50 protein-coding genes and 2 tRNA genes (2 of these 52 running past the window's edge) are annotated in these 57,000 nt (G+C 73.5%); 16 read left to right on the top strand and 36 right to left on the bottom strand.

Annotation, left to right across the window (positions count from 1 at the left end; translation table 11 throughout):
• Together ACZDYF_RS16690 and ACZDYF_RS16685 are read right to left on the bottom strand one after the other, a co-directional pair.
• On the bottom strand, window positions 1-1,132 hold the 5' portion of the coding sequence (locus ACZDYF_RS16690; protein WP_475059862.1) for an RtcB family protein. Its footprint begins 68 nt before the window's first position; 1,132 of the gene's 1,200 nt are visible here — the first part of the coding sequence; it begins with the start codon at window positions 1,130-1,132; its stop codon lies beyond the left edge, outside the window.
• Window positions 1,133-1,269: 137 nt separating this feature from the next.
• Window positions 1,270-2,493 carry an AI-2E family transporter gene (locus ACZDYF_RS16685; RefSeq protein WP_475060020.1) on the bottom strand — a complete coding sequence of 408 codons (1,224 nt, stop codon included), beginning with the start codon at window positions 2,491-2,493 and terminating at the stop codon, window positions 1,270-1,272.
• A gap of 277 nt (window positions 2,494-2,770) precedes the next feature.
• On the opposite strand from ACZDYF_RS16685, the gene ACZDYF_RS16680 reads away from it, so the two are divergent.
• The 4 genes from ACZDYF_RS16680 to ACZDYF_RS16665 all read left to right on the top strand — a co-directional run bounded on the left by ACZDYF_RS16680 (window position 2,771) and on the right by ACZDYF_RS16665 (window position 4,117).
• Window positions 2,771-2,855, top strand: a tRNA-Leu gene (locus ACZDYF_RS16680).
• Window positions 2,856-2,947: 92 nt separating this feature from the next.
• Window positions 2,948-3,032: transfer RNA gene (locus ACZDYF_RS16675), tRNA-Leu, on the top strand.
• A gap of 165 nt (window positions 3,033-3,197) precedes the next feature.
• Window positions 3,198-3,959: a class E sortase gene (locus ACZDYF_RS16670; protein ID WP_204808750.1), complete on the top strand. Its 762-nt coding sequence runs from the start codon at window positions 3,198-3,200 to the stop codon at window positions 3,957-3,959.
• Entirely contained in the window at window positions 3,959-4,117 is a 159-nt protein-coding gene (locus tag ACZDYF_RS16665) for a hypothetical protein (protein ID WP_475059857.1), read from the top strand. Before ACZDYF_RS16670 ends, ACZDYF_RS16665 begins: the two co-directional genes overlap by 1 nt.
• Here the strand turns inward: ACZDYF_RS16665 and ACZDYF_RS16660 are convergent.
• The 6 genes from ACZDYF_RS16660 to ACZDYF_RS16635 are packed head-to-tail and all read right to left on the bottom strand — an operon-like array spanning window position 4,114 to window position 8,728.
• On the bottom strand, window positions 4,114-5,586 hold the full coding sequence (locus tag ACZDYF_RS16660; RefSeq protein WP_475059855.1) for an LssY C-terminal domain-containing protein: 1,473 nt from the start codon (window positions 5,584-5,586) through the stop codon (window positions 4,114-4,116). The genes ACZDYF_RS16665 and ACZDYF_RS16660 overlap by 4 nt on opposite strands.
• A 49-nt stretch (window positions 5,587-5,635) precedes the next feature.
• Window positions 5,636-5,884 (bottom strand): hypothetical protein, encoded by a 249-nt coding sequence (locus ACZDYF_RS16655; protein ID WP_400274997.1) that lies wholly within the window; start codon window positions 5,882-5,884, stop codon window positions 5,636-5,638.
• Window positions 5,885-5,942: 58 nt separating this feature from the next.
• The gene (locus tag ACZDYF_RS16650; protein WP_475059852.1) at window positions 5,943-6,881 is read right to left on the bottom strand and encodes a DNA-3-methyladenine glycosylase family protein; all 939 of its coding nucleotides are present in this window, start codon (window positions 6,879-6,881) and stop codon (window positions 5,943-5,945) included.
• Window positions 6,878-7,504, bottom strand: a complete 627-nt coding sequence (locus ACZDYF_RS16645; RefSeq protein ID WP_475059847.1) for a methylated-DNA--[protein]-cysteine S-methyltransferase — start codon at window positions 7,502-7,504, stop codon at window positions 6,878-6,880. Before ACZDYF_RS16645 ends, ACZDYF_RS16650 begins: the two co-directional genes overlap by 4 nt.
• A complete protein-coding gene (locus ACZDYF_RS16640; RefSeq protein WP_475059844.1) occupies window positions 7,501-8,043 on the bottom strand; it encodes an RNA polymerase sigma factor in 543 nt (180 codons plus the stop codon). The genes ACZDYF_RS16645 and ACZDYF_RS16640 overlap by 4 nt, the downstream gene beginning before the upstream one ends.
• A 58-nt stretch (window positions 8,044-8,101) precedes the next feature.
• Entirely contained in the window at window positions 8,102-8,728 is a 627-nt protein-coding gene (locus tag ACZDYF_RS16635) for a methylated-DNA--[protein]-cysteine S-methyltransferase (protein ID WP_475059838.1), read from the bottom strand.
• Between the two features lie 133 nt (window positions 8,729-8,861).
• Between ACZDYF_RS16635 and ACZDYF_RS16630 the strand changes: the two genes are divergently transcribed.
• The 7 genes from ACZDYF_RS16630 (at window position 8,862) to ACZDYF_RS16600 (ending at window position 16,007) form a co-directional block, all read left to right on the top strand.
• On the top strand, window positions 8,862-9,671 hold the full coding sequence (locus ACZDYF_RS16630) for a metal-dependent hydrolase (RefSeq protein ID WP_475059835.1): 810 nt from the start codon (window positions 8,862-8,864) through the stop codon (window positions 9,669-9,671).
• A 247-nt stretch (window positions 9,672-9,918) separates the two neighbouring features.
• The gene (locus ACZDYF_RS16625) at window positions 9,919-10,833 is read left to right on the top strand and encodes a serine protein kinase RIO (protein ID WP_475059832.1); all 915 of its coding nucleotides are present in this window, start codon (window positions 9,919-9,921) and stop codon (window positions 10,831-10,833) included.
• 27 nt (window positions 10,834-10,860) lie between these two features.
• Complete coding sequence (locus tag ACZDYF_RS16620; protein WP_475059825.1) at window positions 10,861-11,775, top strand: Gfo/Idh/MocA family oxidoreductase; 915 nt, start codon at window positions 10,861-10,863, stop codon at window positions 11,773-11,775.
• 9 nt (window positions 11,776-11,784) lie between these two features.
• Window positions 11,785-12,201, top strand: a complete 417-nt coding sequence (locus tag ACZDYF_RS16615) for a DUF6841 family protein (protein WP_475059817.1) — start codon at window positions 11,785-11,787, stop codon at window positions 12,199-12,201.
• Window positions 12,202-12,351: 150 nt separating this feature from the next.
• Window positions 12,352-14,916, top strand: coding sequence for a leucine--tRNA ligase (gene leuS, locus ACZDYF_RS16610; protein ID WP_475059811.1), 2,565 nt, complete (start codon window positions 12,352-12,354; stop codon window positions 14,914-14,916).
• Between the two features lie 67 nt (window positions 14,917-14,983).
• Entirely contained in the window at window positions 14,984-15,448 is a 465-nt protein-coding gene (locus ACZDYF_RS16605; protein WP_475059806.1) for a GNAT family N-acetyltransferase, read from the top strand.
• A gap of 88 nt (window positions 15,449-15,536) precedes the next feature.
• Entirely contained in the window at window positions 15,537-16,007 is a 471-nt protein-coding gene (locus ACZDYF_RS16600) for a hypothetical protein (RefSeq protein WP_475059801.1), read from the top strand.
• A 150-nt stretch (window positions 16,008-16,157) separates the two neighbouring features.
• On the opposite strand, the gene ACZDYF_RS16595 is transcribed toward ACZDYF_RS16600, so the two are convergent.
• Genes ACZDYF_RS16595 through ACZDYF_RS16580 form a run of 4 tightly spaced genes read right to left on the bottom strand, consistent with a single transcriptional unit; the run spans window position 16,158 to window position 22,859 of the window.
• Window positions 16,158-16,625, bottom strand: coding sequence for a hypothetical protein (locus tag ACZDYF_RS16595; RefSeq protein WP_475059794.1), 468 nt, complete (start codon window positions 16,623-16,625; stop codon window positions 16,158-16,160).
• Between the two features lie 24 nt (window positions 16,626-16,649).
• Window positions 16,650-20,390, bottom strand: coding sequence for an error-prone DNA polymerase (locus ACZDYF_RS16590; RefSeq protein ID WP_475059788.1), 3,741 nt, complete (start codon window positions 20,388-20,390; stop codon window positions 16,650-16,652).
• The gene (locus ACZDYF_RS16585; RefSeq protein ID WP_475059781.1) at window positions 20,383-22,065 is read right to left on the bottom strand and encodes a DNA polymerase Y family protein; all 1,683 of its coding nucleotides are present in this window, start codon (window positions 22,063-22,065) and stop codon (window positions 20,383-20,385) included. Before ACZDYF_RS16585 ends, ACZDYF_RS16590 begins: the two co-directional genes overlap by 8 nt.
• Window positions 22,062-22,859, bottom strand: a complete 798-nt coding sequence (locus ACZDYF_RS16580) for a hypothetical protein (protein ID WP_475059777.1) — start codon at window positions 22,857-22,859, stop codon at window positions 22,062-22,064. The genes ACZDYF_RS16585 and ACZDYF_RS16580 overlap by 4 nt, the downstream gene beginning before the upstream one ends.
• 418 nt (window positions 22,860-23,277) lie before the next feature.
• Between ACZDYF_RS16580 and ACZDYF_RS16575 the strand changes: the two genes are divergently transcribed.
• Window positions 23,278-23,823, top strand: a complete 546-nt coding sequence (locus ACZDYF_RS16575; RefSeq protein WP_475059772.1) for a YbhB/YbcL family Raf kinase inhibitor-like protein — start codon at window positions 23,278-23,280, stop codon at window positions 23,821-23,823.
• Complete coding sequence (locus tag ACZDYF_RS16570) at window positions 23,820-24,413, top strand: YbaK/EbsC family protein (protein ID WP_475059768.1); 594 nt, start codon at window positions 23,820-23,822, stop codon at window positions 24,411-24,413. The genes ACZDYF_RS16575 and ACZDYF_RS16570 overlap by 4 nt, the downstream gene beginning before the upstream one ends.
• A 42-nt stretch (window positions 24,414-24,455) precedes the next feature.
• Here the strand turns inward: ACZDYF_RS16570 and ACZDYF_RS16565 are convergent, their stop codons facing one another.
• The 14 genes from ACZDYF_RS16565 to ACZDYF_RS16500 all read right to left on the bottom strand — a co-directional run bounded on the left by ACZDYF_RS16565 (window position 24,456) and on the right by ACZDYF_RS16500 (window position 42,395).
• On the bottom strand, window positions 24,456-25,406 hold the full coding sequence (locus tag ACZDYF_RS16565; RefSeq protein WP_475060014.1) for a siderophore-interacting protein: 951 nt from the start codon (window positions 25,404-25,406) through the stop codon (window positions 24,456-24,458).
• A 117-nt stretch (window positions 25,407-25,523) separates the two neighbouring features.
• Window positions 25,524-27,686 carry an iron ABC transporter permease gene (locus ACZDYF_RS16560; RefSeq protein ID WP_475059764.1) on the bottom strand — a complete coding sequence of 721 codons (2,163 nt, stop codon included), beginning with the start codon at window positions 27,684-27,686 and terminating at the stop codon, window positions 25,524-25,526.
• Window positions 27,683-28,672 (bottom strand): ABC transporter substrate-binding protein, encoded by a 990-nt coding sequence (locus tag ACZDYF_RS16555; RefSeq protein WP_475059756.1) that lies wholly within the window; start codon window positions 28,670-28,672, stop codon window positions 27,683-27,685. Before ACZDYF_RS16555 ends, ACZDYF_RS16560 begins: the two co-directional genes overlap by 4 nt.
• Before the next feature lie 101 nt (window positions 28,673-28,773).
• Window positions 28,774-29,640 carry an ABC transporter ATP-binding protein gene (locus ACZDYF_RS16550; RefSeq protein ID WP_475059749.1) on the bottom strand — a complete coding sequence of 289 codons (867 nt, stop codon included), beginning with the start codon at window positions 29,638-29,640 and terminating at the stop codon, window positions 28,774-28,776.
• Window positions 29,641-29,740: 100 nt separating this feature from the next.
• Window positions 29,741-30,610 (bottom strand): universal stress protein, encoded by an 870-nt coding sequence (locus tag ACZDYF_RS16545; RefSeq protein ID WP_475059743.1) that lies wholly within the window; start codon window positions 30,608-30,610, stop codon window positions 29,741-29,743.
• 108 nt (window positions 30,611-30,718) lie between these two features.
• The gene (locus ACZDYF_RS16540; protein WP_475059737.1) at window positions 30,719-33,325 is read right to left on the bottom strand and encodes an ABC transporter permease; all 2,607 of its coding nucleotides are present in this window, start codon (window positions 33,323-33,325) and stop codon (window positions 30,719-30,721) included.
• The gene (locus ACZDYF_RS16535; protein ID WP_475059730.1) at window positions 33,322-34,110 is read right to left on the bottom strand and encodes an ABC transporter ATP-binding protein; all 789 of its coding nucleotides are present in this window, start codon (window positions 34,108-34,110) and stop codon (window positions 33,322-33,324) included. The genes ACZDYF_RS16540 and ACZDYF_RS16535 overlap by 4 nt, the downstream gene beginning before the upstream one ends.
• 121 nt (window positions 34,111-34,231) lie before the next feature.
• Window positions 34,232-35,569, bottom strand: coding sequence for an aspartate--tRNA(Asn) ligase (gene aspS / locus ACZDYF_RS16530; protein ID WP_475059723.1), 1,338 nt, complete (start codon window positions 35,567-35,569; stop codon window positions 34,232-34,234).
• A gap of 277 nt (window positions 35,570-35,846) precedes the next feature.
• Window positions 35,847-37,316 (bottom strand): sodium/solute symporter, encoded by a 1,470-nt coding sequence (locus tag ACZDYF_RS16525; RefSeq protein WP_475059716.1) that lies wholly within the window; start codon window positions 37,314-37,316, stop codon window positions 35,847-35,849.
• Window positions 37,313-37,750: a heavy metal transporter gene (locus ACZDYF_RS16520; RefSeq protein WP_204808721.1), complete on the bottom strand. Its 438-nt coding sequence runs from the start codon at window positions 37,748-37,750 to the stop codon at window positions 37,313-37,315. The genes ACZDYF_RS16525 and ACZDYF_RS16520 overlap by 4 nt, the downstream gene beginning before the upstream one ends.
• Window positions 37,747-38,523: a LytR/AlgR family response regulator transcription factor gene (locus ACZDYF_RS16515; RefSeq protein WP_307824292.1), complete on the bottom strand. Its 777-nt coding sequence runs from the start codon at window positions 38,521-38,523 to the stop codon at window positions 37,747-37,749. The genes ACZDYF_RS16520 and ACZDYF_RS16515 overlap by 4 nt, the downstream gene beginning before the upstream one ends.
• 98 nt (window positions 38,524-38,621) lie before the next feature.
• Window positions 38,622-39,812 carry a sensor histidine kinase gene (locus tag ACZDYF_RS16510; RefSeq protein ID WP_475059710.1) on the bottom strand — a complete coding sequence of 397 codons (1,191 nt, stop codon included), beginning with the start codon at window positions 39,810-39,812 and terminating at the stop codon, window positions 38,622-38,624.
• An 89-nt stretch (window positions 39,813-39,901) separates the two neighbouring features.
• Window positions 39,902-40,099, bottom strand: a complete 198-nt coding sequence (locus tag ACZDYF_RS16505) for a YbdD/YjiX family protein (RefSeq protein WP_475059707.1) — start codon at window positions 40,097-40,099, stop codon at window positions 39,902-39,904.
• Between the two features lie 10 nt (window positions 40,100-40,109).
• Window positions 40,110-42,395: a carbon starvation CstA family protein gene (locus ACZDYF_RS16500; protein ID WP_475059702.1), complete on the bottom strand. Its 2,286-nt coding sequence runs from the start codon at window positions 42,393-42,395 to the stop codon at window positions 40,110-40,112.
• A 226-nt stretch (window positions 42,396-42,621) separates the two neighbouring features.
• On the opposite strand from ACZDYF_RS16500, the gene ACZDYF_RS16495 reads away from it, so the two are divergent.
• Window positions 42,622-44,226 carry an ABC-F family ATP-binding cassette domain-containing protein gene (locus ACZDYF_RS16495; protein WP_475059695.1) on the top strand — a complete coding sequence of 535 codons (1,605 nt, stop codon included), beginning with the start codon at window positions 42,622-42,624 and terminating at the stop codon, window positions 44,224-44,226.
• 203 nt (window positions 44,227-44,429) lie between these two features.
• On the opposite strand, the gene ACZDYF_RS16490 is transcribed toward ACZDYF_RS16495, so the two are convergent.
• Window positions 44,430-44,981, bottom strand: a complete 552-nt coding sequence (locus ACZDYF_RS16490) for a hypothetical protein (RefSeq protein ID WP_475059690.1) — start codon at window positions 44,979-44,981, stop codon at window positions 44,430-44,432.
• Window positions 44,982-45,243: 262 nt separating this feature from the next.
• Between ACZDYF_RS16490 and ACZDYF_RS16485 the strand changes: the two genes are divergently transcribed.
• Window positions 45,244-46,167 carry a ketopantoate reductase family protein gene (locus tag ACZDYF_RS16485; RefSeq protein ID WP_475059682.1) on the top strand — a complete coding sequence of 308 codons (924 nt, stop codon included), beginning with the start codon at window positions 45,244-45,246 and terminating at the stop codon, window positions 46,165-46,167.
• Window positions 46,168-46,204: 37 nt separating this feature from the next.
• Here ACZDYF_RS16485 and ACZDYF_RS16480 read toward each other — a convergent pair whose 3' ends face one another.
• From ACZDYF_RS16480 to ACZDYF_RS16445, 8 genes are read right to left on the bottom strand one after another with little or no spacing between them, the layout of a single operon-like run.
• On the bottom strand, window positions 46,205-46,615 hold the full coding sequence (locus ACZDYF_RS16480) for a hypothetical protein (RefSeq protein ID WP_475059674.1): 411 nt from the start codon (window positions 46,613-46,615) through the stop codon (window positions 46,205-46,207).
• Between the two features lie 20 nt (window positions 46,616-46,635).
• Window positions 46,636-46,890, bottom strand: a complete 255-nt coding sequence (locus ACZDYF_RS16475) for a MoaD/ThiS family protein (RefSeq protein ID WP_191791346.1) — start codon at window positions 46,888-46,890, stop codon at window positions 46,636-46,638.
• A 46-nt stretch (window positions 46,891-46,936) separates the two neighbouring features.
• Window positions 46,937-47,944: a GTP 3',8-cyclase MoaA gene (gene moaA / locus ACZDYF_RS16470; protein ID WP_400275018.1), complete on the bottom strand. Its 1,008-nt coding sequence runs from the start codon at window positions 47,942-47,944 to the stop codon at window positions 46,937-46,939.
• On the bottom strand, window positions 47,941-48,393 hold the full coding sequence (locus tag ACZDYF_RS16465) for a molybdenum cofactor biosynthesis protein MoaE (RefSeq protein ID WP_475059656.1): 453 nt from the start codon (window positions 48,391-48,393) through the stop codon (window positions 47,941-47,943). The genes moaA and ACZDYF_RS16465 overlap by 4 nt, the downstream gene beginning before the upstream one ends.
• On the bottom strand, window positions 48,390-49,097 hold the full coding sequence (narI, locus tag ACZDYF_RS16460; protein ID WP_475059649.1) for a respiratory nitrate reductase subunit gamma: 708 nt from the start codon (window positions 49,095-49,097) through the stop codon (window positions 48,390-48,392). Before narI ends, ACZDYF_RS16465 begins: the two co-directional genes overlap by 4 nt.
• Window positions 49,098-49,100: 3 nt before the next feature.
• Window positions 49,101-49,859, bottom strand: a complete 759-nt coding sequence (gene narJ, locus ACZDYF_RS16455; protein ID WP_364075195.1) for a nitrate reductase molybdenum cofactor assembly chaperone — start codon at window positions 49,857-49,859, stop codon at window positions 49,101-49,103.
• Window positions 49,856-51,382 (bottom strand): nitrate reductase subunit beta, encoded by a 1,527-nt coding sequence (gene narH / locus ACZDYF_RS16450; RefSeq protein WP_475059638.1) that lies wholly within the window; start codon window positions 51,380-51,382, stop codon window positions 49,856-49,858. Before narH ends, narJ begins: the two co-directional genes overlap by 4 nt.
• Window position 51,383: 1 nt before the next feature.
• Window positions 51,384-55,151: a nitrate reductase subunit alpha gene (locus tag ACZDYF_RS16445; protein ID WP_475059633.1), complete on the bottom strand. Its 3,768-nt coding sequence runs from the start codon at window positions 55,149-55,151 to the stop codon at window positions 51,384-51,386.
• Between the two features lie 128 nt (window positions 55,152-55,279).
• Here ACZDYF_RS16445 and ACZDYF_RS16440 point away from each other — a divergent pair, with 128 nt between their 5' ends.
• Window positions 55,280-56,110, top strand: coding sequence for a helix-turn-helix transcriptional regulator (locus ACZDYF_RS16440; protein WP_475059629.1), 831 nt, complete (start codon window positions 55,280-55,282; stop codon window positions 56,108-56,110).
• Window positions 56,111-56,157: 47 nt separating this feature from the next.
• On the opposite strand, the gene ACZDYF_RS16435 is transcribed toward ACZDYF_RS16440, so the two are convergent.
• Window positions 56,158-57,000 carry the 3' portion of an MFS transporter gene (locus ACZDYF_RS16435; RefSeq protein ID WP_475059626.1) on the bottom strand. It continues 462 nt past the right edge of the window, so 843 of the gene's 1,305 nt are visible here — the last part of the coding sequence; the start codon falls outside the window, past its right edge; it ends in the stop codon at window positions 56,158-56,160.

The raw sequence follows: 57,000 nt of genomic DNA, 5'->3' as shown, positions 1-57,000 counted from the left end.
GCATGACCCGGTCGATCGACTTGTAGGCGGCCGGGATCTCGTCGATGAACGCGTCGGTGTCGCGGTACTCGATCCCGGCCATGGCCTCGCGGAGCTGGTCGTGCGTGAACGTCTTGCGCGCCTTGCTCCGCGAGTACTCGCGCCCCGCCCCGTGCGGCGCGGAGTCGAGCGCGAGCGGGTGCCCCTTGCCCACGACGACGTACGACGCGGTGCCCATGGACCCCGGGATGAGCCCCGGGTCACCCTCGCGGGCACGGATCGCGCCCTTGCGCGAGACCCACACGTCCTTCGAGAAGTGGTGCTCGCGCTCGGTGAAGTTGTGGTGGCAGTTGATGCGCTCGGCCTCGGTGACCGGGGCGAGCCCCGACCAGGCGTCGAACGCGGCCACGACGCGGTCCATCATCTCCTCGCGGTTGAGCAGCGCGAAGTGCTGGGCCCACCGCAGCTCGCGGATGTACGCCCAGAACTCGTCGGTGCCCTCGACGAGGTATGCGAGGTCCTTGTCCGGCAGGTCGATCCAGTACCGGGTCATGAGCTCGCGCGCGACCGCGATGTGGTGCTGCGCGATCTTGTTGCCCACGCCGCGCGACCCCGAGTGCAGGAAGAACCAGACCCGGTCCTCCTCGTCGAGGCTGACCTCGATGAAGTGGTTCCCGGACCCCAGCGAACCGAGCTGCAGGCGCCAGTTCCCGGCGTACCGCGCGGGGTCGAACCCGGCCGTGTCCGCGAGCGCCTCGAGCTCGGCGACGCGAGCCGTCGCCGTGTCGGTCAGGCGCTGGTTGTAGGAGCCAGCGCTCGTCGGCACGGCCTTCTCGATCGCGAGCCGCAGGTCGCGCAGCGCGGGCCCCGCGACGTCGGCGGCCGTGTACTGGGTCCGGACGGCGACCATGCCGCAACCGATGTCGACGCCGACAGCGGCGGGGATGATCGAGCGCAGCGTGGGGATCACGGAGCCGACGGTCGCGCCGAGGCCCAGGTGGGCGTCCGGCATGAGGGCGAGGTGCGGGTGGACGAAGGGCATGGTCGACGTGCGCTCGGCCTGCTCGCGGGCGCCGTCGTCGAGGATCGAGGCCCAGCTCCACAGGGTCGGGGTCAGGCGGGTCGCCGCGTTCTTCGTGGTGTTCGTGCTCACGGCGAGAACTGTGGCAGGCCGCCGGCCGGAGCGGCGAGCGATTTGCGCCGCTCGTCCTGGTGCTGTCGCGCGGGCGCCGGCCACGGGAGGCGAGCGGCGTCGTCGGGCCGTCCTCCTGCCCGACGACGACGCCCGCCTCAGGCGTCGGCCGTCGCCTCCTTGTCGCTCCCCTTGCCGTTCGAGCCGTTCGAGCCGTTCGAGGAGCGTTCCTTGCCGGAGAGCGCGATCTCCTTGGCCGTGGGGATCTCCTTCTCCATGGGCGGGTCCTTGCGGCGCAGCCTGCTGAACACGGCCCACGCGACCGCGACGAGCGGCACGGACACCACGGCCCCGAGGATGCCCGCGATGAACGTCCCGGACGTGACCGCGAGCGCGACCACCACGGGGTGCAGCGAGACCTGCTTGCCCATCACCAGGGGCTGCAGGATGTGTCCCTCGAACTGGCCGATGAGGGCGATGAAGATGCCGACCAGCGCCGCGTTGACGATGCCGTTCGCCGCCAGCGCGACGACCATCGCGATGACCATCGCGGCGGGGGCGCCGATGAGCGGGATGAACGCACCGATGAACACCAGGACCGCGAGCGGCGCCGCGAGCGGCACCCCGAGGACGACCAGGACGATCGCCGCGAGGATCCCGTCGGCGAGGGCGATGATGACGGTGCCGCGGGCGTACCCGGAGAACGTGTACCAGCCCGCTCCCCCGGCGAACGTCCAGGTCTCCCGGGACCGGGCCGGGAGCTGGTTGAGGAACCAGGTCCACATGTCCTTGCCGCGGGCCAGGAAGAAGACCGTGCAGAAGATCGCGAGGGCGAGGACCGCGAACGCCTCGAAGACCGAGCCCGCGCTCGCCGCGGCCTGGCTCGCGATGTCGCCGCCGTGCTCGGTGATCCACGTGCGGGCGTTCTCGATCCAGGTCTCGATGTCCTGCGGGGTGATCGTCACGGGCAGCGGCCCGTTCTCCAGGAAGTCGAAGATCTTCTCGATGCCGGTGTTGAACTGCCCCGCGAGGCTCTCCCACTGGCCCGCGACCGACGTGACGACGTACGTCAGCAGCCCGCCGAGCACCAGGAAGGCCGACAGGAGCGCGAGGCCCGTCGCGAGCCCCCGAGGCATGATCTTGGCGTACCAGTCGGTCACGGGATTGAGGACCGAGGTGATGACGAGGGCCAGGAAGACCGCGATGAAGACGATCTGCACCTGGGACGTCGCGAAGAAGACCAGGCCGACCGCCGCCACCAGCAGCAGGATCCGCCACGACCAGCCCGCGCTCGTCCGCAACCAGGCCGGCACCGAGTCGTCGACGCCCACGACCGACGGGTTGCGGCGCGCGCCCGCGACCTTCTTGGCCGCAGGGCTCAGCCCGGCCAGGTGCTTGACGGACGCCGCCGGGCGGTCGGCCCCGCTCCCTGAGCTCGGCGCCGCGGCGCCGTCCGGTCCTGCGTCCTTGTCCTCAGCCACGAGCACCCCATCCGCTGTCGGTCCGACGGTGAAACCGCCCCTGACCTGCACCGACCGGTGCGACGGGTCCAGGGACGCTCCCCAGTCTGCCCCACGGGCCGGATGCACGCTCGGTGCCTGAAACGTGTTATGTTTTTCCCCGCAAGGCCCCCGGCGGGAACGCCGGGACATGACACCTGTCCGGGTGGCGGAATGGCAGACGCGCTAGCTTGAGGTGCTAGTGCCCTTTATCGGGCGTGGGGGTTCAAGTCCCCCTCCGGACACTCGTTGAGACAGCGAACCGCGAAGCGGACCAGGGAAACCAGGTCCGCTTCGTTGTGCGAGACCCGGTGGCGACACCGGCAGCAGGACACCCGTCCGGGTGGCGGAATGGCAGACGCGCTAGCTTGAGGTGCTAGTGCCCTTTATCGGGCGTGGGGGTTCAAGTCCCCCTCCGGACACTCGTTGAGACAGCGAACCGCGAAGCGGACCAGGGAGACCTGGTCCGCTTCGTTGTTGCTGCCCCGACTCCCCCTCCCGCGCGCGCCTCCGGGAGCGGCCCGACCGACTAGGCTGTGGAGTCGATCCGACAGGGTCGCCGTGGCTCGATCGGGAGAAGAGGGTTCGTGAGGCACACCAGCCATCGCACGCGCGGCCGCTCGGGTGGTGGCGCCGTCTCCACGACGTTCGGCGTGCTGGGCGAGCTGCTGATCACGCTCGGCATCGTCGTCGGCCTGTTCGTGGTGTGGCAGCTGTGGTGGACCACGGTCCAGTCGAGCCAGGCGGCGTCGACCATCATGACTGAGTTCCAGGAGACGCTTCCGCCGGCTCCGGAGGTCGCCGCCGAGCTGCGCACCGACGCCCCGCCGGTCCCCGAGGCGGTCGCCGAGGGCGAGACGATCGGCGCGCTCATCGTCCCCACCTGGTACGGCAAGACCGACAACACCATGCCGATCGTCCAGGGCACCACGACCGCGCTGCTGAACAAGGCCGTCGCGGGGCACTACGTGCAGACCCAGCAGGTCGGTGAGGTCGGCAACTTCGCGCTCGCCGGGCACCGACGCACGTACGGCAACTCGTTCCGGTTCGTCAACGAGCTCGTCGAGGGTGACCAGGTCATCGTCGAGACCGCGACGACCTGGTACGTGTACGAGGTCACGAGCCACGAGATCGTCCTGCCGAGCCAGGTCGAGGTCCTCGCCCCCGTGCCCAACCAGCCGGGCGTCGAGCCGACCGAGCGGATCCTGACCCTCACGACGTGCCACTCCCCCACGCTCGGGGAGTTCGGCAACTCCCACCGGTGGATCACCTACGCGACGTTCGTCGGCTGGATGGACCGCGCCGACGGTATGCCCGAGCAAGTCCTCAACGACCCGGGGGTGCAGTGATGTACGGGTGGATCTTCCGGCACCTGCCGGGCAACCGCTTCTGGCAGGTGCTGCAGTCGCTCGTCCTGGTGGCGGCGGTCGTGGCCGTCCTGTTCACCTGGGTCTTCCCGTGGGTCGCCGACACGTTCAACATCAACGGCGACCCGAACTTCGGCTAGCCGCGCCCTCCGGCACGGCGCCGCTCACGCCGGAGCCGGCGCTCGGCACGTGCGTCCCGCGCGTACGCCGCGGCGTCCCGGCTCGAGAGCGTGAGCAGCATCAGGATGTCGAGCGCCACGGTGAGCAGCGTGGTGCTCAGCGTGATCTGGTTCCCGGACACGGCCCACCCCACGAACGACGACGTCGTGCTGATCGCGGCGAGCACCATGACGAGGTCCCGCGCCCAGTTGCGGCCGCTGAAGACGCGCCAGGCCAGGAAGAGCTGGAACAGCGCGACGAGCGAGAGCAGCACCACCACCAGGACCAGCAGCGGGCCGGACGCCTCGTCGATGTCGGCCTGGGTCACGCTGCCGCCCAGGAAGAGCGAGCGCAGCGTCTGGTCCCAGTGCAGCGCGAGGTTCGCGAGCCAGACCAGGTCGGCCACGACCCCCAGCACGACGAGCAGCGCACCGACCGTGGTGGCCGCGGGTCGGCGCGCCGGGCGCTCGGTGGGGGCGTTCGCACCGTCGGGTCCCGCTGCGGACGTCGCCGGGACCGCGACGCCCCGGACGTCCGCGACGGGGAGGTCGCCGTCGGTGCGGATCGCGTCGCCGCCGCCGTTGCGTGCGTGGTACCCGGTCGAGAAGTCCTCGATGACCTCGACCTCGACGCCGACGTCGGCCCCGAGCAGCGTCGCCACGACGTGGTCGCGCTCCTCGTCGGTGTCGGCCTCGATCTTGTGCGTCACCTGGAGCGTGAACAGGGAGAAGCCCACCGACCGGTCGTACGTCCCGGCCGCGAGCCAGTCGACGCGACGTCCGCCCGGGAGCGGCCAGCCCGGCGGGCAGCGCCAGAACCTGATGTGGTGGCGGCGCGACGGGTTCCCCTCGACCTCCTGCTGGAACGCGAAGTCCTGCTGGCGCCCGAACAGGAACAGGGGACTCACGGGCGCCTGGTCGTAACTGCGCCGGCCGAGCGTGGCCGCGACGATGCGTCCGCCCGAGGCGAGCGTGACGTCGTCGGCGAGCGTCCACCCTGCGGCCTCCATCGCGGCCCGGACCTGCGCCTCCTCCCCCAGCAGCGCGAGGTTGACCGGGTCGCCCAGCAACCCGTTGGCGGTGCGGGTGCGGCCGATGAAGTACTCGGGCACGTAGAGCGTCGTGAGGATCCGGTGCAGCCGCGGCAGGGCGAGGTAGGCGATGACGAGCCACACGGCGACGACGTAGAGGATCGCGAACCAGCCGAGGTGGATCGACTCGCTCAGCACGAGCCACGCGAGCCACACGGAGGCGAGGCCCGCGAAGACGAAGAAGAACCCGTCGCCCAGCTCGACGAGCCGGTGCCGCAGGCCGCGAGGGCCAGGCGGACCGGTCCGACCGAGGGCTACGTCGGCGGGCTCGACAGCGACGGCCTCGGCGGGAGGGCTCGCGGGCGCGCGGGCGCGCGCAGCGGCGCTGCGGGCGGCGTCGGGCGCGCTCTCGCGGGTCACGCTCCCACCCTAGGTCGCCCGGCGGATTCGGGCCGGGCGGAGCGAGGCGTCAGACCGAGCAGTCGCACACCGGGTTGAACTCGACGACCTGGTCGCCGAGCTCGGGGTGCGCCCAAGCCTGGGCCTCGGCGAGCGAGGCGAAGCGACGCCCCGCGAGGCGACCGTTGGCGAACAGGACGCCGGCCTCGATCTGGTCGCGCACGTCGTCGGGGTCCGTGCCCGAGGCGCCCGAGGCACCCGAGGTGCTCGTCACGCTCGTGGTGCCCGTGCCGTTCGTCCCTGCCGTCACCGTGCTCATGGGGCTTCCCTTCCGGTCGGTGGTCCTTCGTCCAGTATCGCGCCGTCCGCACGGGACGTCAGTAGGCCGTGTGCGTCCAGAGGTGGAACAGCGCGTACGCCCGCACGGGGGACCACGCCTGCGCCGCCGCGGCCGCGGCGCGCGCGTCGATCCCACCCAGGGCCTTGCGCAGCACGAGGTCCCCGGGCACGAACCCGTCGCGGTCCCCCAGCACCTTGACCGACAGGTAGTCGACGGTCCAGGGCCCGATCCCCGGCAGGGCCAGCAGCCGGGCGCGCGTGTCCGCGAGCGCCGCCGGGTCGCCTGCCGTGCCCGGCCCGAGCGTCAGCCCGTCCGCGCAGGCCGTGGCGAGCGCGAGCAGCGTGCGGGTCCGGGCGCCCGTGATCCCGACGGCGGACTGCAGGTCGGCCGCCTGCGCGCCCGCGAGCGTCCCCGGGTCGGGGAAGAGCCGCAGGCCCTCCTCATCGGCACGAGCTGCCGGGCGTCCGTACGCGGCCGCGAGCCGCCCCGCGAAGGTCCGGCACGCGGCGAGCGAGACCTGTTGTCCCAGGACCGTCGTGACCGCGGCCTCGAACCCGGACGGGTGCCCGACGACCCGCAGGCCGGGGCGGGCGGCGAGCAGCGGGGCCAGCACGGGGTCGGTCCCGAGCACGGCGTGCACGGTCGCGAGGTCGGCGTCGGTGTCGAACCACCGGGCGACCAGGGCGCAGGTCTCGTCCGCGTCCGGGCCGCTCCCTCGCACCTCGACCTCCTCGGGCGCCAGCCGCACCGTCACGGCCGCCGCGCCCGAGGCCGTCTCGACGAGGCGGGTCACCTCCCCCCGTCCGACGCCGGAGCGGTCGACCCGGTCGACGCCCGGCACGGCGTGCGCGACGAGCGTGGCGAGGGCCGAGGCCGTGTCGAAGGGCAGCACCACGGGCACGTGCCGCGACCAGGCGCCCGCCTCGGGCGCGGCGGCCTCCGGGGCGGTCGCGACGCCGTCGGGCAGGGTGGTCATGCGGCTCGCTCCAGGGCGAGCAGCAGGCGCTTGGCCTCGGCGCCGCCCGCGTAGCTGCCGCTCGTGCCGTCCGAGCGCACGACCCGGTGGCACGGCACCACGAGCGGCAGCGGGTTCTTGGCGCACGCGGTGCCCACGGCCCGCACGGCCCGCGGGCTGCCCGCGGCGGCCGCGACCTGGGCGTAGGACGCGGTGCGGCCGTAGCCGATGTCCCGCAGGTGGGTCAGGACCTCGCGCCGGAAGGGCCCCGAGGCCATGGTCAGGTCGAGCGGCAGGTCGAACGCGCGGCGCTCGCCCGCGAAGTACTCGTCGATCTCGGTCGCGAGCCGGTCGAGGCGCCCGGGGGCGCGCAGGACGCGCGGGCTCACGGTGCGGGCGATGCGGTCGAGGACGGCGTCGTGCCCCTCGACGTCGAACGCGATACGCACGACGCCCGCGTCGGTCGCGGCGAGCAGCAGCGTCCCCACGGGGGTGTCGAGCGTGCGGTAGGCGACGTCCAGCAGGCCCGACGACGCTGCGTCCGTCGAGAGACGGTCGTGCAGCCGCGAGAGCGTGGCCTGGGAGTCGAGAGCGGTACCGAGGGTCGCGAGGAAGGCGACGTCGTCGAACGAGGTGTCGCTCATGAGGCACTTCCTTTCGAGGCGCGAACAGAGGGAGCGCGCGCGGCCGAGGGGCCGGCGGGCGGGTAGGTGCGCCGCAGCGTCGCCATGCCGTCCGAGGCGGCGCGGCGCGCGGCCTCGGCGCTGCCGCCGAGGATCGCGGCGACCTCCTGGTAGGGCAGCCCCGCGACGTGGTGGTAGGCCACGGCCTGGCGCTGCTTGGGCGGCAGGGCCGCGAGCGCCCGCCACAGGTCGTCGTCGCGCTGCTCGACGCCCCGTTCGGGGAGGCCGTCGCGGCTGGGCTCGTGGGTGAGCCCGGCGACGTCGGGCACCGCGATCGGGGCCCGGGCACGGACGCGGGTGACGTCGATCGCCTTGCGGTGCGCGATCGTCACGAGCCAGGCCTCGACGTTGGCCCCCTCGTCGAGGCGCGGGTACGCCTGGAGGGCCGACAGGAAGGTCTCGGACCACGCGTCCTCGGCGTCCACGGGGCCGAGGACCGCGCGGCACACCCGCAGGACCGTGGCGCCGTGCTCGGCGACGACGCGTTCGAAGGGCTTCACGTCGGGTAGACGGCCCGGACGTGCGGAACGTGAGGTCCCCGCCGCACGACGGCGACCATCAGAAGAGCCTGCTCGCGCGCGTCTCGTCGGACTCCTCGAGGGCCAGGAGGAACCGCTTGCGCTCGAGCCCGCCCGCGTACCCCGTCAGGGAGCCGTCGGCCCCGACGACGCGGTGGCAGGGCACGACGATGCTCAGCGGGTTCTGGCCGTTGGCCGCGCCGACCGCGCGGGCCAGGTTCCGGTCGCCGAGCGCGACCGCGAGGTCGCCATAGGTCCGCGTCTCGCCGTACGGGATCTGGGCGAGCAACGCCCAGACCTTCTTCTGGAAGCCGTCCCCGACCGGGGCCAGGTCCAGGTCGAAGTCGCGCCGCGTCCCCGCGAAGTACTCGCCGACCTGGACGCGGACCTCCTCGAACGCGTCGTCGTCGCGCTCGCCGAAGGTCTCGCCCGTGGGGCGGCGCTTGTGGGCGTCGAAGTACAGCGCGCGCAGCCCGTCGGCCGTGCCGACCGCGGTGAGCTCGCCCACGGGCGAGTCGAAGACCGCGTGATGCACCGTCCGGCCGGCCTGGGTCGTGGGGGTACCTGGCTCGGACGCGGGGCTCCCGGGCTCCTCGGGCCGGTCCAGCAGATCCGACACGGCGCTGCCTCCCGTCCTGGTCGTCGCCTGCTCGTCGTGGTGTCTCATGCACTGTAGACGCCAGGGTCCGACAAGACGTGAGGTCGGGTGTCGGTCCCTGACGGGTAGGGTGTGCTGTCGCGCGGACAGACCGCGCGAACCACACTTGCTGGACGAACACGACCGACGGGACGAACGCATCATGATGGGTGGCCACCACGCCGCCTGCGGCGCGGCCGCATGGGTGGCGGTCACCTCGACCGCCCCGTACACGCTCGGTATCTACCCCGTCTCGGACGTGGGCGTGATCACGGGTGCGATCGTGTGCGCCGGCGCGGCCCTGCTGCCCGACGCCGACCACCACTCGGGCACCATCGCGCACTCGCTGCCGCCCGTCTCCGAGGGGGTCGCCAACCTGGTCGAGACCATCTCCGGCGGGCACCGCCGCGGGACGCACTCGATCCTCGGGATCGCGGTCTTCACCGCGCTCGCGTGGCTCGCGGGTCTCGTGACGTACGAGTCGGACACGTTCGGGACCGTCGCCGTCGGGGCGGGCGTCGTCGCGATCCTGCTCGTCGCGTTCGCGCTCAAGGCCCTCAAGCTCACGCGCGGCGGCAAGCTCGGACCGTGGATCGGGTCGATCACGATCGCGCTCCTCGTCGCGCTCCTGGCCCCCGAGGAGTGGAACTGGCTCCCCGTCGCGGTCGGGCTCGGCGTCACGGTCCACATCGTCGGCGACGTCATGACCACCGGCGGGTGCCCGCTGCTGTGGCCGATCACGTTCAAGGCGCCGCGCTGGGTGCGCAGGACCAACGTGCTCAACGACATCTGGCGCCCGGGCGGCAACTTCGCGCTGCCCGTCCTGGGCAACGCCGGGTCCGTGCGCGAGTGGCTCTTCCTGATCCCGGTCACCGCGTACGCCGTCGCGGGCGTCGTGTGGTCGCTGCTGACCCAGATGGGCCTCGACACGAGCGGCACGTACACGCTGCTCGTGTCCTCGTTCGGAGGCTGACGCCCACACTCCGGCCGGCTCCCGGGGAGCGCTGCCGGGGAGCGTCGTTTATTCCGTTGCCCACCCCCGCCGCCGGGTGCGAGGGTGGGCACGTCCGCCGGAGAAGGTCCGGCGCGAGCGCGCAGCCTGGGGCTGCGAGAAGGAGAGGTGTCGTGATGACCGTCGTCGTCGTTCCCCACGCCTCCACCTTCCCGAGGAGCCCCGGCCGCTGACGCCGGCTCCTCACCTCACCCGAGGAGCCCCACCCGTGCACGAGCACATCGACCTTCCCGCACTCCCCCGCCACACCGGCGTCCCCGACGACGCGTTCGACGCTTCCGGCATCGACGCGTACGACCTCGACGCGGCCCTCGACCCGGACCAGCGCTGGTCCACGTGGTCCAGCGTCGAGAAGGGCATGCGCGGCCCCGAGCCCCGTCCCGGCTGGGTCGTGACGGCCGACGCCGCGATCGACACCGACCTCGGCGTCCTCAAGACGGGCAAGGAGGCCGACGTCTTCCTGCTCGAGCGCGCCGTGCCCGACGACCCCGACCAGTTCTCGCTGCTCGCCGCCAAGCGCTACCGCAGCTCCGAGCACCGCGCCTTCCACCGCGACTCCGCGTACGTCGAGGGCCGCCAGGTCCGGCGCTCGCGCGACCGGCGCGCGATCGAGCGCAAGTCCTCCTACGGGCGCGAGGCCGCGGCCGCGCAGTGGGCCAACGCCGAGTTCGCGGCGCTGACCCTGCTGTGGTCCGCCGGGGCCCCCGTCCCGTACCCGGTCCAGATCGACGGGACCGAGATCCTCATGGAGTTCGTCGGGGAGCACGCGAGCACGGGCGAGGCCGACGGGTCGCCCGCGAGCCGGGTCGCCGCGCCACGCCTGGCCCGCGTGCGACCGGACGTCGGCACGGTCGAGGCGTACTGGGACCAGCTCCGGCACGCCATGGGCCTCCTCGCCGCGCACGGGTACGCGCACGGCGACCTGTCGCCCTACAACGTGCTGGCCCAGGGCGAGCGCATCGTGATCATCGACCTGCCGCAGGTCCTCGACCTCGTCGCGAACCCCCACGGCACCGACCTCCTGATGCGCGACTGCCGGACCATGTGCGCGTGGTTCCGCTCCCGGGGGCTCGACGTCGACGAGGGCGAGCTGTTCGCCGAGCTCATCGCGCAGGCGTGGTGAGCTGGTCCGGTCAGGAAGAATGACCGGATGACCCAGACCCTCCGCCTCGCGCTCTTCGGGCTCGACTCCTCGCACGCCGACCAGCACGTGCGCCTGCTGAACGTCGAGCAGCGCTTCCCGGGCGCGCGGGTCACGGTCCTCGCGGACGGCGACCCGGGGCGCGTCGCGGAGCTCGCCGGCCGGAGCGAGGCGGCGGGCGTCCCGGTCCGGGCGGGCGGGCCCGACGACGTCGCGTCGGTCGACGCGGTCGTCGTCGCCCACCGCGCGGGCCGGCTCCACCACGCGGCAGCCCTGCCCTTCGTGCGTGCCGGGCTGCCGGTGCTGGTCGACAAGCCGTTCACCGCGGCGGTCGCCGACGCCGAGGACCTCGTGACCGCGGCCCGCGCGAGCGGGTCCGTGCTGTCCTCGTGCTCGGCGCTGCGCTTCGTGCCCGACGTCGCACGGCTGCGGGCTGCCGCCCTCGCGCACGGCAGGATCACGACGCTGACCGTGTCCGGTCCCGCCGACCCGGGCTCGCCCCACGACGGCCTGCACTTCCTCGGCATCCACCTGGTCGAGGCCGCCCGCTCGCTCCTCGGAGGCGACGCCGACCTCACGTGGGGGGACCCCGCCGTCGGGCACGAGGACGACGCCGTGACCGCGACCGTGACCGCGACGACCGGCGGGCGCGACGTCGTCGTGCGCCTGCGGTTCGTGGACCCCCACCTGCACCCCACCCAGCCGTTCCACGCGGCCGTGACCACCACGGGCGGGACCGTCGCGGGCGACCTGGACGTCGGGCAGGACTACCTCGAACCCGTGCTCGCGCACTTCCTCGCCCAGGTCGCCGGGACGACCGCACCCGACACGCGCACCCGGCTCGTGGGCCCGGTCGCGCTCCTGGCCACGGTCCAGGCAGCGGTCGAGGCAGCATCTCGTGCGGGCTCGGCGCGACCGGCCTAGCGTGAACGGATGACGACCCCCACGCCCGACGCGACCGCCTACGACCACGACGACGTCCAGAGGTTCCTCAACTCCTACGGCGTGGCGCTCGCGGCCGGCGACCTCGACACGATCGCCGAGACGTACGCGTTCCCCGCGCTCGTCGTGACCGACGAGGCCTCGGTGCTCGTCAGCGAGCCCGACACCGTGCGCGAGTCCTTCCGGGGCGCTGCCGAGAGCTACCGCGAGCGGGGGCTCGTCGGGGCCGTCGCGCAGATCCGTTCGCTCGGGACCACGAGCGCGGGCCTCGTGTGGGCCGACGTGCGCTGGAGCTACCGCGACGAGTACGCGGCCGAGGCCGACACCGAGAGCTTCCGCTACCTGCTGCGGCGCGGGCGCGACACGTTCCAGATCTGCGTCGTCGTGCCCGTCGACCCGTTGGCGTGAGACGGGCCGGCTGCTAGGCTCCCCGCCATGCGTTCCTCGCTCCTCCTTACACCGCCGCGCTGACACGGCACGACCAGCGCGGCATCCCCTCGTACCCCGAGGGGCATTTTTGTGCCCACGCACAGGACGGAGCACCGCTGAGGAGACGCCATGACGCAGGACCAGGACACCACCGGGACGACAGCGCCCACCCCGCCGACCACCACGGGCCGGGCCCGGCACGCCGAGGTCGAGGAGCACTGGCAGGAGGTCTGGGAGACGCTCGGGGTGTTCCGCGCCCGCGACGACGGGGCCCGCGAGCGCCGCTACCTGCTGACGATGTTCCCGTACCCCTCGGGTGACCTGCACATGGGTCACGCCGAGGTGTTCGCGCTCGAGGACGTCGTCGCGCGCTACTGGCGCCAGCTGGGGCACGACGTGCTGAACCCCATCGGGTGGGACTCGTTCGGGCTGCCCGCCGAGAACGCCGCGATCCGCCGGGACGAGCACCCCGAGGTCTTCACCGAGACCAACATCGCGACCCAGGCCCGCTCGATCCGGCGCTACGGGGTGTCGTTCGACTGGTCACGCCGCCTGCAGACCTCCGACCCCGCGTTCATGCGGTGGACGCAGTGGCTGTTCGTGCGCATGGTCGAGCGTGGGCTGGCGTACCGCGCCACGGCCCCCGTCAGCTGGTGCCCGCAGGACGGGACCGTGCTCGCGCACGAGCAGGTCGTGGACGGAGCCTGCGAACGGTGCGGCACACCGGTCGTCCGGCGCGACCTGACCCAGTGGTTCCTGCGCATCACCGACTACGCCGACCGGCTCGTCGACGACATGGACGCGCTCGTCGGGCGCTGGCCCGAGAAGGTCCTGGCCATGCAACGCCACTGGATCGGGCGCAGCGCGGGGGCGCGGGTCGACTTCGCGGTCGTCGACGGGGCCGACGCACGCGGTGCCCGGACGCCGCACGCGGGCCCGCGCACCGTGTCGGCGTTCACCACCCGGCCCGAGACCCTGTTCGGCGTGACGTTCCTGGCCGTGGCCCCCGACGCCGACGTCGCCCGCGAGCTCTGCGCACCCGAGCACGCCGAGGCGCTCGAGGCGTACCGCGCCGCGAGCCTGGCCCTGAGCGACATCGACCGCCAGGGCACCTCGCGCGAGAGGACCGGTCTCTTCCTGGGGGCCTGGGTGGAGCACCCGGCGACGGGCGAACGACTGCCCGTGTGGGCCGCCGACCACGTGCTGCCCGGGTACGCGTCGGGGATCGTCATGGGAGTCCCCGCGCACGACGAGCGCGACCGGGCCTTCGCCGCACGCCACGGGCTGGCCGTGCGCCCGGTCCTGACCACCACGCCGGGCGACGAGACCTCGCCGGCGCGCGACGTCGTCGTGCACTCGGACGGAGGGGGGCTGACGCTCGACGGCCTGTCGCCCGCCGAGGCCGCCGCGCGCGCCACGACGTGGCTGTCGGCCCAGGGGCGCGGCGGGCCGCAGGTCGTGCACCGCCTGCGCGACTGGCTGGTCTCCCGCCAGCGCTTCTGGGGAGCCCCCGTCCCGATCGTGCACTGCGCCGCGTGCGGGGAGGTCCCCGTGCCCGACGACGAGCTGCCCGTCCGCCTGCCCGACCTGAGGGGCGAGGCCCTCGCCCCCCGCGGGGTCTCGCCCCTGGCCGGTGCCGAGGACTGGGTACGCACCACCTGCCCGCGCTGCAGGCGCGAGGCCCGACGGGACACCGACACGCTCGACACCTTCGTCGACTCGTCCTGGTACTTCCTGCGCTACTGCTCCCCGGGACACACCGACGGGCCGTTCGACCCCGAGGCCGTGCGCCGCTGGATGCCCGTGGCGCAGTACGTCGGGGGCGTCGAGCACGCCGTCCTGCACCTGCTCTACAGCCGCTTCGTGACCAAGGTGCTGCACGACATGGGCCTGGTCGACGTCGTCGAACCGTTCGCCACCCTGCTCAACCAGGGGCAGGTGATCAACCGGGGCCGGGCCATGAGCAAGTCGCTCGGCAACGGCGTGGACCTCGGGGCCCAGCTCGATGCGTACGGGGTCGACGCGGTGCGGCTCACGATGGTCTTCGCCGGGCCGCCCGAGGACGACGTCGACTGGGCGGACCTGTCCCCCGGGAGCATGCAGCGGTTCCTGGGCCGGGTGCTGCGCGTGGCCCAGGACGTGACGAGCCCGGCCGTCGCCCACGCATGGTCGACGGCCAGCCCCGCGGCGACGGGCGGTGACGCCGCGCTGCGCCGGGTGACGCACCGGACGGTCCACGACGTCACCGGGTTGCTCGACACGTCCCGGTTCAACGTGGCCGTGGCGCGCCTCATGGAGCTCACGAACGCGGCACGGCGGGCGATCGACGCCGGAGCGGGGCCTGCCGACCCCGCCGTGCGGGAGGCAGCCGAGTCTCTCGCGATCCTGCTGAGCCTGTTCGCCCCGTACACGGGAGAGGAGATGTGGGCCGCGCTCGGGCACGACCCCTCGGTCGCGGTGGCCGGATGGCCGCAGGTCGACCCCGCCCTGCTGGCCGAGTCGACGGTCGAGGCCGTGGTGCAGGTCGACGGCCGCGTGCGGGACCGGGTCACGGTGGACGCGTCGGTCGGCGAGGACGAGCTCCGGGAGACCGCGCTGGGGCGCGAGGCGGTCCGGCGCGCCGTGGCCGGACGCCCTGTGGTCCGCGTGGTCGTGCGGGCACCGCGAGTGGTCAACGTCGTCACCCGGGCGTGAGACGGTCGGGGGTACGGTCAGGGGCGGACCGTGAGCCCCGCATCCGTCCCGGACTAGGCTCGACGCCATGATCCTGCGTGCCTACGACGAGTCCGACGCGGAAGCGACGCTCCGCGTGTTCCTGCGAGCCGTGCGGGTCACGGCGAGCAAGGACTACTCACCCGAGCAGATCGCGGCCTGGGGGTCGGACGACATCCCGCTCGACGTCTGGGCGGTCAAGCGCCTGCAGACCGACACGGTCGTCGCGGTCGAGGGCGACGAGGTCCTCGGGTTCAGCGACGTCGACTCGCGCGGGTACATCGACATGATGTTCGTCGACCCCGCGGTGACCCGACGCGGCGTCGCCTCGGCGCTGCTCGACCACGTGACACGCGCCGCCCGCGGCCGTGGCGCCGTCGAGCTCACCACGTACGCGAGCCTCACGGCCCGCCCCTTCTTCGAGAAGCACGGGTTCGTCGTGGTCGAGGAACGCCAGCCCGTGCTCCGGGGCGTGTCGCTGACCAACTTCAGCATGCGCAAGCCGCTCGTCTGACCGCCTCGCGGTGCATCACCGTCGGTCCCGGCGGTCTCCTTCCAGGTAGCGGGTGCATCCGCGCCCGCCCACCGAAGGAGGGGGCACCATGGCACTCACGACCAGCGCGCTGACACTCATCGGCCGACGGCACCCAGCGATCTTCGACCTGCTGGGCAACCCGTACGGCCCCTTCACCGGCTCCCGAGGGGCCGAGGTCTTCCTCAACCCGCAGCCGCTGCCCCCCGGGCCGCCGGACGGGATGCGCACCGGGTTCCACGCGGGCGCCGCGCTCGTCCAGCTCGCGTTCACGGCGCACCACCTGCACGTCGGGTTCGACATCGACGTCGACGACTGGTGCCCCACTCCCCCGCGCCGCCCCAAGCTTCCGCCGTGGCCGGGGCCTCGTCCGCGCCCGTGGCGCTTCGAGGTGGTCGACGAGAGCTGGGGCGTGGACTACGTGCTCGGCCTCGCGGTCTCGCTCGAGGTGTCGACCTCCGTCTGGGAGGGGTTCGCCGGGGCAGACGTCCTGGGCTCGGTCCACGGCAGGGCGCTGGAGATCGGCGCCAAGCAGGGATAGGCGGGCACACGGCCAGCGCGAGATGCGGCTATCTGGGGCTCCTCGGGCAGAACGCCCCCAGTTGGCCGCACCTCGACGGGCCGCACCCGCACAGCACCGTGAGCCTGCCCGTCGTACGCGGGCGCGTTGCACGGCGAAGGGAGATCCGGGTCAGCCCGCCTGCGCGACCAGCACCGACATCGCGACGGCCGCCCCGGTCTCCGCCTCGACGGTGACGACGTGGCGGAGGCTCAGGTCCATCTCGTCCGTGGTCGTCAACGCGACGTACCCGGTGGCGCCCGGGCGGAACCCGCACGAGACCGTCCCGAGGGCGGTGCCGTCGATCGCCACGTGCGCGTCGTCGCCGCCCTCGCACGTGACTGCGACGGTGAGCGGCGCGGCGTTCGGCACGTCCGCCCCGTCCGCGAGCGCACCGGGTTCGACCGTCAGGTCGAACCCGGTGCGCCCGCTCGAGGACGCGAACGCGACACCCGACGTCAGCTCGCTCTGCGCCTCCAGGAGATCGTCCGGTGTGACGGGGTTCGCCCCGCAGCCGGTCAGCAGGACGACGACCGCGGCGACGCCACCGGTCAGGAGCGCGGGCTTCGATCGACGGCGGGCACGTGCGGGTCCGGTCATGGGCCCGAGTATGCCAGCGGAGCCCTACTGGAAGTCCCGCGAGCGCGACGCGACCTGCAACGACAGCGGCGCGAGGTGCTCCGCGAGGAGGTTCGTGGCGCCGTCGGCCCGTTCGAGGCGGCCCCGCACCACGAGCGCGGGCGACGACCGCGCGACCCGCCGGAACCGTTGCCACAGGCCGGGCGTGCAGATGACGTTCAGCAGCCCCGTCTCGTCCTCGATCGACAGGAACGTCACACCTCCGGCGGTCCCGGGGCGCTGGCGGTGGGTCACGACTCCCCCGACCGCGACCCGCCGGCCGGCCTCGTGCACGACCGCCTCGGCGACCGTGATGACCCCTGCCCGGCGCAGCCCGGGGCGCACGTACTGGGTCGGGTAGGAGTCGGTCGAGACGCCCGTGGCCCACACGTCCGCGACCGCGGTCTCGACCTCGCTCATGCCCGGCAGCATCGGCGCCTCGACCCCCACCGAGACGCCGGGCAGCGTGTCCGGCCCCTCCTGGGCGAGCGCCCCCGCAGCCCACAGCGCCTCACGCCGTGCCACGCCCAAGGACTCGAGCGCGCCGCCCGTCGCGAGGGCCTCGAGCTGGGCCGTGGTCAGGTCGACGCGTCGTACCAGGTCACGCAGGTCGGTGAACGGACCGGCGGCGCGCGCCGCGACGACCGCCTCCGCGACCGGGTCCCCCACCCCGCGCACGCTGCCCAGCCCCATGCGCACCGCGAGGGACAGGTCGGGGTGCGCGGCGCCGTCGGGCGGGGCGGGAGAGGGCGAGGCGGCGGGACCGCGGTGGGGCGCGGCGAGGCCCGGCCGCACGTCCCTGCCCGACGGCGCCCCCGCCCCCCGGCTCGCCGAGGCGGGCAGCCGCTCGACCCCCGCCTTGACGCCCGACGCGTTGACGTCCGGGCGCAACGCCGTGACCCCGTGCCGGCGCGCGTCCGCGACGAGCGACTGCGGCGAGTAGAACCCCATGGGCTGCGCCGCGAGCAGCCCTGCGTAGAAAGCGGCCGGGTGGTGCACCTTGAGCCATCCGCTCGCGTACACGAGGTACGCGAACGAGTAGGCGTGCGACTCGGGGAACCCGAAGTCCGCGAACGCCTTGAGCTTGTCGAAGATCTGCTCGGCGACGTCGGGCGCGACCCCGTTCCTCGCCATGCCGTCCAGGAGCCGCCCGTGCAGCGCCTCCATGCGCTCGACCGACCGCTTGGACCCCATCGCGCGGCGCAGCTGGTCCGCCTCGGCCGCGCTGAAGCCCGCGACGTCGATCGCCATCTGCATGAGCTGCTCCTGGAACAGCGGCACGCCCAGCGTCTTGGCGAGCGACTTCTCGAGCAACGGGTGCAGGAACGTGACCTCCTCCCGGCCCCGGGCCCGGTTGATGTACGGGTGCACCGAGCCGCCCTGGATGGGGCCGGGGCGGATGAGCGCGACCTCGATCACGATGTCGTAGAACGTGCGAGGCTGCAGGCGCGGCAGCGTCGCCATCTGGGCGCGCGACTCGACCTGGAACACCCCGACCGTGTCCGCCGCGCACAGCAGGTCGTACACCGCGGGGTCGTCGTCGGGCAGCGAGTGCAGCTCGAGGCCCAGGCCCTCGTGCTCGGCGATCAGCTCGAAAGCGACCCGGATCGCCGTGAGCATCCCCAGGCCCAGCAGGTCGAACTTCACGAGCCCCGCGTCCGCGCAGTCCTCCTTGTCCCACTGCAGGACCGTGCGCCCCTCCATGCGCGCCCACTCGACCGGGCACACCTCGATCACGGGGCGGTCGCACATGACCATGCCGCCCGAGTGGATGCCGAGGTGCCTCGGGAGTCTCAGGAGGCGCTCGGCCAGCTCGAGCACCGGGCCCGGGATCTCGCCCTCCTCGGCGGCCGACGGCGGGCGGCGCGCGGGCACGACGTCGTGCGGGTCGTCGGAGCGCAGCGTGGGGCCAGCGCCCTGGTCCCTGCCGCGCCTGTCGCGCCTGTCGCCCTGGTCCTCGGCCAGCGGGTCGACGACGCGACCCGACAGGTCCGGGGTCCAGTCGGCGTGACCCGTGTGCGGGCGGTCGGGGCGGCGCCGCTGCTCGCGCTGCCGCGGTGCACCGGTCCCCCAGACCTCGGCCGCGCGGGCGTCTTTGGCCGCGGTGCGGGTCACGACGGCGGGCGGCGCGTCGGCGCGCGCCGCACCCCCTGCCGCAGACGCCCCTGCCGCCGCGGGCCCGACAGCCCCAGGGACCGACGCGTGCGCCCCGCGCGCGGCGATCGCCCGTTCTCGGGCCGCCCGGTCCGCCGCGGGGCTCGACGGGTCCGGCCCGCGCAGCGACCCCCAGCGCTCGATCGACTTGCTCCACGCGTCCTGCTGCCCGACGTCGTGCCCCAGGGCCCGTGCGGCGTCGCGCACCGCGGACTTCGGCCGGTAGGAGATGACGTTGGCGACCTGCGCCGCGTGCGTGCGCCCGAACCGTTCGTACACGTACTGGATGACCTCCTCACGACGCACCGACTCGATGTCGACGTCGATGTCCGGGGGGCCGTCGCGCTCGGGCGCGAGGAAGCGCTCGAACAGCAGACCGTGCTTGACGGCGTCCACGGCCGTGATGCCGAGCGCGTAGCAGACGGCCGAGTTCGCGGCCGAGCCGCGCCCCTGCGCGAGGATGCCGCGGGCGCGGCAGAACTCGACGAGGTCGTACACGATGAGGAAGTACCCCGGGAAGCCGAGCTGCTCGATGATCGCGAGCTCGTGGTCGATCTGCCGCCACGCCCCGGGCTCGCGCTCGGCCTCGCGAGGGCCGTAGCGGTCGGTGCCGCCGCGCTCCACGAGCACGCGCAGCCACGACCTCTCGTCGTGACCGGCGGGGACCGGGTACGGCGGTAGCTCGGGAGCCACGAGGCGCAGGTCGAACTGGCACTCGGCACCCAGCTCGGCCGCGGTCGCCACGGCCTGCGGGTGGCGGCGGTGCCGGTCCGCCATCTCGGCCGCCGAGCGCAGGTGCGCGGTGGGGGCACCGGGCAGCCAGCCGTCCATGTCGTCGAGCGACGAGCGCGCACGGACGGCCGCGAGCGCCCCCGCGAGGGCGGCGTCGCGGGGGCGCGCGTAGTGCACGTTGCCGGTCGCGACGAGCGGCAGGTGCGCGTCGGCGGCGAGCCCGGCGAGCGCGTCGCACAGGTCGCTGTCGCGGGGGTCGCCCGCGTCGGTGATCTCCACGGCCACGTTGTCGGCGCCGAAGACCTGCACGAGCCGGTCGAGCTCGCGCCGGGCGGCCCGCGGCCCCTCGGTGAGCAGCGCGGAGCGCACGGCCCCCTTGCGACAGCCCGTGAGGACGAGCCACTGGCCACCCGACTGCTCACCGAGCCGTTCGAGCCGGTAGTCGGCCGCGCCCTTGGTGCCCGTCGCGAGGTGCGCGGTCGCGATCGCGCTCGACAGGTTGCGGTACCCGTCCGGGCCGCGGGCCAGGACGAGCAGGTGGGACGCGCGCGGGTCGGGCACGCCCGTGGGCGCGTCCAGGACGGGGGCCGCGCCGGGGGCGGGCGCGACGGGCAGGTGCAGCTCGGCGCCGAACACGGTCGGCAGGGACACCGCGCGCGCCGCGGTCGCGAAGCGCACGACCCCGTACAGGCCGTCGTGGTCCGTCACGGCGAGCGCGGACAGGCCCAGGTGCGCGGCCTCGGCCGCGAGCTCCTCGGGGTGGCTCGCGCCGTCGAGGAAGCTGAACGCGGAGTGCGCGTGCAGCTCGGCGTAGCGGGGCGGTCTGCGCGCCCCGGCGCCCGGCGGGGCTGCCCTAGTCATAGACGGCCTCCACGGTCCAACGCCCCTGGGCGCTCGCGAGCAGCACGCCGCGTCCGTCGTCGAGCAGGACCTGGAGGTATGCCCGACGGCGCGGCGTCTCGCTCCACCAGCGTTCGGCGAGCGGCCACGGCCCGGCCCAGCCGAGCACACGCCGGCTCGCCCCGGCTCGTGGCGCGAGCCACCGCACGGTCGCGGGCGGTGCGCTCATCGCGAGGCGCACGTCGACGCGGACGGGGGCTCCGGCGTCGTCCAGGACGGCGACGTCCTCCGGGACGTCCAGGACGAGGGCGGGCGCGGGCTCGGGCAGGCGCCCCGGCCACGGCAGGTCCGCGCGCCGCGGCGCGGGGGCCGCGTCCCCCCACGGGGCGAGGTGCACCTGGTCGTGGACGTCGCGCCCGCCCTGCGTGACGACGCTCAGCACGCCGTCCCCGCCCAGGAGGCCCTGGACACGGCCCAGGGCGCGCTGGGCGCGGGCGTCCTCGCCGCTCGACGCGCCCCACAGCCGCGGCTGCTCGGCGCCCGCGGCCACGACCTCCTCCGCGGTGATCGCGAGCCGCACGAGCGGCGAGGGCCGGTCCTCGGCGAGGTCCGGCAGGTCGTCGTGGCTGGTCTGTGCGTGCTCGTCCCGGCGCACCCCCCGACCCTGCCGCTGCCGCTGCCCCAGCGCGACGCGCGACGCCGTGAGCCACCCCTCGAGCTGCCAGCGCACGCGGTCGGTGATGCGGGCCGCGGTGAGCCCGCCCATGGCGCCGTCGTCGCAGCGCCAGGTCCGTTCGAGCTCGCGCCCGTCCTCGGTGCGGGCCGTGATGCGCAGCCGCCCGCACGACGACGAGCGCTCGACGAGCTGGGCGTGCAGGTCCTCGGCGAGGCGGCGGGCCGCGAAGGTCGCGACGTCGACGCGCTCGGCGGGCGGGTCGAGCTCGCACTCGACGGCCACGTCCGCCTCGATGCGGCGCCGCGCGGGCGGGCGCAGGTCCTCGCCCTGCGCGAGGCGCTGCGCCCAGGCTCCCAGGTCGCCGAAGCGCGACAGGACGCTCGCGGCGGGCAGCGCGGCGAGGTCCGCGAAGGTCCGCACGCCGAGGCGGCCCAGGAGGTCGACGAGCTGCGCGACGGGCTGGGCGTCGCCCACGACGACGTGCGCGAGCTCGCCCAGCGGGCGCGGGGCCAGGTAGGCCCGGGAGGTCCCTGCGGGCACGACGAGCGAGGACCGCGCGCCCAGCACCGCGGCCAGGATCCCGTCGGCGACGCCGACCTGGCTCTCGTGGCCCGTGTCCGCCGCGACCCGTTCGACGAGCACCTGCGCGAGGCGCTCCTCGGTGCCGTGGTAGCGCGCGGGGCCGCCCGAGGGCAGGAGCAGCAGGCCCGGGCGCGCGACCTCGATGCCCGCGACCACGGTCTCGGCGGCGAGCGCGACCGGCTCGAACTCGCGTGCGTCGCGCGCGTCGTCGGCGTCGAGCAGCGCGAGTTCGGGGCAGCACTCCTGCGCCCGACGGCGTCGCATCCCCCGGCGCACGCCCTGCGCCCGCGCGGTGGCCGAGACCGCGAGGACGCGGCGCCCGTCGTGCGTGGCCGCGGGCACGTGCGCGGGGACCTGGGCCGCGCCCATCGCGGCGACGACGGGCCAGTCCGGCACCCACAGGACCGCGGTGCGGGTGGCCGTGCTCCCGGCGCTCATCCGACGAGCCGGAGGCCGGGCGGGGTCTTCTCGACCTGCCGCGGGTTCTTCACGACGCCTCCGCGCAGCGGCAGCTCGACCTGGCGCTCGACGCCGCGCGAGGCGCCGGCCCGCCCGCTGCGCCGGACCGTGAGCCGGCGCCTGCGCAGGTACCCGGCGCCGTGGTCCGTGCCCGACCAGGTGCCCTCGCGGACCGTGAGGACCACGTGCGCCCCGGCCCAGGGCTGCGCCGCGACGAGGAGGTTCCCGCGCTCGCGGGCCCGGGAGGTCAGGCGACGGCGGTCGGCGTCGGTCAGCGCGGCCTGCGGCCCGACCACGACGACGTCGATCCCGTCGAGCAGGGCGGCGACCGCTGCCGCGGCGTCCGGCCCGGGGGACGGGACCAGGGCGACGCGACCCAGGTCGATCCCGGCCTCGGCGGCCGCGAGGACCCCGAGGCGCGGGAAGCCGACCATCGCGGTCCAGGCCCCCGTGCGCGAGGCCTCGGACAGCAGCGCGAGCAGGAGCGAGGTCGAGCCGTCGACCACCACGGCGGTGCCGCGCTGGAGACCGCCGAACGGGAGCAGGTCGGCCAGCTCGTCGGGGACCGGGAGGAGCTTCTCCTCCCCCGTGCTCCCCGGTGCGCGACGGGCCGAGAGCTCCGCGCGGCGCAGCACCGACCGGGCCAGGAGCGCCCGCTGGGCGTGCGTGGACCCGGCAGGCTGCACGAGGCCGGCGGCCTCTGCCGAGGCGGTGACCGTCGCGGCGCCGACGTCGCTCAGGACCTCCCGGAGGGTGTCGTCGACCAGGGTCATGACACCTCCTGCACGCTCGAAAGACATTCGAACAGGTGTTCGAACACTTCCAGTACACGCGCTCCGCGAGGGGGTGTCAACTCGTCCCACCCGGTCGACAGCAGGGGTCGATCCGTGGTTGAGAGTTTCATCATCGCGCAACAATCAACCCCGCATACAGGCATTCCGGAAGCCTCCGGCGACACCTCATGGTTGGGTCAGGAAGGGCGAGATATCAACGATCTCCTGCTTCGAAGCCGCTGCGAGAGGCGGTTGCAGACCTTCGACCCGGCCAGGAGGTCCCCGGCGAACCGGCGAGGCTGCCGCTCGTCGACCGCTCACCAGCAGAGCGGACCACCTTGCCGCATCTCACCCGTGCCGACGCCCCCACCCTCGTCACACCTGGCCTCCACCCCACGTCACCGGGCACGATGGACCGATGAACCTCGCCGACCGTCCGATCGCCCCCGACCCCTACTCGCTGCTGCCGCGGGTGCCGCTCTTCACGGTGACGAGCGACGACGTCGTGCAGGGTGAGCCCATGGCCCGCACCCACGCGGCCGAGGGCGACAACCGCTCGCCCGAGCTCGCGTGGAACCACTTCCCCGCAGCCACGCGCTCGTTCCTGGTCAACTGCTTCGACCCCGACGCGCCGACCCCGGCGGGGTACTGGCACTGGACCGTCGTCAACCTGCCCGTCTCCACCGTGACCCTCGCGCAGGGCGCAGGCTCCCCCGGTGGCGGCTACCTCCCGCAGGGCGCGTTCCAGACCCGGCACGACGGCGGAGGCCCCGGGTACCTGGGCGCCGCACCGCCGCCCGGGGACCGCCCGCACCGATACGTCTTCGCGGTGCACGCGCTCGACGTCGAGCGGCTCGACGTGACCCCCGCTACGCCCCCGACGGCCGTCGCGATCGCCGCGCTGTTCCACACGATCGCGCGCGCGACCATCACGCCGACCTACCAGATCCTGGTCACCGCATGAGTCACGGCACGAGCGGACCCGCGACGTTCCCGACCCTGGGCGACCTCGCCTGGGTCCCGGCCACGGACAGGCTCGACCTGCTCGCACCGCCCGTCGCGCAGGCCCTCGCCCGCTGGGCCGCGCTGGACCCGGGCGTCGCGCAGCAGGTCGCGGTCGTGGAGATCGACCCCGACCTCGCGGACACCGCGACGCTCAACGCGGCGCACGACCTGCCCCCGGAAGCCTCGGCGAACTGCGTCCTCGTCGCCGGACGACGCGGGGGCGACGAACGCCTCGCGGCAGCGGTCGTGCGCGCCACGACCCGCGCCGACGTGAACTCGCGCGTGCGGTCGCTGCTCGACGTGCGCAAGGCGTCGTTCCTGCCCACGGACCGGGCCGTCGCCGAGTCCGGCATGGAGTACGGCGGGATCACCCCGATCGGGCTCCCGGACGGCTGGCGCGTCCTGCTCGACGCGCGCGTCGCGACCGACGGCGAGCCCGCGCTCGTCGGGAGCGGGCTGCGCCGGTCCAAGCTGCTGCTGCCGGGCGCGCTGCTCGCACGGCTGCCCGGGATCGAGCTGGTCGACGGGCTGGGCGTGCCGGTGGGGTGAGCGCGACGGGTCGTCGACCCTCCCGGCGCGGTCTCGCGGCCGTCAGCCCTCGGCGCGGCCCTCACGCCAGTAGCCCATGAAAGCGACCGAGCGGCGGTCGACGCCGCGCTCCGACACGAGGTAGCGGCGCAGGGTCTTGATGACCGACGCCTCCCCCGCGAGCCAGGCGTAGAGCTCGGCGCACGCGACGAGCGGCGTGCCGTCCTCGTCCACAGGGACCTCCCAGAGGATGTCCGTGTCGATGTCGACGTCCTCGAGCTCGGCCGCCCCGGCGAGCCCGCCCTGGCGCTGGACGAGCCCGCGGGCCGCGCACGTGAGCGAGTGCGTCGCGCCGCAGACGTTGCGCTCGAGCAGGCGGTCGGCGGCCTCGCGGACCGCGGGGACCAGCAGGTCCCCGTGGGCGCGCCCCTCACGGGCGAGCCACGTGACGTCGACGCCCGCCGGAGCCGTCACGGGCAGGACGTCGCCCTCGTACGGGACCTCGAGGAAGACCTCGCCGACCTCGTCGGCGGGCAGGGAGCCCAGGATCGAGGCGATCGCGGGGACGGCGGTCTCGTCGCCTGCGAGGAGCAGCGCGTGGCTGCGGACGGGACGGGAGAACTCGACGCCGCCGTGCGCGCCCGTCCACAGGCCGTTGGGGCCGAGCAGCACGATCTCGCTGCCGGGGCGCGCGGCGAGCGCCCACCGGGACGCGGGCCCCGCGTCGCCGTGCAGGACGAGGTCGATGTCGACCTCGGAGGCCTCGGGGCGCACGGCCCGCACGGTGTAGGTGCGCAGCGGGTTGCGGCGCTCCTCGGGCTGCGCGCGCCACGCCGCGTACCACTCGCCCGTGCGGACGAGGTGCTCGTAGCCGCCGTCGGGCGCGGGGAAGACGAGCTTGATGCGCTGGTCGAGGCCGTTGTCGGCAAACTCGTGGAGGTCGTGGCCCGTGAAGGTCACGCGCAGGAAGCTCGGCGAGAGCTGCTCGACCCGTCGCACCTGCACGTCGAACATGCGGAACGGGGAGATCTCCTGCGCGGTCACGACACTGGTCTGAGTCACGTAGGCGAGCCTAACCAAACATCGGGGCCGGGTGAACCCCTGAAGCCGAACGTGTGGTCGGGATCACTCTCACGCCTCGCGGCCGCGGCTGCGCCACAGGAGCCACACGAAGTAGGGCGCGCCGATGAGCGCGGTCGTCAGGCCCGCGGGGATCTGGGCCGGCGCGATGACCGTCCGCCCCACGGTGTCGGCGAGGCTCACCAGGACGGCCCCGAGCAGCATCGCGACCGGGATCACCCGGCCGTTGCGCGAACCGACGAGGGCACGCGCGGCGTGCGGGGCGACGAGCCCCACGAAGCCCACGACCCCGACCGCGCACACCGCGGCGGCCGTCAGGACCGCACTAGCCCCCAGGAGCAGCAGGCGCGTGCGGTCCAGGCGCAGGCCCAGGACGCGCGGGGTGTCCTCGTCGAGAGCCAGGACGTCCATCTCGCGCCGGTGGAGCACCGCGACGGGCACGACCACGAGCAGCGCCAGGACGACGGGGACCAGGTGGTCGAAGGTCCGTCCGTACGTGGACCCCGACAACCAGGTGAGCGCGACGTTGAGGTTCCAGGGCGCGACGACCACGATCACGAGCGTCGTCAGAGCCGTGGCGCCCGTGTTCATGCCGATGCCGATGAGCACGAGCCGGTCCGAGCTCAGCCCGCCCCGGTACGCGAGGCGATAGACGATCGCGAACGTGCCCAGCGCGCCGACGACGGCGGCGAGGGACATGCCCATGATGCCGACGCCAGGAACCAGCAGCACGACCCCGACGGCGCCCAGCCCCGCGCCCGCCGTCACGCCGAGCAGGCCGGGCTCGGCCAGCGGATTGCGGCACACGGCCTGCACGACCGTCCCGGCCAGGCCCAGCGCAGCACCCGCGAGGATCGCGGCGAGCACGCGCGGGACGCGCTGGTCGAGCACGAAGCTCACCTGCTTGCCCGCCCGGTCGGCGGCCCAGTTGAGGACGTCGCCCGTGAGCAGCAGCCTGTCGCCCAGCAGGAGGGCGGCGACCGTGGCCGCGACCAGGAGCGCGCCGAGGACGGTCACCACGACCAGGGCACGGCGGGCGCCGCGCGGCCGGACGTGCGCGGCGCGGGTCCCGGCGGCGGGACCGGAGTCCTTGAGCCGGCGCGCGAGCCACACGAGCACCACGGCACCGAACACGGTCGTGATGACGCCCGTCGGGACGGCCACGCCGTAGGTGCCGGGCAGGACGAGGCGCAGCAGGACGTCGGCGCCGAGGACCACGATCATGCCCGCGATCCCCGCCAGCGGGATGAGCACGCGGTGCCGGTTGAGCCCGGGGACCTTGCGGGCCACGAGGCGCACGACCACGGGGGCGCACAGGCCGACGAAGCCGACCGGGCCCGCGACCGTGACGGCCGTGGCGGAGAGCAGCACCGCGAGCAGGATGGTCACGACGCGCGTCGCGCGCACGTCGATCCCGAGGACCGTCGCGGTGTCGTCGCCGAGCGCCAGCAGGTCCAGGCGGTGGGCCACGAGGAGCAGCCCGCCGAGGCCGACGACCACGAGCGGGGCCGCGAGCACGACCTGCGACGTGCCGGACTGGACGATCGAGCCGCTCCCCCACGCGAACAGCCCCATGGTCTCCTGCTGGAACAGCACGAGCAGCACGGTCGTCAGGGAGTGCAGCGCGAGCGTGATGGCCGAGCCCGCGAGGATGAGCCGGGTCGGCCCGGCGGCACCGCCGCGGGCCAGGACGAGCACGAGGCCCGAGGCCGCGAGCCCGCCGACGAGCGCGAGCGTCCCCGAGAGGTAGAACGGCAGGGTCACGCCGATCACGGCCGCCCCCACGACCGCGACGTACGCGCCCGCGTTGACCGCGAGCGTGTCGGGCGAGGCGAGCGGGTTGCGCGCCACGGACTGCAGCGCGGCGCCCGCCGCGCCCAGCGAGACGCCCACGAGGAGGCCCGCGAGCAGGCGCGGAAGGCGCGAGGCGAGCAGCACGGCCGCGGCGGTCCGGTCGGCGTCGGCGTCGCCGCCGGTCACGAGGCGCAGCAGGTCGCCGAGCCCGACGTCGGCCGTCCCCTGCGTGAGGTGGACCGCGGCCAGCACCAGGACTGCGAGGATCCCGACGACGAACGCCGAGGCGACCGTCAGACGGAACCGGAGGCGCGAGCGCCCCGGGGGGACGGCCGGGACCGGCGGGGCGAGGAGACCGGTGGTGTCGTCCGGGACCTCGTGCCGGGCCGTCGAGAGTCCCCCCGGGGCGCTCGTGCTCACTGGGTCAGAGCCGCGACGAGCGCGTCGACGTAGGCGTTCGCGGACGCGGGCCCGCCGAACATCCAGATGCCGTCGGGGATGCGGTGCACGTCACCGGCCACGACGAACGGGAGCTGCTCCCAGATCGCGTTGCCCGCCAGGCCCTCGGCGAACGGGTCGGCCTCGGAGTCGCTCGCGGCGTAGACGAACTGGACGTCGCTCAGCGCCGTCAGGCCCTCGACGTCGGTCTGTGCGAGCCCGTAGTCGGGGTCGCCCTCGCCGGTCCACGCGTTCGCCAGGCCGAGCTCGGCGCCGACCGCGCCGAGGAACGAGCCGGGCGTGTACATGCGCACCGAGACGGTGCCGTTGTTGACCCAGCCGTCGGCCATGACGTACGAGGCGCCCGCGACGCCGGCCTCCTCGAGGGCCTTCTTGCCCTCGGCGACCTTCGCGTCGAACCCTTCGAGCAGCTCGATGCCCTTGTCCTCGGTGCCCGTGGCGGTCGCGAGGGTCTCGACCGTCTGGCGCATGTACCCGATCGGGTCGGTGCCGTCGGAGCCGCGCAGCGTCACGACGGGCGCGATGTCCGCGAGCTGGTCGATCACGTTGTCGGGGGTGTCCGTGGTGACGGCGATGAGCTCGGGCTCGAGAGCGGAGATGGCGTCGAGGCTGGGCTCGCCACGCATCCCGACGTCGGGCGTCGACGCGTCGAGCGCGACCGAGGTGTCCCACGTGTTGTAGCCCTCGACGTCGGCCTGGCCCACGACGTCCACGCCGAGCGCCAGCAGGTTCTCGGTCAGGCCCCACTCGAGCGAGACGACCTCGGTCGCGGGGGCGTCGAGCGTCTGCTCACCGCGCTCGTCGGTGAAGGTGACGGGGCCCGCGTCGGCGGCGGGGGCCTTGGACGCGCCGCCGGCGTCCGCCTCCTCCGTGGTGCCGCACGCGGTGAGGGAGAGCGCTGTCACGAGCAGGACGGCGGGCAGGCCGGTCCGGAGGGTCTTTCGCATGGGGGTCCTGTGTCCTTGAGGGTGCTGCCCGCGCCGGGAGGCGGGGCTCGGTGGGCTGCCGCGCCGGGGTGCGCGGCAGCACGGAGGGCAGGCTCGGCGCGTCAGGGGACGGCGACGAGCCTGCGGGTCGTGTGCCGCCCGACGGGCGCGGTCTGCACCGTGCCGGTCAGCGGGTCGTGCGTGACCTCGATGCGGATGCCGTAGGTCTCGCTGAGAGCGTCGGCGGTCAGGACGTCGGCGGCCTCGCCCGCGGCACGGACGACGCCGCGCTGGAGCAGGACGACGTGGTCCGCGACCGCGGCCGCCTGGTTGAGGTCGTGCAGCACGACGCCCACGGCCACGCCGTGGTCGTCCGCGAGGTCGCGCATGAGGTCGAGGATCTCGACCTGGTAGCGCAGGTCCAGGTAGGTCGTGGGCTCGTCGAGCAGCAGCACGCCCGTGTCCTGGGCCAGGCAGGTCGCGAGCCACACACGCTGGAGCTCGCCGCCCGACAGCTCGTCGACGCCGCGACCCGCCATGGCCGCCACGCCCGTGACGTCCATGGCCCACGCGATCGCGCGGGCGCCGTCGGGGTCCGTGGACCGGAAGCGCGCCCGGTGCGGGTGGCGCCCGTACCCGACGACGTCGCGCACGCTCACGCCGTTGGGCGTGGGGCGGCTCTGCGAGAGCAGGGTGACGCGGCGTGCGAAGTCCTTGGGGTGCAGCGCGAGCGCGTCGGGGACGTCGGGCAGGCTCACGGTCCCCTCGACGGGCTTGTGGAGCCGGGCGAGCGAGCGCAGGAGCGTCGACTTGCCGCTCCCGTTGGGACCGATGAGCGCGGTGACCTGTCCGGGGAGCAGGCGCAGGGAGGCGTCGTGCACGACGGCGGTCCCGTCGTACCCGAGGCTCAGCCCGGTTCCGGCGAGGGCCGGGCGGGCGGCGTCCTGGGTGGCCGTGGCGTCGTCGGCTCCCGATAAGGTGTGGCTCACAGAGGTGAGCCTAACCAAACATCCCGACCGGGTGAAAGCCCAGGACCCGCATCAGCACCGAAGATGTGGTCGGGATCACGTCTCCGACCGGGAACGAGGTTCAGCGCACGATCGTCACGGGGCAGTGCGCCTCACGCACGAGCGAGTGGCTCACCGAACCCAGGACGAGCGCCGCGAACCCGCCCCGCCCGCGCGACCCGACGACCAGGCGCTCGGCCCCCTCCGAGGCCCTGACCAGCGCGGGAGCCGGCTGCGCCTCCACGGTCGAGCCCTCGACCTCCAGGGCCGGGTAGTCCTCGTGCACCTGGGCGAGCGCGGCCGCGAGCAGTCGCTCGGCCCCGTTCTCGGCGCGCTCGCGCGGGAACTCCGCGGCCATGTAGCTCTCGAGGTGCGCCGAGGCGCGCGTCCACCACGCGACCACGACCCGCAGCGACGCACCGCGCGAGGCCGCGACCTCGGCCGCGTGGTCGAGCGCACCGGACGCGTGCGTCGAGCCGTCGACCCCCACGACCACGGGCAGGTTCACGTCCCGCAGCGCCTCGACGTCCCCGTGGACCACGACGACCGGGCAGTGCGCGTGCGCGGCGACCGCGAGCGCCACCGAGCCGCCGAGCTCGCCGCGGACCCTCCCGTGGTCCCCCGACCCGACGACCACGATCGAGGCGTCGAGCGACGTCCCGACGAGCGTCGCGGCCGGGGTCGTGTACTCCACGGTCGCCTCGACCTCGACGTCGGGCTCGACCTCGACCGCCTGGACCCGGCCCCGTTCGGCGAGCGCTCGCGCCCCGGCCTGCGCGTTCTCGCCTCCCCCCGGCAACGAGGGTTCGAGGTGGGTGTCGTGCGCGTCTCGGGCGAAGACGACCTCCAGACGGGCGCCACGCCGTCGGGCCTCGCGCGCGGCCCAGCGCACTGCGGAGGTCGCGGAGGGCGACCCGTCATAGCCGACCACGACCGGTCCGACGGTGGACATACGTCCATGGTCACCCCGTCGGCGGCCCGGCGCGAGGGCGGGGCGCCGCCCGGTGCGTGGTTCGGCTGCGACGCGCCGGGCGTGTCGCAGCCGAACCACGCACTCACGTCACTCCCGCAGCCCGATGCTCTCGACCGGTCGCGCCCGCAGCGCGGCACGGGTCGGCAGCAGCATCGAGAGGTACCCGACGGCGCCCGCGCCCGCGACCGTCGCGAGGTACGCGACCGGGGAGAGCGCTGGCACCGCCCGCTGCCCCTCGCTCAGCCCGAGGCTCACGCCGGCCAGCGGAGGCAGCAGGATCACCGTCGCGACCAGCACGGCGATGCCGACCACCACGCCCGCCTCGACCCGCATCATCCGCAGGACCTGACGGTCCCGCGTCCCGACCAGGCGCAGCAGCGCGATCTCGCGCCGCCGGTCGACGGTCGACATGACCAGGGCGTTCGCGACGTTCAGGGCGACGTACCCGAACAGCACGACGAGCAGGATCATCGAGGTCCACGTGTTGGCCTCGAGCGCCGCCTTCTCGGCGGCGACCAGCGAGGCCCGGTCGGCGAGCACGACGCCCGGGTACGGGGCGGTCGCCCGGCCGAGGTCCTCCGCGAGCGCCTCGACGTCGGTCTCCTCCTCGGCCACCACGAGCAGCGAGCCGTCCAGCCGGTCCCCCGACGCGGGCAGGACCAGGTCCCGCGGGAGCAGGGCGTCACCGAAGCCCATGCCGCGCCCGTAGATCGCGACGACGGCGGCGTCGACCCGCGTGCCGTCCGCGAGATGGAGCTCGACGGTGTCCCCGAGCCCGGCCCGTGCCTTGCTCGCTCCCGTGACGCTGAGGGCGACCGACTCGCCGTGCAGGTCGTCGGTCGAGCCCTCGCGCACGTCCAGGTCGATCGCGGCGGCCAGGTCCGCCGGGTCGACGCCCTGGACGGTCAGGGCCTCGGCCGTGAGCGTGCCGTCCGACTCGGCGAAGCGTACGAGGGCCTGGCTCCGCACGGTCGGGGTCACCGAGGCGACGCCCGCGACGCCCGCGACCTGCCCCGCGAGGTCGGGCGAGAGGCCCGTACCGCTGCTCGCGAGCACGAGGTCCGCGCGGAGCCCGTCGGCCACCTGACGCTCGGTCTCGGCCACCTGCGCGGCCCCGAGCGAGACCTGCACGACCGTCATGGTGATCGCGAGCACGAGCGGCACGACGGCCCCCGCGAGCCGTCGCGAGCTCGCTCGGGTGTTGCGGCCCGCGAGGTAGGTGCTCGCGTGCGGGCTGCGCCGCAGGAACGGCTCGACCAGCAGCACGAGGGCGTGCACGATCCGCGGCCCCAGGAGCGCGACGGCGATCACGAGCACCACGCCGGAGAGCGCGGCCCCCGCGAGCGCGTCCTCGCCCGCGACGAACGCGGGCAGCATCGACAGGAACACCCCGCCGACGACGAGGACCCCGCCGACCACCGTGCGCGTGACGCCCAGCCGCGGGGTCTGCACCGCGGCCTCGCCCAGCGCCTCGACGGGCTTCACCGTGATCGCCCGCCGGGCCGACATCCTCCCGGCGAGCCACGCGACACCCACGGTGAGCACCACGGCGACCACGACCGGCAGCGGTCCCACCGCGACCGGGTAGTCCGCCGAGACGACCCCCGCCCGGACGAACAGGCCGTGCAGCACGCCGACCGCGGCGATGCCCAGGAGAGCCCCCGGGACCGCGGCCGTCGTGGACAGCACGAGCATCTCGGCAGAGATCATCCGCCGGACCTGGCGCGGGGTCGCACCCACCGCGCGGAGCAGCGCGAGCTCGCGGCGCCGCTGCTGCACCACGAGTCCCAGGGCGCTGGCGACGACGAACACGACGACGACGAGCATGATCCCGCCGAAGCTGCCGGCGATCGCGACCAGCGTGGTCGCCGAGCCCGAGGCGTCGGCGAACTCGACCGAGCCGCGGGCGTCGCCCGTGCGCACGGTCAGCCCGGTGCGCTCGCGCACGTCCGCGGCGAGCGCCCGGACGTCCGTCCCGTCCGCGGCCAGGATCCCGACGGCGTCGATCTCCCCTCGGGTGTCTGCCGCACCGGGTCGCCCGGGCGCACCCGGGCCCCCTGCGGCGAGGTCCGCGACCTGCTCGTCGGTGAAGAACGCCACGCCCTGCCGCAGCGCACCGGTCCCCTCGGGCGGGGAGACGATCCCGGTCACCCGGTACTCCCCCGGCGTCGACCCCACGGCCAGGGTGACGTCGTCGCCCACGCCCACGGCGAGCCGCGCGGCCAGTGCGTCGTCGAGCGCGACCTGGCCCGGCGCCGTCGGGCCGTCGCCCTGCGCGAGGACGAACGGCCCGAGCGTCGCCGAGGACCACCCGTGGGCCACGGGCGGGCGCCCGTCGACGGCACCGGCCAGGTCGCCCGACGGCCCGACGGCGCCGAGGCGCACCTCGACGTCGCCCACCGCGCGCCCGACACCGGGGATCGCGGCGAGCTCGTCGACCGCCGACGCGGGCAGGCGGACGCGGCCGCCGAAGGGCTCGTCGTAGTCCACGTCGACCGCGAGCGACTGCTTCGCGGTCACGACCAGGTCGGCGCCCGCGTAGCGCTCAGGACCGATGCCCTGCCGGATGCCCGACTCCATGAGCAGCCCGCACGCCGCGACGAGCATCGCGCTCAGGAACAGCGCGACGAACGGACCGACGAAGCTCTTGCGGCGCGCGCGCAGCGTGCTCAGCGCGAGGGCCAGCACGCTCACCACTCCCCGAGGTGCGTCATGCGGTCGGCGACCTGCTCGGGGGTCGGGCGGACGAGGTCGCCCGCGACCTGCCCGTCGGCCAGGAACACGACACGGTCCGCGAACGAGGCCGCGACCGGGTCGTGCGTGACCATGAAGACGCTCTGGCCGAGCGTGTCGACCAGGAACCGCAGCAGCTCGAGCACGTGCTTGCTCGTGCGCGTGTCGAGGGCCCCGGTCGGCTCGTCCGCGACCACGACGTCGGGGCGCGTCACGAGCGCCCGCGCGATCGCCACGCGCTGCTGCTGACCGCCCGAGAGCTCGCTCGGACGGTGGTCGAGGCGGTCCTCGATCCCGACGCGGGCCGCGATCTCGCGCAACCACGCCGGGTCGGCCCGCTCGCCCGCGAGCCGCAGCGGCAGCCCGACGTTCTCCGCGACCGTCAACGACCCCAGGAGGTTGTAGGCCTGGAAGACGAACCCGATGCGCCCCCGGCGCAGGGCCGTGAGCTCGTCCTCGGTCAGCGTGGACAGGTCCACGCCGCCCAGGTGGACCGAGCCGCCCGTCGGTCGGTCGAGACCCGCGGCACAGTGCAGCAACGTGCTCTTGCCCGAGCCCGACGGCCCCATCACGGCCGTGAAGCTGCCCCTCGGGAGCGCCAGGGACACGCCCCGCAGGGCGTGCACCGACCGCTTGCCCGCGGCGTACGTCTTGGTGATCCCTGCGACCTGCAGGGCGTACGGCGAGACCGCCGGGGCATCCCTCGTGGATGCCTCGGCGGTCCGCCTGGTCGTGGTCGTCCTCAACTCGAAACCCCCGTCGTGGCGTGAGCCTCGAACGTAACGAGCGGGGGACGAACCGGACCATCCGGCCCGTCCCCCGAACGGGGTGGGGTTGTCCCCCGTACCGGACGGGGGCGCCCCTGCGCTAGGGCGCGAGGCGGTGCAGGTCGCGCGGGAAGAGCGCGACCTCGCGGACGTTCGCCGCGCCCGTCAGGCGCGCGGTCCAGCGTTCGAGGCCGATCGCGAAGCCGCCGTGCGGCGGCATCCCGTGCTCGAACGCCTCGAGGTACGTCGCGTACCCGGCCGGGTCCTCACCACGGGCCGTGATCGCCGCGACGTAGTCCGCGTACCGGTGCAGGCGCTGACCGCCCGTGACGAGCTCGACCCCACGGAAGAGCAGGTCGAAGCTGTTGCTCCACCGCGCGTCGCCCGGCTGCGGGTGTGTGTAGAAGGGACGCTTCGCCATCGGGTAGCCCTCGACCGCGAGGAGGTCGCTGCCGTGCTCGGCGAGCGCCCACCGCCCCAGCGCACGCTCGTGCTCGGGCGCCAGGTCGGGCTCGTCGTCGGGGGCCCCGACGAGGGCCAGGGCCTCGGCGAAGTGGATCACGGGGATCTCGTCGGGCGCGACCGGCACCCCGAAGCTGTACGCGGCGACCGCCCGCCCGGCGTGCTGGTGGACGGCGGAAGCCATGCCGGCCAGGACGTCGCGCAGGACGGCCAGCACGTCGCGGTGGTCGCGGACGAAGCCGAGCTCGACGTCGAGCGAGACGTACTCGGCGAGGTGACGCACGGTGTCGTGCGGCTCGGCCCGGAAGACCGGCCCCACCTCGTACACGCGCTCGAAGACCCCGACGAGCTGCTGCTTGAAGAACTGCGGGCTCTGCGCCAGGAAGGCCGGGTGACCGAAGTAGTCGAGAGCGAACACCTCGGCCCCCGACTCGGTCGCGGTCCCGACGATCTTGGGCGACTGCACCTCGGTGAAGCCCTGCGCGTCGAGGGCCTCACGGAACCCGCGCAACGACGCGGCCGCGACCTCCCACCGCGCGCGCTGCGCGGGGTGCCGCCAGGCGACCGCGGCATGGTCGAGCATCGTGGAGAGTCCCACGTCGAGCGACGGGCGCCACAGCTCGACGGGCGGGGTCACGGCCGGGTCGGTGAGCGGCACGACGGTCGGCGAGGTCACCTCGACCCCGCCCGGAGCCTGGGCGTTCGCCGTCGTCAGGCCCGTGACCTCGACCACGGTCTCCTCGGGCGGCACGACCTGCCCGTCGCCCACGCGCACCACGACCTGCGCCAGCCCTGACCGGTCGCGCAGCACGAGGAAGGTCACGGTCGCGAGGGCGCGGCGCCGATGCACCCAGCCACGGAGCGTGACGGACGTGCCGGGTGGGAGGGCGGGCAGGTCGGCGGCGAGGGTCCGGTGCGCCGCGGACGGTGCGGCCGGGGTCGGTGTCGGGGGGACGGGTGGGGTCGGTGGTCTCATGGTTCCTCCAGCAGGCGAAGGCCCTGGAGGAGCGGGCGGGGGCTAGGTCGCGGTGCCACCACTCCTTCGCCGGGAGGTCCCGGCCTCTCGTCGGTCCGCCGGACGCGCGGGGGTCGTGCGCCCGGCGCGAGGTCCGGGCCGAGGGTCGTCACGCCTCACGTCCACCGGCTCCGACGATACCCACGGACCGACCGGGCGTCGCGGGGATTTCCGGGGCGGCCGCCGAGTGCGGGGTTCGGCCGCGACTCGCCGGGCGTGTCGCGGCCGGACCACGCACTCAGCGCTCGGGAGCGCGCTCCGGCACGTGGAGCCGCCGCAGGAAGCGGTCCGTGCGCGGCTGCGGCCCGCGCCGGTCGCGCAGGGACACGACGACGGTCGTGGCGGTCGCGAGCGGGATCGTCCAGGCCGCGGGCTGGGCCAGGAGGCTGCGTGCGAGCCCGTCGCCGGGCCCGAGCGCCGAGGTGACGAGCAGCGCCGCGGCGCACAGCGCGCTGCCGACGACCATGCCCGCGATCGCCCCGCGCGCGGTCAGGCGCCGCCACCACACGCCCAGCAGGATCGTCGGGGACAGCGCGGAAGCCGCGAACACGAACACGGTCCCGACGCTCGTCACGAGCCCCTGCGGGATGGTCACGAGCGCGAACGCGAGGGGCACGATCGTGCACGCGACCGCGGACCAGCGGAACGAGCGGACTGTGCCGCCGAACAGGTCCTGGCTCACGACCCCCGCGAGCGAGACCACGAGCCCTGAGGACGTCCCGAGGAACGCCGCGAACGCCCCCGCGATCACGAGCGCCGAGAGCAGCTCGCCGCCGGGGCCCGGCACGAGCCGCGACGGCAGCACGAGCGCCACGGTGTCCGCGACGCCGGGCTCGGCGAGGTCGGGGGCGACGACGCGGGCGATCAGTCCCATGGTGCTCGAGACCATGTAGAAGACGCTGATCATGCCGATCACGACCACGGTCGTCCACCGGGCCGAGACGCCGTCGGGGCTCGTGTAGAAGCGCACGAGGACGTGCGGCAGGCCGATCGTGCCGAGCAGCAGCGCGAGCAGCAACGAGGCCGTCGTGTAGGTGTCGTACGCGCGCGGCCCGGCCTCGGGCGGGAAGACCTGCGCGGGGTCGAGCGTCAGGTCCTGCCCGCCGAGCACGATCAGCAGGAAGACCACGGGGACCGCGAGCGCCGTGAGCTTGACCCAGAACTGGAACGCCTGGACGAACGTGACCGAGCGCATGCCGCCCGCGGCGACCACGGCGCTCACGACCGCGGCCACCCCGACCGATCCGACCCACGGCGGCACGGGAGCCACGGTGGTGATGACGAGCGCGGCGCCGTGGAGCTGCGGCACGACGTACAGCCACCCGATGACGAGCACCAGGACGCTCGTGACGCGCCGAGCGGAGAGCGAGTCGAGGCGTGCCTGGACGAAGTCGGGGATCGTGTAGGCCCCGCTGCGGCGCAGAGGCCCGGCCACGAACAGCAGCACGAGCAGGTAGCCCGCGGCATACCCGACGGGGAACCAGAACGCCTCGGCCCCCGAGAGCAGCACGAGGCCGGACAACCCCAGGAACGTCCCCGCCGACAGGTACTCGCCGCTGATCGCCGACGCGTTCCACACGGGCTGCACCGTCCGGGACGCGACGAAGAAGTCGCTCGTCGTCCGCGAGATCCGCAGCCCGTAGAAGCCGATGAGCCCGGTCGCGAGCAGCAGCAGGCCGACCGCGACGAGCGGCAGGGCCGAGCTCACTCGTCGTCCACCAGTGCGCGGAAGCGTCGCTCGTTGCGGGCCGCGGCCAGGGCGAACACGAGCGCGAACGCCCCGATGACCGGGTAGAAGCCGTACGCGTGCAGGAGCCACGGCAGCGGCACGCCGAGGACGTGCACGTCGCCCAGCGTCGGCACCGCGCTCATCGTGACCGTGAGCAGCGTGACCACGGCCAGGAACGACACGACGCACGCGAGCGCGAGCCGCAGCTGGGTCCGCGCGAGGCTGCGGGCGTACACGGCCGCGGGTTCGCTCCCGCCGTCGGGCCCGGGCGTGTCCCCGGGGCCCTCGCGCACCGCGCCCGACGGCGCCTCCTCCCCCGCGTCCGGCGCGCCGGGTGGGGCGTCGGACGGGCCGGGCGGCAAGGGGTCGGTCGAGCGGACGACGACCCGCGGCGGCGGCTCCTGCGAGCTCACGGACGGCCCCCTGGGCGGCGCAGGAGCGCGTCGCGCACGGACGGCGCCATGCGTCGGCTCACCGGGACCTCCTGCCCGGCGACGACCACGACCGGGTGCGCACCACCGAGGCGGACCGCCGTCACGGCGGCGCGGTCGACGAGGTACGAGCGGTGCACGCGCAGGAAGCCCGCGGGGCTCCAGCGCTCCTCGAGGTCGGAGAGGGGCTCGCGCACCAGGTAGCTGTCGGAGTCCGTGACCAGGCGTGAGTAGTCGCCCTGGGCCTGGACCCAGCGCACGGCCGAGCGCAGCACGACGCGCGTCGTCGTGCCGACCGTGACGGCGATGGTCTCGTCGGCCGGGGGGACCTGCGTGGTCGGGGCAGGCCGCTCCGCGGCGTGGGTGTCGGTGCCGTCCGCGTCCCGGGACACCTGCGATGCCGGGCCGGACTGGGCGGCGACCGCGCGCTCGACCGCGCGGGCAAGCCGCTCGCGCCGGACGGGCTTGAGCACGTAGTCGACGGCCTCGACGTCGAACGCCTCGGTGGCCCGGGCCTCGTCGGCCGTCACGAACACCACCGCGGGCCGAACCGAGAACCGCGACAGCGCGCGGGCGAGGTCGAGCCCCGTGAGCCCCGGCATGTGGATGTCGAGGAACGCGACGTGCACGGGGTGCTCGGACAGCCAGCGCAGGGCCTCGGCGCCCGACGCGACGGCGTGCACCGAGCGCACGTGCGGGTCCCGGCGCAGGAGCGCGGTCAGCTCGTCGAGGGCCGGGCGCTCGTCGTCGGCCACGAGGACGTCGACGCCGGGACGCGGGCCTGCGGCTCCGCCGGCCCCGCCGGCCTCGTCGGCAGGACCGGCGGGCGGTGCGAGACGGGGGGCGTGGTCGCTCACGGCCGGCTCACCTCGGTCTCGTGCTGGGGCTGGGACTTCGGGACGCGCATCCGCACGAGGGTACCCGCGCCCTCGTTCGTCTCGATCTCGAGCGCGTGCTGGTCGCCGTAGAGCTGGCGCACGCGCGTGTCGACGTTGCGCAGCCCGACGTTCGTCGCGCGCGACCCCGTCGCGAGCAGGGCCCGCAACGTCTCGGGAGACATGCCGACGCCGTCGTCCTCGACCGTGATCTCGGTCTGGGTGCCCTCGTCGCGCGCGCTGATGACGATGCGCCCTCCCCGCTCGCGCGGCTCGAGACCGTGCCGGACGGCGTTCTCGACGAGCGGCTGAACGCTGAGGAACGGGATGACGGTCGACAGCGACTCGGGCGCGATCTGGAGCGTCACGGTCAGCCGGTCGCCGAACCGCGCACGTTCGAGCTCGACGTACGAGTGGACGCTGCCCAGCTCGTCGGCGAGCGTCGTGAAGTCGCCGCGGCCCCGGAAGGAGTAGCGCGTGAAGTCCGCGAAGTCGAGCACGAGGTCGCGCGCCCGCTCGGGGTCGGTGCTGATGAAGGAGGCGATCGCGCCGAGCGAGTTGTAGATGAAGTGCGGGCTGATCTGGGCGCGCAGGGCACGCAGCTCGGCCTGCGCGAGCGCGGTGCGCGAGGCCTCGAGCTCGCCCAGCTCGAGCTGCGCGGAGCACCACTGCGCGACCTCGCCCGTGGCCCGCACGAGCGGCGGGCGCACGCGCGTCGCGAACGCGACGACGGCCCCGGCCACGGCACCGCCCGCGAGGACGGGCGCCCCGACGGCCTCGGGCCCGCCCGACGACGGCTCGGCCCCCGCGTAGACCTGTCGCCTGCCGGTCTCGATCGTCCGGGCGCCGACGCGCTGCGCCTCGGCCCGGAGGGCGGCCGGGCCGTCGAGGGCCACGACGCCGTCGGCTGTCACGACCGCGAGCGCCTCGCAGCCGAGCAGGGTGCGCAGGTGGCGGGCGGCGCGTCCGACGTCGTCGCCCTCGAGGCCGTCCCGCAGGTGCTTGGCCGCGCGCGACGCGAGGTGCAGCGTGCTGAACGTCGCCCGCTCGGAGTCGCTGCCGAGCTCGCGCGTGCCGCGTGCGAGCCGCCACGCGACGACGAGCGCGGCGGTGAGCAGGACGCCGACGACGAGGCCGACGACGGCCCCGGTGAACACGGGTCCGGACATGTCGCGATCCTATTCCGGAGAGACGACGCCGAGGTTGACGGACCTGACCGCCGAGGGCCACCGGGAGCGTCACCCTCGGCGGCCGACGTTCAGCAGCAGCGGGCGCCGGGGTTGCGGTCCTGGTCGTCCATGCGCTGGCGCCAGAACTGGCGCTCGGTCAGGACGGGGACGTCGGACCCGTGCGCGGCGCGGCGGTGCTCCACGTACACCCGGTAGGCGTCGTCGCCCATGAGCTGGCGGACGTACCAGGCCGCACCCCTCGCCGCTCGGGCGAGCGCGTCGCGCACGGGTCCCACGTCAGTGTCCCGCGCCCGAGGAGACGGGCTGCTTCTCGGGCGGAAGCTGAGCCCACTCGGCCTCGATCTCCTTCTCCGTAGCGGTCGTCAGGAGCCCGGCGGGAGCGAACCGGCGCGAGGCCACGGGCTCGTCCTCGTGGTTCTCGCCGCCCCCCACCCGCAACGCCTTCATGGTCGTCACGAGGGCCGCGACCATGACGACGATCGCGAGGACCACGAAGATGATCGACAGCGTGCCCTGGACGAACGTGTTGCGCACGACCGCCTCCATGGCCTCGACCGACGTCGCGGTGCCGAACGAGGTCTCCCCCGCGGCCAGTGCCTCCTTGAACGCGTTGTGGTTGGCCCAGTAGCCCACGGCAGGGACGGGCGAGAAGATCTTCTCGAACGACGCGGTGATGGTCACGACCGCGGTGAACGCGAGCGGCACCGCGACGATCCAGAGCCAGCGGAAGTACGACCGGCCACGCTTGGCGACGATCGCGAGCACGACCGCGAGCGCGATGGCCGCGAGGAGCTGGTTGGCGATGCCGAACAGCGGGAAGAACGTGTTGATCCCGCCGAGCGGGTCGGTCACGCCGAGGTAGAGGATGCTCCCCCACCCGGCGACCATGACCAGGGTGCAGAACCACACCCCGGGCCGCCAGGTCACGTCCCGGAACCGGGGCGCGACGTTGCCGAGCGAGTCCTGGAGCATGAAGCGCGCCACGCGCGTCCCGGCGTCGACGGCCGTGAGGATGAACAGCGCCTCGAACATGATCGCGAAGTGGTACCAGAAGCCCATCATCGCGGCGCCGCCGAAGAGCTGCTGCATGATGTGCGCGAGGCCCAGCGCCAGGGTCGGAGCGCCACCCGTGCGCGACACGATGGACTCCTCGCCGACGGCCGCCGCGGTCGAGGACAGCATGTCGGGCGTGAGGTTCACTCCGGCCAGGCCGAGCGAGTTGACGAACGCGACCGCCCCCTCGATGGTGCCGCCCGTCGCGGCGGCCGAGGCGTTCATGGCGAAGTAGATACCGCGGTCGAGCGAGATCGCGGCGACGAGCGCCATGATCGCGACGAACGACTCCATGAGCATGCCGCCGTACCCGATGAAGCGCGTCTGGCGCTCCTTCTCGAGCAGCTTGGGCGTGGTGCCCGACGCGATGAGGGCGTGGAAGCCGGACAGGGCGCCGCACGCGATCGTGACGAACAGGAAGGGGAACAGGGACCCGGAGAACACCGGACCGGTCTCGCCGCTCGCGAACTCGCTGACCGCGGGGACCGAGATCTCGGGACGCACGATCACGATCGCGCCTGCGAGCATCACGATCACGCCGACCTTCATGAACGTCGACAGGTAGTCGCGCGGGGCCAGGAGCAGCCAGACGGGCAGGACGGCCGCGACGAAGCCGTAGATGATGATGCCGATCGCGATGGTCGTGCGGTCGAGGTGGAACAGGTCCGCGCCCCACGGGGTGTTCGCGACCCAGCCGCCGCCCACGATCGCGGCCATGAGCAGCACGAAGCCGATGATCGAGACCTCGGTGATGCGTCCGGGGCGCAGGTAGCGCAGGTAGACGCCCATGAAGAGGGCGATCGGGATGGTCATCGCGACGCTGAAGACGCCCCACGGGCTCTCGCCCAGGGAGTTCACGACGACGAGCGCGAGGATCGCGACGATGATCAGCATGATGAGCAGGGAGGCGACGATCGCGGCCGTTCCGCCGATGCGACCGAGCTCCTGGCGGGCCATCTGGCCGATCGTGCGACCACCGCGACGCATCGAGAAGAACAGGACGACGTAGTCCTGCACGGCCCCCGCGAAGATGACGCCGACGATGATCCAGACCGTGCCGGGCAGGTAGCCCATCTGCGCGGCCAGGACCGGGCCCACGAGCGGGCCGGCGCCCGCGATCGCGGCGAAGTGGTGCCCGAACAGCACCCGACGGTCGGTCGGGACGTAGTCCTTGCCGTCCGAGCGCACCTCGGCCGGGGTCGCACGCCGGTCGTCGGGGCGCGTGATGTACCGCTCGATGACCTTGGAGTAGAAGCGGTACCCGATGAGGTAGCTGCAGACTGCGGCGAAGACGAACCAGATCGCGTTGACGGTCTCGCCGCGCACCAGCGCGAGCATGACCCAGGCAACGCCGCCGAGCAGCGCGATGCCCGTCCAGAGCGCGACCTTCTGCCAGGTCCAGCGTGGTGCGAGGGCGGTCTCCGGGACCGCGGTGGGCGGGAGCGTCGGATCGGGCGAGAGCCCGTCGTCCGAGGCGTTCTCCGCCGTCGATCGGATGTCTGTCGTCATCGGTTCTCTCTCCCAAGGTCGCGTCGTTGCGTCCGACCGGGAAAGGCTAGGGACGACGGCGGGCCGTGATCCAGGTCACCTCGACGGACGGTCGAGGTGTGCGACGAGCGGTAGGCGCCGTGCGACGAACGGTCGTCGAACGGTGACCGACGACCGTCCGGACGGGCGCTCCGCGTAGTGTTCTCCCGTCGTGCCGACCTCCGGCACGGTGCCCGAGAGGACCCCTGTGAGCCTGATCCGCCTGAACGCCGTGAGCATGCAGTTCGACGACAAGGTCGTGCTGCGCGACGCCTTCCTCAAGCTCCGCGAGGGCGAGCGTGTCGGGCTCGTGGGCCGCAACGGTACGGGCAAGACGACGTTCCTCGAGCTCATCCTGGGCCGCAAGGAACCCACGTCGGGGACGGTCGACGTCAACCTCGGCGTGAGCATCGGGTACTTCTCGCAGTTCTCCGAGCTCGCGGGGCACCGCAGCGCGGCCGAGGAGCTCGGCGAGCTGTTCGCCGACGTCCACTCCACGCAGGCGCGCCTCGACGCGATCGGCGAGCGCCTTGCCGAGCCGGACCTCATGGACGACGGTGATGACGAGATGACCAGGCTTCTCACCGAGCAGGCCGACCTGTTCGAGCGCATGGACGCGCTCGACGGGTGGTCGTACGAGAACACGATCGACACGGTCCTCACGCGGCTGGGGTTCGACGCCACACGTCGCGCTCTCCCGGTCGACCAGCTCTCGGGCGGCTGGCGCAACCGTGCGGCGCTCGCCCGGATCCTGGTGCAGCGCCCCGACGTGCTGCTGCTCGACGAGCCCACGAACTTCCTCGACCTCGACGGCGTGCGCTGGATCGAGAACTGGCTCCAGACGTACCCGGGAGCGGTGCTCGTGGTCTCGCACGACCGCCAGTTCCTCGACGGCGCGGTCAACCGGATCGTCGAGATCGAGAACCGCCGCCTGCACGAGTACGAGGGCGGTTACTCCGACTACGTGCACGCCAAGCAGTCGCGCCTCAAGACGATCGAGCGCCAGTTCGCGCACGAGGAGGAGCTGCTCGCGTACGAGGTCGAGGCGAGCGACGCTCGCAAGCAGGCCGCGAAGGACAAGAGCCGGGGCCTCAAGCGCAAGCTCGCCGACATCAAGAAGCGCCAGGTGCCGCGTCCGGTCGACCAGATCATCACGACCATCTACGCGGACCTGCACGTGAGCGAACGACTGGTCGAGGTCGAGGGGCTCACGAAGGGGTTCGGCGGCGACCCGCTCTTCAGCGACCTCACGTTCTCGTTGCACCGCGGTGACCGCGTGGCCGTCGTCGGCGCGAACGGGTCCGGCAAGTCGACGCTCCTCGACGTGCTCACGGAGGTCACTCCGCCCGACGCCGGGCAGATCACCTGGAAGAAGAACTCGACGTTCGTCTCCTACAACCAGGTCGTGGCCGACCTCGACCTGGACGACACGGTCGCGCACGCGGTCAGCGCCGCCCCCGGGACCCTCGCGTACTCGGCGACCAAGAAGAACGTCAACCGCTTCCTGACGATGCTGCAGTTCTCCGAGATGGAGCTCAAGCAGAAGATCGGCACGCTCTCGGGCGGGCAGCGTGCCCGGGTCGCGATCGCGCAGTGCCTGCTGTCGGGTGCCTCGGTGATCGTGCTCGACGAGCCGACCAACCACCTCGACCTCACGAGCGCCCAGGTCATGGAGCGTGCGCTCGCGCACTTCCCCGGCGCCGTGGTCGTCGTGAGCCACGACCGCTACTTCATCGACAAGGTCGCCGATCGCCTCCTGACGTTCGATGGCGCAGGCGGCGTCGAGGAGACCGCGGCGTCCGGCGCACTCTGACGACCGTGCTCGGGATGCCGCGCGCGGCGGACGTCGACGGACCGGTTGTCGTCGAGATCGGGCTGGTTGTCGCCTCGGCCGCGCCGGATGCGACAACCAGCCCGATCTCGTGGAACGGTGATCCGGCAGCCAACCGCTTCGACTACGCGCGGCCGGACCTCGGCCAGCCGCCGCGACTCCTTCTCAGTCGTCCTCGGTGGGCGTCAGTCGTCCTCGGGAGCGGGGAGCAGGCCACCCAGGACCGCTGCCGCGGCGCCCAGGACGAGTCCCACACGCAGGTGCGGCGCGCGCACCCCGCGGGCGCGCATGCGCTCGCCCCAGCGGTACGCCCCCTTCTCCCCGACGACGGCGAACGCGGTCGTGGCCCCGAGGACGACGGCCGCCCCGACGGCGATCGCGACCTTGCCGCCCGGCGCGATCTCGACCGGGGTGAGGCCGTGCAGGGGGTTGTCCGGCCCGTCGTCGGACTCCCGCTCCCAGGGCCCTGCGGTCCGGTCAACGACGTCGGTGCTCGACGTCTCCCGCATCGCGTCGCGGACCTTGCGGACGCCGTCGATCGCCTGGCGGCCCTCGCCGGTCCGGAGCAGCACCGCAGCGCCGGCGACCCCGCAGGCCGTCTTGAGGAGCGCCCGGGTCCCGCGCCGTTCGACGAGGTCGGGCACGGCGTACCAGGCAGCCGTCATGAGCCCGTAGACCGCACCGGCGCGTGCGTCGAACGTCCATGGGCGGGTGGTCTCGGTCTGCTGCACCGGCATCGCGTCGTCCCTGCTGTGCGTCGTCCGCACGCTCGTTCGTCCCGGACGTCCACCGGCCGGGTATGCCGGTGCCGTGCTCACGGGCTGTCGTGAGTCACCAACGAGGCACCTGTCCGGTTCGTTCCACGGGCACACCTGCCGGCCGTCCCCGGGGCGTCCCACGGCGGGACCCGCGGCGGGACCCGCGGCCCGTGACCACCCTCACGCTCGCAGGACGCACGTCCGCGTCCGGCACCGACCGGACGTGTGGTCTCCTGAGGCCATGAGCGACGGGACGAACAAGACCACGACGGGGCACGGCGCACCACGGGAGGTCGCCGTCCTCGGCGCCGGAGGGGTCGGTGGCCTCGTCGGGGCCCTGCTCGTCCGCGCCGACGAGGCGACGGTGACCTTCGTGGCACGCGACGAGACGGCGGCGTCCCTGCGTGAGCACGGGCTGCACGTCCGCAGCGGGCAGCTCGGTGACGTCGAGGTCGCCGTCCGGGCGACGGCGCGCCTCACCGAGCCGGTCGACGTGCTGTTGGTCGCCGTCAAGGCCACCGGCCTGGCGGACGCGCTCGACCGGGTCGCCCCCGAGGTCCTCGGGGACGCTGTGGTCGTGCCGCTGCTCAACGGCGTCGAGCACCTGGACGTGCTGCGCGCACGGTACGGCTCCGCGCGGGTCCTCCCTGCGGTGATCCGGGTCGAGTCGACGCGCGTCGCGCCGGGCGAGATCGTGCACGGCAGCCCGTTCGTGGAGATCGACCTCGCCCCGGGCGACGTGCCGACGGACACGGTCGAGGCCGTGCGCGACCTCCTCGCGCACGCCGGGATCACGGTACGGGTGCTTCCTGACGAGGCCGCGCTGGTGTGGGCCAAGCTGTCCTTCCTGGCGCCGCTGGCCCTGCTCACGACGCGGTACCGCGCGACGATCGGTGAGGTGCGCACGGTCCACCGGGACGAGCTCGAGGCGCTGGTCGCGGAGGTCGCGGCGGTCGCGACGGCGTCAGGCGCACCGTCGGACCCGGCCGCGTCGCTGGCCCTGTACGACCGCTTCCCGGCCGGCGCCCGTTCCTCGATGGAGCGTGACGCCGAGGCGGGTCGGCTTCTCGAGGTCGACGCGATCGGCGGCGCGGTCGTGCGGGCCGCCGATCGCCACGGGGTCGCGGCGCCGCTCACGGCCCGGCTCGTCGCCGAGCTCTCCTGACCTCGGTCCCGCCGTCCTCGCCGGACCAGCAGCACCGTCACCAGTCGGCGGGCACCACCCAGTGCCTCGGCGTCTTCTGGTGCTCCACGAGCCTGCGCTGGGCGCGGCGGCAGTGCTCCGCCCGCTCCTCGGTGCAGAGCCCGTCGAGCCAGGCGACGTACCGGCGTTCGAGGCACCGGAACCGTGCGCGTCCCACCGCGAACACGGCGAGCGAGGTGAGCCAGTGCGCCACGAGCAGGGCGCCGACGAGCAACACGGCCTCGGGCAGCGTCATCTCGGGGAACGCCAGCAGCCCGTACCAGAGGACGGCGATGAAGGTGCCGAGCTGGCTCACGCTCGCCACCAGCAGCCACCCGCTGGTGACGGGGCCGTGCAGCCCGGCCATGCGCCGTCGGGCCGGGGCACCGGACGGTTCGTCCGCGTCCAGGGGCGGGTAGACCTCTCTCACCGGGACCCTCGCCATGTCGCTCACCCGCCGGCGAACGGTGGGAGCACGTCGATCGTCACCGGACCGGCGACGGGGGCGGTCGCCGCCTCGGGGCGCAGCGCGCGACCGTCCTGGAGGTAGGAGCAGACGACCTGCACGCGGCGCATCGGCTCGCCGTGGCGCCGCGCGCTGACGCGGAGCGCGGCCGCGGGGCTCTCGGTCTCGATCACCTCCTCGTCGAGGCCGTTCGCCGCGGCACGGGCCGCGGCGTAGTAGCGCAGGGTGATGGCGGGCATCTCGTCACTCCTTGTCGTACGGGGTCGGTGCGGTCTCGGGTGGGGGCTATCCCCCGATCGCGGACATGCCGCGGTCGGGTTGCCGGAACGAGGGGCTGCCGATCGTGTGCCCGGCGGCCTTGGTCCGGACCGCGAGACCGAGCGCTGCCGCGATCCGGTCGTCGTCGGCTCCTGCGCGCAGGAGGGTCCGCAGGTCGGTCTCCTCGCGCGCGAACAGGCAGCTGCGGAGCTGCCCGTCGGCCGTGAGCCGGATCCGGTCGCACGCCCCGCAGAAGGGACGCGTCACGGAGGCCACGATCCCGACGACCGCGTCGGTTCCGTCGACCGTCCACCGCTCGGCCGGGGCAGCGCCGCGCGTCGGCACAGGGAACAGGTCGAACGATCCGCTGAGCGACGCGAGCACCTCGTCGGCCGTGACCATGCCCTCGCGCGTCCACGTCCGGCCTGCGTCGAGCGGCATCTGCTCGATGAACCGCAGCTCGTATCCGCGGTCGAGCGCGAACCGGAGCAGGTCGACCGTCTCGTCGTCGTTGACGCCCCGTACGAGGACGGCGTTGAGCTTGGTCCCGGTGAAGCCCGCCCGGTCGGCGGCCGCGAGCCCGTCGAGCGCCTGGTCCAGGCGGTCGCGCCGCGTCAACCGCACGTACCGGTCGCGGCGCAGGGTGTCGAGCGACAGGTTGAGCCGGCTCAGCCCCGCGTCGCGCAGCGGGACCGCGAGCGCCGGCAGGCGCAGTCCGTTGGTCGTCATCGACACCTCGGGGGCGCCGGGGAGCGCGGCCAGCTCGGCCACGATCTCGACGATGTCGGGGCGCAGGAGCGGTTCGCCGCCCGTGAGGCGGATCTCCTGGATGCCGTGCCGGACCGCGACGGCCGCGACGCGGGTCATCTCGGCGACCGTGAGGAGCTCGTCGGAGGGCAGCCAGGGCATGCCGTCGGCGGGCATGCAGTAGGTGCACCGCAGGGAGCAGCGGTCGGTCAGGGAGATGCGCAGGTCGCGGTGGCGCCGTCCGAACCGGTCGACGAGCGCGCGCTCGAGCGTGGGCGCGACGCTCACAGCGCCCCGACCCACTCGTGCGTGCCGTCGGTGAAGACCTGCCTCTTCCACACGGGCAGGGAGGCCTTGACCTCTTCGACGAGGTCGCCGCACGCAGCGAAGGCCTGAGCCCGGTGGGCCGAGGACACTGCCGCGACGAGCGCGACGTCGCCGATCTCGAGGTCGCCCACGCGGTGCGTGACGGCTACCCGGACCTCGCCCGAGCGGGCCGCGACGCGGGCCGCGATCTCGCGGATGATCCGGTCCGCGTCGGGGTGGGCCTCGTAGGTGAGCGCGGCCACGGACCTCCCGCCGTCGTGGTCGCGGACGACGCCCGCGAAGGTCACGACGGCCCCGGCGTGCACGGAGGCCACCGCGCGCTCGTGCGCGGCCACGTCCAGGGCGGTCTCCCCCACGCCCGCGAGGACGACGCGGGCGACCGGGGCGGGGACGTCGGGGACCGCACTCATGCCCGCACCTTGCCGCGCCCCGGCGCCGCAGAGCGCTGCCGGTAGACCACGTACGGCCGGGCCAGGTACGCGACGGGCACCGACCAGACGTGCACGAGCCGCGTGAAGGGCCAGATCGCGAGGAGCAGGCACGCGAGGACGGCGTGCCAGCCGTAGACCGCGGGCGCCGCGGTGATGAGCGAGGGGTCGGGCTGGAGGACGAACAGCTGACGGAACCAGACCGAGACCGTCCCGCGGTACTCGTAGCCCGAGCCGAACACGTTGATCGCGACGGTCTGCCACATGCCGACCCCGATCTCGACCGTGAGCAGGAGGTACAGGACCCGGTCCATGGGCGTCGTGACGACGCGGATGCGGTCGGAGACGTAGAACCGGCGCAGCAGCAGGATCACGAGCCCCGCGCACAGCACGACGCCCGCGACGGTCCCGGCCGCGACCGCGACGACGTGGTACGCGTGGTCGGAGATCCCGAGGGCCTGGGTCCACGAGGTCGGGACCAGCAGCCCTGCGGCGTGGCCGAGGATCGCGAACAGCGCCCCGAAGTGGAACAGGGGCGAGCCCCACGCGAGCCAGCGCTTCTCGAGCACCTGGCTCGTGCGTGTCGTCCAGCCGAACTGGTCGTTGCGGTACCTCCACACGTGCCCGACGACGAAGATCGCGAGGCAGACGTACGGCAGCACCACGAAGAGGAGGGTGTCCCACATGAGTCAGCGTCCTTCCGGGGCGCAGGTGAATTCCGGGGGGCCGAAGGGCGCGCCGGGCGTGTCGGTCCAGCTCGCTCCCCCGTAGGGCATCGAGGCGATCTCGAGCCCCGCGTCGTCGCTGGGCGGCCCGGTGAGCGCGAGCTGGTCGACCTCGCCGCGCTGGCGCTCGGACACGGGCCCCAGGAGGTCGCTCACGGCCTCGAGGATCTCGCGGTAGTGCGAGCCACGGTCCGCGAGCGAGCGGCGGATGAGCTCGATCCCGCCGCGGTGGGTCCGCAGCGGCGCCTCCCCCGCCCCGGTCCCGGCGCGCGAGGCGAACTCGAGCACCATGGGCAGGTAGTCGGGCAGCTCGGCGTCGTCGGGCGCGAACCCGCACGCGCGGTAGCGCTGCTTGAGCGCGAGGAGCGCCATGCCGCGCTGGCGCGTGTCGCCGTGCAGGTAGTAGCTGAGGAACAACGACGACTTGCGGCGCAGGTCGAACGTCTCGACGTAGTGGGCTCGCGCGGCGCGCGGCTCCGTCCGCGCGTGCTGGTCCCAGAACGCGCGCAGGTGCGCGGCCGGGGCCGAGTCGGGCAGGGCCGCGACGGCCGCGGCGAGCTCGTCGGCGTCGGCGTACCAGGCGTCGTCGGGGTAGGCCAGCAGGATGCTGGCGAGCGCGAGGACGTCGGACCGGGCGGGGACCTCGACGAGGTCCTTGCGCCGCGAGCGCCGCAGGAGCGGGACGAACGCGCGCCTGCCCGACGCCGGAGCCTGGGTCGTCATGACGGCCTCCGAACCTGCAGGGGGACGGACACGGGGCCGCCGCGTGTCGCGGCCGCGCTCATGCCGGGGCCGCCCGGGTTGTCGAGCGAGCAGCCCGAGGCCCACGAGGCCATCTCGGCCGCGTCCTCCTTGTGCGCCGCGGGGATCACGTAGCGGTCCTCCATCTTGGCGATGGCGAGGAGCCGGTAGAGCTCCTCGACGTCCTCGGCCGAGTACCCGACCTGGTCGAGCAGGGCCTGGTCGACGTCGCCGTCGAGCGTGCGCCGGCGCATGTGGCTGCGCATCGCGGCGAGCTTCATGAGGACGCCCGCGACGACGTCGACGTCCCCGGCCGAGAACAGGCTCGCGAGGTACTCGAGCGGGATGCGCAGCGACGCGATGGTGTGGAACACGTCGTCGGCGTCGGCATCGTCCTTGCCGAGCTCGGTCGTGACGTCCAGGACGGGCGAGAGCGGCGGCACGTACCAGACCATGGGCATGGTCCGGTACTCGGGGTGCAGCGGCAGGGCGACCTTGAACTTCTGGATGAGCTTCCAGATGGGCGAGCGCTGCGCGGCGCCGATCCAGTCCTCGGCGATGCCGGCCGCCCGTGCCGCCGCGATCACGTCGGGGTCCGTGGGGTCGAGGAACACGTCGCGCTGGGCGTCGAGCAGGTCCTTCGGGTCCTCGACGGACGCCGCGGCCTCGACCGCGTCGGCGTCGTAGAGCACGAGGCCGATGTACCGCAGCCGGCCCACGCACGTCTCGGCGCACACGGTCGGCTGCCCCGCCTCGATGCGCGGGAAGCAGAAGGTGCACTTCTCGGCCTTGCCCGTCTGGTGGTTGACGTAGACCTTCTTGTAGGGGCAGGCCGAGACGCACATGCGCCAGCCGCGGCACGCGTCCTGGTCGACGAGCACGATCCCGTCCTCGACGCGCTTGTACATGGCCGACGACGGGCAGGCCGAGACGCACGCCGGGTTGAGGCAGTGCTCGCAGATCCGGGGCAGGTGGAACATGAACGTCTGCTCGAACGAGAGCTGGACCTTGTCGACCATCGACGCGAGGTTGGGGTCCTTCGACGCGATCTGCGGCGAGCCGCCCAGGTCGTCGTCCCAGTTGGGTCCCCACGTGATCTTCATGTCCTTGCCCGTGATCGCGCTCTTGGGCCGGGCCACGGGGATGTGCGGCGAGTTCGCCGGCGCGGAGATGAGCTGGTCGAAGTCGTACGTCGCGGGCTCGTAGTAGTCGTCGAGCCCCGGGAGGTCGGGGTTCGAGAAGATCGACGCGAGACGGCGCAGCCGACCTCCCGAGCGGAGCCGGAGTCGCCCCTTGCGGTCGAGCTCCCACCCGCCGTGCCACCGGTCCTGGTCCTCGTACCCGCGCGGGTACCCCGTCCCGGGCTTGGTCTCGACGTTGTTGAACCACACGTACTCGACGCCGTCGCGGTTGGTCCACGTCTGCTTGCACGTGACCGAGCACGTGTGGCACCCGATGCACTTGTCGAGGTTCATGACCATCGCGACCTGCGACATGACCCGCATCTCAGTACTCCACTTCCTGGTTGCGCCGACGGATGACCGTGTACTCGTCGCGCTGGTTGCCGGTCGGCCCGTAGTAGTTGAAGGCGTAGGTGAGCTGGCCGTACCCGCCCAGGAGGTGCGTGGGCTTCATCATGATCATCGTCAGCGCGTTGTGGATGCCCCCTCGCTTGCCCGACGCCTCGGCCTTGGGCACGTCGATGTTGCGGTCCTTCGAGTGGTACATGTAGACCGTGCCCGTGGGCATGCGGTGCGAGACCACGGCCCGGGCCACGACCACGCCGTTGCGGTTGACCGCCTCGATCCAGTCGTTGTCCGCGATCCCCGCGGTCGCCGCGTCGCCCTCGGAGATCCAGATCGTGGGGCCCCCGCGCGAGAGCGCGAGCATGTACGGGTTGTCCTGGAACTGCGAGTGCATGGACCACTTGGAGTGCGGCGTCAGGTAGCGCACCGTGACCTCGGTCGAGCCGGGCTCGCTGAAGCCCTGGTGGCCGAAGTGGCGTGCCATGTCGAGCGGCGGCCGGAAGACCGGGAGCTGCTCGCCGAGCTCGGTCATCCAGTCGTGGTCGACGAAGAAGTGCTGGCGACCCGTGAGCGTGTGCCACGGCTTGAGCCGCTCGACGTTGACCACGAACGGCGAGTAGCGCCGCCCGCCCTGCTCGGAGCCCGACCACTCGTAGCTCGTGAAGACGTTCTGCGGCCCGGTCAGGGTCTGGGCGAACGTGACCTGGCGGTCGTGGTTCTCCTCGGCCAGGTCCGCGAGCGGCTTGCCGACCCGCTTCTCGAGGGCCTTGAAGCCCGCGACCGACACGGCGCCGTTGGTCGTGCCGGACAGCGCGAGGATCGCCTCGCAGAAGTGCGCAGCGGTCTCGAGCGACGGACGTCCCTTCGCGACGCCGTCCTTGCGCACGCCGTTGGCCTTCGCGAGGAACTCGACGGCCTGCTCGGGGACCACCGTGACGCCCTTGGTCGTGGTGCCGACCTTCGAGATCAGCGGCCCGACGGCGCGCATCTTCTCCGCGATCTGGGTGTAGTCGCGCTCGACCACCACGAGGCGCGGCATCGTCACGCCCGGCACGGGCTCGCACTCGCCCTTGCGCCAGTCGAGGACGACGCCGCCCGGCTGGGCCATCTCGTCGGGGGTGTCGTGCGTGAGCGGCGCCGCGATGACGTCGGTGCGGGTGCCCAGGTGGGTCTTGGCGAGCTCGGAGACCTTGTCGGCGAGCCCGAGGAACGCGTCGTAGTCGGTCCGGGCCTGCCACGGGGGTGCGATCGCGGCGTTGAGCGCGTGCACGAACGGGTGCATGTCCGTGGTCGAGATGTCCTGCTTCTCGTACCAGGTCGCCGCGGGCAGGACCACGTCCGCGAAGAGCGACGTCGAGGTCATGCGGAAGTCGATGTTGGTCAGCAGGTCGAGCTTGCCCTCGGGGGCCTCGTCCCGCCAGACGACCTCCTCGGGCCGCCGTTCGGGCGGGGTCTCGTGCGCGCGCAGCGACGAGTCCGCACCCAGCAGGTGCTTGATGAAGTACTCGTTGCCCTTGGCCGAGTTGCCGATGAGGTTGGCGCGCCAGACCGTCAGGACGCGCGGGAAGTTCTGCGGGTCGTCCGGGTCCTCGACGGCGAACCTGAGGTTCCCGCTGCGCAGCTCGGAGACCACGTGGTCGGCCACGGGCACACCCGCGGCTGCGGCCTCGTCGCACAGGTCGAGCGGGTTGCGGTCGAAGCCCGGGTGCGAGGGCGTCCAGCCCATGCGGGCCGCCTGCGTCAGGCAGTCCATCATGCTGCGGTTCTTGAGGGTGCCCGGCCCCGTCGGGGACGCGAGCTCGTCGGCCCCGAAGCCCTCGTAGCGCCACTGGTCCGTGGCGGTGTACCAGAACGCCGTCCCCGCCATGTGGCGGGTCGGCCGCTGCCAGTCGAGCGCGAAGCCCATGTGCTGCTGACCCGTCACCGGCCGGGCCTTCTCCTGGCCCACGTAGTGCGCCCAGCCGCCGCCGTTGACGCCCTGGCACCCCGTGAGGGTCAGGAGCGCGATGAACGTCCGGTAGATGGTGTCCGCGTGGTACCAGTGGTTGGTGCCCGCGCCCATGATGATCATGGACTTGCCCTTGCTCACCTCGGCGTTGCGCGTGAACTCGCGCGCGATCCGGGTGCACTGCTCGGCCGGGACCCCGGTCAGGGACTCCTGCCACGCGGGCGTCCCGGGCGACGTCGGGTCGTCGTAGCCCGTGGGCCACGACCCGGGCAGACCGTCGCGACCCACCCCGTACTGCGCCATGAGCAGGTCGAACACGGTCGTCACGAGGCGGTCGCCCACGCGGATCGCCGGGACGCCGCGCAGGACCGAGGAGCCGCCCTCTGTCTCCCCCACGTCGAAGCGCGGCAGCTCGACCACGACCCCCTGCGCCTCGGCTCCCGCGTGCGTCAGGCCCAGCAGGCTCAGCGCCGGGTCGTGGTCCTCGAGGTCAAGGTTCCAGCGCCCCACGCCGTCCTCGGTCCACCGGTCGGCCAGCGTGCCGTTCGGCACCGTGAGCGCGTCGGCGGCCGTGTCGAGGAAGACCGGGCGGAACTCGGGGCGCTGCCCCGTCGCCCCCGCGACGGGCAGCCCGTCCAGGTCGGCTGCCGTGAGGAACTTGGCGGGCCGGAAGACCGGGGCGGGGTCGCCGTCGGGCCCCGTGCCCTCCGCCGTCGCACGCGCCCCCGGGGACTCGTCGAGCGTGACCAGGAACGGCGCGTCGGTGTACGTGCGCGAGTACGCCTCGAAGTACGGGACCTGGCGGTCGCGGTAGAACTCGGTGAGCAGCACGTGGCCCATGGCCTGCGCGAGCGCGCCGTCCGTGCCCGGGGCGGGGGCGAGCCAGTCGTCGGCGAACTTCACGTTGTCCGCGTAGTCGGGGCTGACCGCGACGACCTTGGTCCCCTTGTAGCGGGCCTCGGCCAGGAAGTGCGCGTCGGGCGTGCGCGTCACGGGGACGTTCGAGCCCCACATCATGATGTAGCTCGAGTTCCACCAGTCGCCCGACTCCGGGACGTCGGTCTGGTCACCCCAGATCTGCGGGCTCGCGGGCGGAAGGTCCGCGTACCAGTCGTAGAAGCTCAGCAGCGTCCCGCCGATCATCGACAGGAAGCGCGTCCCGACGCCGAAGCTCGCCATCGACATCGCGGGGATCGGGGTGAACCCGACGCAGCGGTCCGGCCCGTACGCCTTGATCGTGTAGACGTGTGCCGCGGCCATGATCTCGGTCGCGAGCTCCCAGTCCGCGCGGACCAGGCCGCCCTTGCCGCGGGCCTTCTTGTAGAACGAGGCCTTGAGCGGGCTCTCGACGACCTCGGCCCACGCGAGCACCGGGTCGCCCAGGCGGCAGCGTGCGTCGAGGTACATCTCGAGCAGGACCCCGCGCACATAGGGATACCGCACGCGCGACGGCGAGTACGTGTACCAGGAGAACGAGGCCCCGCGCGGGCAGCCGCGCGGCTCGTACTCGGGGCTGTCGAGCCCCGTCGTCGGGTAGTCCGTGCCCTGGTGCTCCCACGTGATGAGGCCGTCCTTGACGTACACGTCCCACGCGCACGACCCCGTGCAGTTCACGCCGTGCGTCGAGCGCACGACCTTGTCGTGCGCCCACCGGTCACGGTAGAACCGGTCCCACTCCGAGGGGTCCGTCTCGATCATGGCGTGCGCCGAGTCGAACACCTCGGTCTGCGGGAAGTGGCTGCGCGTCTTCAGCAGCTTCTTCATCAGGGGCGACATGGTCGCCGGGTCGTCGATGGTCATGGCGAGTGCTCCTCGGGAACTGCGTGGGGGGCGTTCGTGCGATGGTTGTCGTGGTGAGGACGTCGGCCGGGGGCAGCCGGACGCCTCGACGTCAGTGGTCCACGAGCGGGAAGAAGTGGGGCGAGCAGGTGCCCAGGCAGCAGGTCTACGGGGGTTTCGACGGCACGACGGGTCGCAGCGACCACGGCGGCAGGCGCACGCACGTCATCCAGCTGCTGCGCGACTCCAAGGCGCCGGTGTCCGTCCAGGACATCGCCGACGAGGTCGGCATCCACCAGAACACGGCGCGCTTCCACCTGGAGTCGCTCGTCGACGCCGGGCTCGCCGAGCGCACCCAGCAGACCCGGACGACGCCCGGCCGGCCCAAGGTGCTCTACCGCGGCACCCTGCCCAACCAGACGCACGAGCGTGCGCAGGCCTACCGGCTCCTGGCCGAGGCGCTCACGACCGCGGTCGCCGCCAACGTGCCCGAGGCCGCAACCCTCACGTACACCGTGGGCCGCACGTGGGGGCAGAAGCTCGCCGACTGCCCCGCCCCGGGCGAGGTGCTCACCGAGGACGAGGTCTCGACCCTGCTCGTGTCCAAGCTCGACGCGCTGTGGTTCGCGCCGACCCCGCGCGGCGAGCCGTCCGCGCACGTCTCCGCGCCCGGCAAGGGCATGGACGCGCTCGTGCTCAACAACTGCCCGTTCGTGGCGACCGCCCGCAGCACGCCGCAGGTCGTGTGCTCCCTGCACGCGGGCTTCATCAACGGCACCCTGGCCGAGCTCGGCTCGGACCTGCGCGCCACGGCCCTGGTGCCGAACTTCGGTCAGCACCACTGCGTCGCGCGGCTCGAGACCGTCGACCGGGGGCGTCACGACGAGGCCGCGCCGATCCCGATCGTCGTGGCCGGGGCGCCGGGGGGCGCGGGTCCGGGGGTTCTCGGGGCCGCCGGCCCCGCGCCCGACGCCTGCTGAGCGTCGGGCCCGGGGGCCTGCGTCGGGTGCTGCGGGCGATCTCATGATCAGCTCTTGGCCTCGGCGCCGGGCCGTGCGTAGAAGTGCCAGGCGATGCCTGCGCACAGCAGGGCGTAGGCGATGATCCCGCCGAACACGGCCGTCCTCGGCAGGTAGTTGAACAGCATCGAGAACAGGAACGGTCCGAACGCGGCGATCGCGGCGGTCCAGCCGATCACGCCGCCTGCCTGGCGGGCCGGGAAGATCATGGGCATCTGCTTGAACGTCGCGGCGTTGCCGATCCCGCAGAAGAAGAAGATGAGGACCATACCGGTCATGAAGATCGGCAGGCTAGGCGTCTCGCCATCCGCGACGGTGACCTGGCCGAACAGCACGAGCCCGGCCGAGGCCGCGACGCCGATCCCGGACACCACGGTCCACACGCCGCCTCCGAAGCGGTCGCACAGCGGCCCCCAGCACATGCGGGCGAGCGAGCCGACGAGCGCACCGAGGAAGACCCAGGTCAGGTACTCCGGTCCGAACTGCTGCTTGAGCAGCATGCCGAACGTGCCGGCGAGACCGGAGAAGATCCCGAAGGTCAGGACGTACTCCATGGTCATGAGCCAGGTGTGCTTGTTCTGGAAGATGTCGAACTGCTGCTTGAGGTTGGCCTTGACGGGCACCGACTTGAGCAGGGTCCAGGCGAGCACGACGCCGACGATCGCGAACGGGATGAAGATCAGCCCGGGGTTCTGCAGCCAGACCTGGCGGGGCTCGGCGTTCTGCGGGTGCGCGAGCTGGCCCGCGAGGCCGAACATCCCGAACCCGATGGCCCACGGCACGACGAACTGGACGACCGAGACGCCGAAGTTCCCGATCCCGGCCTGCAGGCCCAGGGCCGTGCCCTGCTT

The organism is Oerskovia sp. PE-21s, assembly GCF_056158145.1.
Note: the sequence above shows the minus strand (reverse complement) of the source record. Positions and strands in the feature narration are given on the sequence as shown.

Excerpts from the sequence above, each read along its gene's own strand:
- ACZDYF_RS16600 (WP_475059801.1), top strand. The coding sequence starts at position 15,537 with ATGGCACTCACGACCAGCGCGCTGACACTCATCGGCCGACGGCACCCA.
- ACZDYF_RS16510 (WP_475059710.1), bottom strand. The coding sequence starts at position 39,812 with ATGTCCGGACCCGTGTTCACCGGGGCCGTCGTCGGCCTCGTCGTCGGC.
- ACZDYF_RS16575 (WP_475059772.1), top strand. The coding sequence starts at position 23,278 with ATGAACCTCGCCGACCGTCCGATCGCCCCCGACCCCTACTCGCTGCTG.
- ACZDYF_RS16445 (WP_475059633.1), bottom strand. The coding sequence starts at position 55,151 with ATGACCATCGACGACCCGGCGACCATGTCGCCCCTGATGAAGAAGCTG.
- narJ (WP_364075195.1), bottom strand. The coding sequence starts at position 49,859 with ATGACGACCCAGGCTCCGGCGTCGGGCAGGCGCGCGTTCGTCCCGCTC.
- ACZDYF_RS16500 (WP_475059702.1), bottom strand. The coding sequence starts at position 42,395 with ATGACGACAGACATCCGATCGACGGCGGAGAACGCCTCGGACGACGGG.
- ACZDYF_RS16490 (WP_475059690.1), bottom strand. The coding sequence starts at position 44,981 with ATGCCGGTGCAGCAGACCGAGACCACCCGCCCATGGACGTTCGACGCA.
- ACZDYF_RS16655 (WP_400274997.1), bottom strand. The coding sequence starts at position 5,884 with ATGAGCACGGTGACGGCAGGGACGAACGGCACGGGCACCACGAGCGTG.
- ACZDYF_RS16555 (WP_475059756.1), bottom strand. The coding sequence starts at position 28,672 with ATGCGAAAGACCCTCCGGACCGGCCTGCCCGCCGTCCTGCTCGTGACA.
- ACZDYF_RS16630 (WP_475059835.1), top strand. The coding sequence starts at position 8,862 with ATGATGGGTGGCCACCACGCCGCCTGCGGCGCGGCCGCATGGGTGGCG.
- ACZDYF_RS16545 (WP_475059743.1), bottom strand. The coding sequence starts at position 30,610 with ATGTCCACCGTCGGACCGGTCGTGGTCGGCTATGACGGGTCGCCCTCC.
- ACZDYF_RS16645 (WP_475059847.1), bottom strand. The coding sequence starts at position 7,504 with ATGAGCGACACCTCGTTCGACGACGTCGCCTTCCTCGCGACCCTCGGT.
- aspS (WP_475059723.1), bottom strand. The coding sequence starts at position 35,569 with ATGAGACCACCGACCCCACCCGTCCCCCCGACACCGACCCCGGCCGCA.
- ACZDYF_RS16565 (WP_475060014.1), bottom strand. The coding sequence starts at position 25,406 with ATGTTCGACGTGCAGGTGCGACGGGTCGAGCAGCTCTCGCCGAGCTTC.
- ACZDYF_RS16475 (WP_191791346.1), bottom strand. The coding sequence starts at position 46,890 with ATGCCCGCCATCACCCTGCGCTACTACGCCGCGGCCCGTGCCGCGGCG.
- ACZDYF_RS16620 (WP_475059825.1), top strand. The coding sequence starts at position 10,861 with ATGACCCAGACCCTCCGCCTCGCGCTCTTCGGGCTCGACTCCTCGCAC.
- ACZDYF_RS16635 (WP_475059838.1), bottom strand. The coding sequence starts at position 8,728 with ATGAGACACCACGACGAGCAGGCGACGACCAGGACGGGAGGCAGCGCC.
- narI (WP_475059649.1), bottom strand. The coding sequence starts at position 49,097 with ATGTGGGACACCCTCCTCTTCGTGGTGCTGCCGTACGTCTGCCTCGCG.
- ACZDYF_RS16595 (WP_475059794.1), bottom strand. The coding sequence starts at position 16,625 with ATGACCGGACCCGCACGTGCCCGCCGTCGATCGAAGCCCGCGCTCCTG.
- ACZDYF_RS16590 (WP_475059788.1), bottom strand. The coding sequence starts at position 20,390 with ATGACTAGGGCAGCCCCGCCGGGCGCCGGGGCGCGCAGACCGCCCCGC.
- ACZDYF_RS16485 (WP_475059682.1), top strand. The coding sequence starts at position 45,244 with ATGAGCGACGGGACGAACAAGACCACGACGGGGCACGGCGCACCACGG.
- leuS (WP_475059811.1), top strand. The coding sequence starts at position 12,352 with ATGACGCAGGACCAGGACACCACCGGGACGACAGCGCCCACCCCGCCG.
- ACZDYF_RS16580 (WP_475059777.1), bottom strand. The coding sequence starts at position 22,859 with ATGACCCTGGTCGACGACACCCTCCGGGAGGTCCTGAGCGACGTCGGC.
- ACZDYF_RS16465 (WP_475059656.1), bottom strand. The coding sequence starts at position 48,393 with ATGAGTGCGGTCCCCGACGTCCCCGCCCCGGTCGCCCGCGTCGTCCTC.
- ACZDYF_RS16615 (WP_475059817.1), top strand. The coding sequence starts at position 11,785 with ATGACGACCCCCACGCCCGACGCGACCGCCTACGACCACGACGACGTC.
- ACZDYF_RS16665 (WP_475059857.1), top strand. The coding sequence starts at position 3,959 with ATGTACGGGTGGATCTTCCGGCACCTGCCGGGCAACCGCTTCTGGCAG.
- ACZDYF_RS16650 (WP_475059852.1), bottom strand. The coding sequence starts at position 6,881 with ATGACCACCCTGCCCGACGGCGTCGCGACCGCCCCGGAGGCCGCCGCG.
- ACZDYF_RS16605 (WP_475059806.1), top strand. The coding sequence starts at position 14,984 with ATGATCCTGCGTGCCTACGACGAGTCCGACGCGGAAGCGACGCTCCGC.
- ACZDYF_RS16570 (WP_475059768.1), top strand. The coding sequence starts at position 23,820 with ATGAGTCACGGCACGAGCGGACCCGCGACGTTCCCGACCCTGGGCGAC.
- ACZDYF_RS16585 (WP_475059781.1), bottom strand. The coding sequence starts at position 22,065 with ATGAGCGCCGGGAGCACGGCCACCCGCACCGCGGTCCTGTGGGTGCCG.
- narH (WP_475059638.1), bottom strand. The coding sequence starts at position 51,382 with ATGCGGGTCATGTCGCAGGTCGCGATGGTCATGAACCTCGACAAGTGC.